27 protein-coding genes, 3 tRNA genes and 13 pseudogenes are annotated in these 45,194 nt (G+C 44.6%); 18 read left to right on the top strand and 25 right to left on the bottom strand.

Annotated elements, in window-relative coordinates; translation table 11 throughout:
* Positions 1–342: 342 nt before the first annotated feature.
* The 5 genes and pseudogenes from guaA to JCM15908_RS12770 form a co-directional block, all read right to left on the bottom strand.
* A pseudogene (gene guaA, locus JCM15908_RS12760) lies at positions 343–1,885 on the bottom strand (glutamine-hydrolyzing GMP synthase).
* Between the two features lie 135 nt (positions 1,886–2,020).
* Positions 2,021–2,811: pseudogene (locus JCM15908_RS12765) on the bottom strand (nucleotidyltransferase family protein).
* Positions 2,812–3,071: 260 nt separating this feature from the next.
* Complete coding sequence (locus JCM15908_RS06420) at positions 3,072–4,628, bottom strand: RapZ C-terminal domain-containing protein (protein ID WP_025002721.1); 1,557 nt, start codon at positions 4,626–4,628, stop codon at positions 3,072–3,074.
* Between the two features lie 160 nt (positions 4,629–4,788).
* Positions 4,789–5,025, bottom strand: a complete 237-nt coding sequence (locus JCM15908_RS06425; RefSeq protein ID WP_025002722.1) for a hypothetical protein — start codon at positions 5,023–5,025, stop codon at positions 4,789–4,791.
* A gap of 444 nt (positions 5,026–5,469) precedes the next feature.
* Positions 5,470–7,757, bottom strand: a pseudogene (locus JCM15908_RS12770) (NADP-dependent malic enzyme).
* Between the two features lie 141 nt (positions 7,758–7,898).
* Between JCM15908_RS12770 and JCM15908_RS06435 the strand changes: the two are divergent.
* The 4 genes and pseudogenes from JCM15908_RS06435 to JCM15908_RS15485 all read left to right on the top strand — a co-directional run bounded on the left by JCM15908_RS06435 (position 7,899) and on the right by JCM15908_RS15485 (position 12,351).
* Positions 7,899–8,519, top strand: coding sequence for a TetR/AcrR family transcriptional regulator (locus JCM15908_RS06435; protein ID WP_025002723.1), 621 nt, complete (start codon positions 7,899–7,901; stop codon positions 8,517–8,519).
* 135 nt (positions 8,520–8,654) lie between these two features.
* Positions 8,655–10,049 carry an SGNH/GDSL hydrolase family protein gene (locus JCM15908_RS06440; RefSeq protein WP_025002724.1) on the top strand — a complete coding sequence of 465 codons (1,395 nt, stop codon included), beginning with the start codon at positions 8,655–8,657 and terminating at the stop codon, positions 10,047–10,049.
* A 173-nt stretch (positions 10,050–10,222) separates the two neighbouring features.
* Positions 10,223–11,718 (top strand): annotated as a pseudogene (locus JCM15908_RS12775) (MBOAT family O-acyltransferase).
* A gap of 210 nt (positions 11,719–11,928) precedes the next feature.
* Entirely contained in the window at positions 11,929–12,351 is a 423-nt protein-coding gene (locus JCM15908_RS15485) for an MBL fold metallo-hydrolase (RefSeq protein ID WP_306303715.1), read from the top strand.
* A gap of 448 nt (positions 12,352–12,799) precedes the next feature.
* On the opposite strand, the gene JCM15908_RS06460 is transcribed toward JCM15908_RS15485, so the two are convergent.
* The 7 genes and pseudogenes from JCM15908_RS06460 to JCM15908_RS12790 form a co-directional block, all read right to left on the bottom strand.
* Positions 12,800–13,171 carry a hypothetical protein gene (locus JCM15908_RS06460; protein WP_025002727.1) on the bottom strand — a complete coding sequence of 124 codons (372 nt, stop codon included), beginning with the start codon at positions 13,169–13,171 and terminating at the stop codon, positions 12,800–12,802.
* A 20-nt stretch (positions 13,172–13,191) separates the two neighbouring features.
* On the bottom strand, positions 13,192–13,695 hold the full coding sequence (locus tag JCM15908_RS06465) for a hypothetical protein (protein ID WP_025002728.1): 504 nt from the start codon (positions 13,693–13,695) through the stop codon (positions 13,192–13,194).
* Positions 13,692–13,910 carry a hypothetical protein gene (locus JCM15908_RS06470; RefSeq protein ID WP_234396395.1) on the bottom strand — a complete coding sequence of 73 codons (219 nt, stop codon included), beginning with the start codon at positions 13,908–13,910 and terminating at the stop codon, positions 13,692–13,694. Before JCM15908_RS06470 ends, JCM15908_RS06465 begins: the two co-directional genes overlap by 4 nt.
* A gap of 219 nt (positions 13,911–14,129) precedes the next feature.
* Positions 14,130–15,320, bottom strand: coding sequence for a hypothetical protein (locus JCM15908_RS14120; RefSeq protein WP_025002730.1), 1,191 nt, complete (start codon positions 15,318–15,320; stop codon positions 14,130–14,132).
* 54 nt (positions 15,321–15,374) lie between these two features.
* Entirely contained in the window at positions 15,375–16,544 is a 1,170-nt protein-coding gene (locus JCM15908_RS06480) for a hypothetical protein (RefSeq protein ID WP_025002731.1), read from the bottom strand.
* Between the two features lie 2 nt (positions 16,545–16,546).
* On the bottom strand, positions 16,547–17,032 hold the full coding sequence (locus JCM15908_RS06485) for a T9SS type A sorting domain-containing protein (protein WP_025002732.1): 486 nt from the start codon (positions 17,030–17,032) through the stop codon (positions 16,547–16,549).
* Between the two features lie 320 nt (positions 17,033–17,352).
* Positions 17,353–19,562, bottom strand: a pseudogene (locus JCM15908_RS12790) (RelA/SpoT family protein).
* A gap of 106 nt (positions 19,563–19,668) precedes the next feature.
* Between JCM15908_RS12790 and JCM15908_RS12795 the strand changes: the two are divergent.
* The 3 genes and pseudogenes from JCM15908_RS12795 to JCM15908_RS06510 all read left to right on the top strand — a co-directional run bounded on the left by JCM15908_RS12795 (position 19,669) and on the right by JCM15908_RS06510 (position 21,597).
* Positions 19,669–21,185, top strand: a pseudogene (locus JCM15908_RS12795) (DUF4301 family protein).
* A gap of 189 nt (positions 21,186–21,374) precedes the next feature.
* Positions 21,375–21,447 (top strand) — tRNA-Thr (locus JCM15908_RS06505).
* 79 nt (positions 21,448–21,526) lie between these two features.
* A tRNA-Gly gene (locus tag JCM15908_RS06510) sits at positions 21,527–21,597 on the top strand.
* A 181-nt stretch (positions 21,598–21,778) separates the two neighbouring features.
* On the opposite strand, the gene JCM15908_RS06515 is transcribed toward JCM15908_RS06510, so the two are convergent.
* The 3 genes and pseudogenes from JCM15908_RS06515 to JCM15908_RS12800 form a co-directional block, all read right to left on the bottom strand.
* Entirely contained in the window at positions 21,779–22,231 is a 453-nt protein-coding gene (locus JCM15908_RS06515; RefSeq protein ID WP_025002733.1) for a DUF4293 domain-containing protein, read from the bottom strand.
* A 3-nt stretch (positions 22,232–22,234) separates the two neighbouring features.
* Positions 22,235–22,576, bottom strand: coding sequence for a DNA-directed RNA polymerase subunit omega (locus tag JCM15908_RS06520; RefSeq protein WP_025002734.1), 342 nt, complete (start codon positions 22,574–22,576; stop codon positions 22,235–22,237).
* Between the two features lie 34 nt (positions 22,577–22,610).
* Positions 22,611–23,434: pseudogene (locus tag JCM15908_RS12800) on the bottom strand (outer membrane protein assembly factor BamD).
* A 257-nt stretch (positions 23,435–23,691) separates the two neighbouring features.
* Between JCM15908_RS12800 and uvrB the strand changes: the two are divergent.
* From uvrB to JCM15908_RS06550, 5 genes and pseudogenes are all read left to right on the top strand, one after another.
* Complete coding sequence (gene uvrB, locus JCM15908_RS06530) at positions 23,692–25,734, top strand: excinuclease ABC subunit UvrB (protein WP_025002735.1); 2,043 nt, start codon at positions 23,692–23,694, stop codon at positions 25,732–25,734.
* An 18-nt stretch (positions 25,735–25,752) separates the two neighbouring features.
* Positions 25,753–26,279: pseudogene (locus JCM15908_RS15600) on the top strand (transposase); the annotation flags it as partial.
* A gap of 363 nt (positions 26,280–26,642) precedes the next feature.
* Positions 26,643–27,581, top strand: a pseudogene (locus JCM15908_RS12810) (IS30 family transposase).
* Between the two features lie 154 nt (positions 27,582–27,735).
* A tRNA-Ser gene (locus JCM15908_RS06545) sits at positions 27,736–27,820 on the top strand.
* Positions 27,821–28,324: 504 nt separating this feature from the next.
* A complete protein-coding gene (locus tag JCM15908_RS06550) occupies positions 28,325–28,972 on the top strand; it encodes a hypothetical protein (RefSeq protein WP_025002737.1) in 648 nt (215 codons plus the stop codon).
* A 10-nt stretch (positions 28,973–28,982) separates the two neighbouring features.
* Here JCM15908_RS06550 and JCM15908_RS12815 read toward each other — a convergent pair whose 3' ends face one another.
* From JCM15908_RS12815 to JCM15908_RS06560, 3 genes are read right to left on the bottom strand one after another with little or no spacing between them, the layout of a single operon-like run.
* The gene (locus tag JCM15908_RS12815) at positions 28,983–30,239 is read right to left on the bottom strand and encodes an N-6 DNA methylase (RefSeq protein ID WP_373277415.1); all 1,257 of its coding nucleotides are present in this window, start codon (positions 30,237–30,239) and stop codon (positions 28,983–28,985) included.
* A complete protein-coding gene (locus tag JCM15908_RS14130) occupies positions 30,221–30,436 on the bottom strand; it encodes a hypothetical protein (protein ID WP_051530771.1) in 216 nt (71 codons plus the stop codon). Before JCM15908_RS14130 ends, JCM15908_RS12815 begins: the two co-directional genes overlap by 19 nt.
* Before the next feature lies 1 nt (position 30,437).
* Entirely contained in the window at positions 30,438–30,641 is a 204-nt protein-coding gene (locus tag JCM15908_RS06560) for a helix-turn-helix domain-containing protein (RefSeq protein WP_025002738.1), read from the bottom strand.
* 357 nt (positions 30,642–30,998) lie between these two features.
* Here JCM15908_RS06560 and JCM15908_RS06565 point away from each other — a divergent pair, with 357 nt between their 5' ends.
* The 6 genes and pseudogenes from JCM15908_RS06565 to JCM15908_RS12825 all read left to right on the top strand — a co-directional run bounded on the left by JCM15908_RS06565 (position 30,999) and on the right by JCM15908_RS12825 (position 35,467).
* Positions 30,999–31,307 (top strand): DUF3853 family protein, encoded by a 309-nt coding sequence (locus tag JCM15908_RS06565; RefSeq protein ID WP_025002739.1) that lies wholly within the window; start codon positions 30,999–31,001, stop codon positions 31,305–31,307.
* A pseudogene (locus JCM15908_RS12820) lies at positions 31,304–32,351 on the top strand (AAA family ATPase). Before JCM15908_RS06565 ends, JCM15908_RS12820 begins: the two are co-directional and overlap by 4 nt.
* 174 nt (positions 32,352–32,525) lie before the next feature.
* Positions 32,526–33,416, top strand: coding sequence for a DUF8464 domain-containing protein (locus tag JCM15908_RS06575; protein ID WP_025002740.1), 891 nt, complete (start codon positions 32,526–32,528; stop codon positions 33,414–33,416).
* A gap of 103 nt (positions 33,417–33,519) precedes the next feature.
* Positions 33,520–33,867, top strand: a complete 348-nt coding sequence (locus JCM15908_RS06580; RefSeq protein WP_025002741.1) for a plasmid mobilization protein — start codon at positions 33,520–33,522, stop codon at positions 33,865–33,867.
* Positions 33,864–34,787 carry a relaxase/mobilization nuclease domain-containing protein gene (locus JCM15908_RS06585; RefSeq protein ID WP_025002742.1) on the top strand — a complete coding sequence of 308 codons (924 nt, stop codon included), beginning with the start codon at positions 33,864–33,866 and terminating at the stop codon, positions 34,785–34,787. Before JCM15908_RS06580 ends, JCM15908_RS06585 begins: the two co-directional genes overlap by 4 nt.
* Before the next feature lie 21 nt (positions 34,788–34,808).
* Positions 34,809–35,467 (top strand): annotated as a pseudogene (locus JCM15908_RS12825) (hypothetical protein).
* Positions 35,468–35,618: 151 nt separating this feature from the next.
* On the opposite strand, the gene JCM15908_RS15110 reads toward JCM15908_RS12825, so the two are convergent.
* The 7 genes and pseudogenes from JCM15908_RS15110 to JCM15908_RS12840 all read right to left on the bottom strand — a co-directional run.
* Positions 35,619–36,764, bottom strand: coding sequence for a hypothetical protein (locus tag JCM15908_RS15110; RefSeq protein WP_234396396.1), 1,146 nt, complete (start codon positions 36,762–36,764; stop codon positions 35,619–35,621).
* A 415-nt stretch (positions 36,765–37,179) separates the two neighbouring features.
* Entirely contained in the window at positions 37,180–37,827 is a 648-nt protein-coding gene (locus JCM15908_RS15115; protein WP_234396397.1) for a hypothetical protein, read from the bottom strand.
* Positions 37,828–37,874: 47 nt separating this feature from the next.
* The gene (locus tag JCM15908_RS15120) at positions 37,875–39,674 is read right to left on the bottom strand and encodes a serine protease (protein ID WP_234396398.1); all 1,800 of its coding nucleotides are present in this window, start codon (positions 39,672–39,674) and stop codon (positions 37,875–37,877) included.
* On the bottom strand, positions 39,671–40,855 hold the full coding sequence (locus tag JCM15908_RS06600) for a ComEC/Rec2 family competence protein (protein WP_025002743.1): 1,185 nt from the start codon (positions 40,853–40,855) through the stop codon (positions 39,671–39,673). The genes JCM15908_RS15120 and JCM15908_RS06600 overlap by 4 nt, the downstream gene beginning before the upstream one ends.
* A gap of 98 nt (positions 40,856–40,953) precedes the next feature.
* Positions 40,954–42,237 carry a PDDEXK nuclease domain-containing protein gene (locus tag JCM15908_RS06605; RefSeq protein WP_025002744.1) on the bottom strand — a complete coding sequence of 428 codons (1,284 nt, stop codon included), beginning with the start codon at positions 42,235–42,237 and terminating at the stop codon, positions 40,954–40,956.
* Between the two features lie 12 nt (positions 42,238–42,249).
* Positions 42,250–43,540, bottom strand: a pseudogene (locus JCM15908_RS12835) (site-specific integrase).
* Positions 43,541–43,887: 347 nt separating this feature from the next.
* Positions 43,888–44,643 (bottom strand): annotated as a pseudogene (locus JCM15908_RS12840) (IS256 family transposase, variant Zn-binding type); the annotation flags it as partial.
* Positions 44,644–45,194 lie beyond the last annotated feature (551 nt).

Raw genomic sequence — 45,194 nt, forward strand, 5'->3', positions numbered from 1 at the left:
TTTGCCCCCGGTGTGGATGGAAAAAGACTATATGCCCTTGGCTGAATGTACTTGCTGAATAGAAATCCTCCACTCCCTTAATTGTATAACTCAGTTTTCAAGTGCGGAGCAAAGTGCAATAAACAGCCTTTAATTTTCCACTTACTTAATTTGAAATATAACAGACTGGCTATCAGGCGTTTCTTCCTGTCCTGACAGAAGAACCGTGTTTGAAATATGAAAGTGCCGCTTTCGCAGGCTGAAAGTGGCACTTTGACTGGCTCAAAGTGCCACTTTCATTTTACGGATAATACTTTCCCTTCTTTTGGCTTACAAGAAGGCGGAAGCTGCTATTGACCCGCCTTACTCCCACTCTATCGTCGAGGGCGGCTTTGAGGAGATGTCATAACATACTCGGTTGACTCCTTTCACCTTACGGATAATCTCGTTCGACACGTCTGCCATGAAGTCGTAAGGCAGGTGCGCCCAATCTGCCGTCATGGCATCCATAGAGGTTACGGCACGCAGGGCAACAGGATGCTCGTAAGTGCGCTCATCGCCCATCACCCCTACGGAGCGGATGGTGGAGAGAAGTACCGTACCTGCCTGCCATACATGGTCGTAGAGACTTGTGCCGTCGGGCATGGTGTAGTCGTGCATCTTCTCTATGTAGATATCGTCGGCATCTTGCAGGATACGCACTTTCTCACGGGTGATGTCGCCAAGGATGCGGACAGCCAAACCCGGACCGGGGAACGGATGACGCTTGATGAGACGTTCGGGCATGCCCATCTCGTAGCCTACACGGCGCACCTCGTCCTTGAAGAGCCATCGGAGCGGTTCGCAGAGCTGCAAGTGCATCTCCTTGGGCAGACCGCCAACGTTGTGGTGGCTCTTGATGACCATGCCTGTAATGCTCAGGCTCTCTATGCGGTCTGGGTAAATCGTTCCCTGAGCCAGCCATTTGGCATCGGTTATCTTCTTCGCCTCAGCATTGAAGACCTCTACAAAGTCGCGGCCGATAATCTTGCGTTTCTGCTCCGGGTCGGTTACCCCCTCCAAGTCCTTGAAGAACTTTTCCGAAGCGTCCACACCTATAACGTTCAGCCGAGGCCCTTATAGCTTCCATCACCTTCTCAAACTCATTCTTGCGCAACATGCCGTGGTCAACGAAGATACATGTAAGGTTCTTGCCAATGGCCTTGTTGAGCAAGGTGGCACAGACAGAAGAGTCCACACCGCCCGACAGACCGAGGATGACACGGTCGTTGCCCACCTGCTCGCGGAGTTCCTTTACGGTACTTTCAACGAACGAGGCAGCACTCCACTCCTGCCGGCTGCCGCAGATGTCTACGACAAAGTTCTTCAAGAGCTGTTTGCCTTGGAGGGAATGATAGACCTCCGGGTGGAACTGAACGGCCCAGACGGGCTGTTTCGTAGAGGCAAAGGCGGCAAACCTGACATCGCCCGTAGAGGCGATAATCTCGTAGTCGTCGGGGATGGCCGTAATCGTGTCGCCATGGCTCATCCATACTTGCGAGCCTTTCTCGAATCCGCTGAAAAGCGGGTTGTCGAGCGCAATGCTTTCCAGATTTGCACGTCCATACTCGCGTGTACCAGTCTGCTCAACCTTACCACCGTTGACATGGGAAATAAACTGTGCACCGTAGCAGATGCCGAGCACGGGAACCTTTCCGATGAACTCGCTCAAGTCGACCTTGAACGCTTCAGGAGCGTGTACCGAATAGGGAGAACCCGAGAGAATCACACCTATGACCGATGGGTCGTCCTTCGGAAACTTGTTGTACGGCAGGATTTCACAGAAGGTATCCAACTCACGGACACGACGGCCAATAAGCTGCGTAGTCTGTGAGCCGAAATCCAAAATAATGATTTTCTGTTGCATAAAATATAATTGTCTGTATTTTATTCTATATAGAATTAAGGGAGTCGGGCGAATACCTTCATGCAGTATCTTGGAGAGAGACTCCAAGCATATATTTGACTTGATTTCTCAAACTCTCTTTAGTCCTTGACTTCTTCAATCCTTGATTTCTTCCAAAAACGCTTCGGCATCTTTCAGCGTGTTGAGCTTGCCTACATCCATCAGTTTCAAATCGTCCTTGACACATCCACGGATGGTCAGGCGATTGGCATACTTCAGGTAGAAATCCATTATCGGGAATCGCTCGGGACACTCTGCCTTCATCAGCCAAAGACAGTGGGATGAATGGTGTGGATGCCGGAGAAGGCGTAGAGCCGATAGCCATGCTGTATGAGATGCTCACCATCGGGCAGAACGAAACGAAGTTGTTGAATTGGCCTGTAGGGCGACTTCACCTCCCCCGTTTCAACATTAGTCCAACCAACGAGACGCATCACTTTGTCAAAGATAAGGTATCGCTTTGTAATACGGCGGCTGACAAGCAGCAAGGCATCTGCCTTGGTATCGTTTTCCTCATTGGCAGACATTGCATAGAAGGCTCTCAAGTCTATATTGCTGAGTATATCCACATTGTGAATCAGTACAGGCTCACTATCAACAAAAAGCGGAGCAGCCTTCCTGATACCGCCTCCGGTATCAAGGAGCTGCTCCGTTTCGTCGGAAACAAAGATGTCTGTTCCGAAATTATGGTCGTTGAGATAATTCTTAATCTGATTGGCAAAGTGATGAACGTTTACGACGATACGGTCGCAACCGGCACTACGCAGACTAAGGATTGTATGTTCAATGAGCGGTTTGTCCCCCACCCTTACCAGTGCTTTGGGCACCGTGTCGGTAAGCGGTTTTAACCGGGTTCCGAGACCAGCTGCAAAAATCATTGCTTGCATTAGCTTCACTTTTTTAATGCGTGCAAATGTAGCATTTTTTTTTCAGACACCAAAGGAATCGTTAGGGAAAATAAAGCCTCCAAGCCTAAAGAGAGAACCTCATTCCGTCCCCTCACAAAGAGGAAAAGAGTGATTATGCGAAAAAAAAGCAGCCTGCAAGATTCGGTTTGTGTGCGACCAAGTCTGCAATAAACCGAATCCCCGACAGAAAATCATCAGAGAGACTATAGGAAGGTCTCACATTCAACTTCTTTCCTTTTTTAGGGAGAAGTCGGGGAAGAAGCAGGTATCGTTTGTTCTATCCCTTGCTCCCTGTGCATTATTCTCACTTCTATACCGTACTTCTCATGTATATGTTCTGCCAAATGCTGTGCACTATATACGGAACGGTGCTGACCGCCCGTACAGCCGAAGCTGAACATCAAGTCGGTGAAACCACGCTGCATATACCGCTCCACGTGGTGCTCGGCAAGTTTGTACACGGGTTTGAGGAAATCAAGTATCTCACCGTCATCTTCCAAGAAGCGGATGACAGGCTCGTCCAACCCTGTTATTTTCTTATAAGGCTCGTAGCGGCCGGGATTATGCGTACTTCGGCAATCGAAAACATAGCCACCACCATTACCCGACGTATCTTCCGGGATTCCCTTCTTGAAAGAGAAGCTGAACACGCGCACGATCAACGGGCCTTTTCCGTCGTATTTGGAGAACGTGGCAGGCCCGTCCAACGGATTCGCCTTGTAGATGTCGTTCTCGGCTATCTTGAATCCGTCCGACCGATTGGCAGCCGGTTGTTCTATACGGGCAAACTGCGGCAGTTCGGTCAGTCGGCGCAGCATGTCCATCATATAAGGATAAGGGAAAACCTTTTCTCCCAATGCCAGCAAGTCGCGTAGGTTCTGAATGGCAGGAGGAATGGAATCAACAAAATGCTTCTTCCGCTCAAAGTAGCCACGGAAGCCGTATGCGCCCAAGACTTGCAAGGTGCGGAAAAGGACGAAGAGCGAAAGCCGGTTGACGAAATGCCGCTTCGAAGGCACTTCCGTATAATTTTTTAGGCTCTGATAGTATTCAAAGACCAATTCGCGACGCAGTTTGAAGGAATATTTAGCACTCGCCTGCCAGAGAAAGGAAGCGAGATCGTAGTAAAACGGACCTTTCCGCCCGCCTTGAAAGTCAATGAAGTAAGGACTTCCCATACTGTCCAGCATAATGTTCCGGGCTTGAAAATCGCGGTAGAGAAACGAGTCCATTTTCTCGGAGGTCAAATCTTTGGCAAACATACGGAAATTGGCCTCAAGTTTCAACTCGTGGAAATCAAGCTCGGTTGCCTTCAGGAAGCAATACTTAAAGTAGTTCAGGTCGAAGAGTACACTCTCCTGATTAAACTCGGGCTGCGGATAACATTGGGAAAAGTCCAGCCCGCGTGCGCCCCGGAGCTGAATGTTCGGCAGCTCGCGGATAGTACGGCGTAGCAGCTTTTGCTCGGCAAGGTTATAGCGTCCGCCTGTTTCCCGTCCTCCACCGACAGCATCAAAAAGCGAAGTATCTCCAAGATCAGTTTGCAGATAGCAAGTCTCGTCGTCAGATACAGCCAAAACGTGCGGAACGGGCAGTTGCCGTTTCTCAAAATGCCGCGCAAGATAGACGAAGGCATGATTTTCGTCGCGGCTCGTACCGATGACGCCAATAACCGTCTCGCCATCCTCGTCAGCCAGCCGGTAGTATTCCCGGTTGCTGCCTGCCCCTGCCAGTTTCTCCACCTTGGCAGGCTGGCAGCCTTTCCATTTCTTATATAGTTCTGATAGTTTCTCCATTCCGTATAGTTTTTCTGTCATTTATTCCCCATAGAAGTATAAAACACGGCTTCGGGCAAAAGACGGACAGACATAGGGATATATCCCCATATCGCAGCACAACATCCTACCTTCAACCATCTTTGCACTTTGGTAAAACACGGCCTCATACAGGGAAAGCTTACACCTCGCCCTCCTCTTTTTCCGGAGAGGGGTTGGGGTTGAGGCTTTTCTTCCTGATTTCTTCCGCCTGCCTCTCTCCCCGCTTCTTGTTGTCGTACTCGCGCAAAAAACCGTCAATCAACAGCAGGATAGCAAGCACGCCGCCCGTTATCCACAAAGACTTACTAATATAATAGATGCCGCCAATAACAATGAAGAGCACCAAGAACTCTTTCCAGTTGATAATTCGTTTCATGCCGCAAAGTTAGCGAAAAGATTAGAGAAACAGTTTGAAAAGCCGATAAGTTTTGAACAAAATATACTTTGCCCTATAGCAAGCACCGTTCAGCTTTTTGTAACTTGCTGATTGCCGTCTATGAAAATATGGTGTGCGGATACACAGTGTTTCTAACAAAAAAGAAGACGTTACCGTGAAGTGCCCCCGAAAGTTAGACAAAAACTTTCGGGGTTTATCATGCAAAAGAGGATTTTAGATGGGAGAAAAGTTTTAGCGGACAATTTTAAATCTCTTATAGGACAATTTTAAATCTCTTATAGGACAATTTTAAATCTCTTATAGTGACAGCAATAAAATAGAATCATAAAAAGACTCCTTTAGATTCTTGAAATCCAAAGGAGTCTTATCGGTTGGTTAATGGGGAGAATGGTTCCGGCTGCCCCGAAAGCCATTTCTCTGGTATTATTTCTTGTTCTTTATCTTCTCAACATAGGCATCAATGACAGCCACTGCGGTAACGTTGACAATGTCCCGGACTGATGCTTCGAAATCGGTGAAATGGATAGGCTTGTTCAGTCCCATCTGAATCGGGCCGATAACCTCCGTTTCGGGACTGAGTCCCTGCAAGAGCTTGTAGCCGCTGTTGGCCGAGGAGAGGTCGGGAAAAACGAGCGTATTGACGTTCTTGCCTTTCAGGCGTGTGAAGGGGAACTTCTCGTCGCGTAGTTTTCTGTCAAGGGCAAAGTTTACCTGAATTTCTCCATCAATGGCGAGGTCGGGATTCTCTTTCTGGAGTATTTCTACTGCCGTATGTACCCGCAGGGGCGAGCCTGTGGTATCGGCACCGAAATTAGAGTAAGAGAGCATAGCTATGACCGGCTCGTCGTTGAAGAACCTCACCGAGTGGGCTGCCAACCGGGCAACATCGGTAAGTACGTCGGAATCAGGATGACGGTTGATGAGCGTGTCGGCAATGTAGTAGACGCCTTTCTTGGTATTAAGGATGTGCATAGTGCCGAAGTGTCCGTATTCGGGACGGATGCCTATGACCTCCTTTGCAACCTTAATGGTGTTGCTGTATTTGGTATAAAGACCCGTAATGAAGGCATCGGCATCTCCGTTTTCGACCATGGACATACCGAAATAGTTGCGTTCGTACATCTTGTCGCAGGCCTCCTCGAAGATATATCCTGCCGGGCACGCTTCTCAGTGAGGTGCTTTGCATACGTGGCACGCCGTCCCTGCTCCTTGTCTGCACGCATATCAATGATTTCAATACCTGTAAGGTCGAGCTTCAGGCGATGGGCTACACGTGCCAGACGGTCGGGATTGCCCAAAAGGATAGGGTAACATATACCTTCCTGCTTGGCCTGTACGGCTGCTTTCATCATAGTCTGGTTGGCTCCTTCGGCAAAAACCACGCGCTGTGGGTGGCGGGCCGCCGTAGCGTGGAGATAACGGGTCAGCTTCGATTCCTGCCCAAGCAGTTCGCGCAGACTCTGCTTATAGGCGTCGAAATCCGTGATAGGAGTGCGGGCCACACCGCTCTCCATAGCTGCCTTGGCTACTGCCGCGCTGACTTCTGTAATGAGGCGCGGGTCGACTGGTTTCGGAATGAAGTATTTCGGGCCAAATTCAAGGTCGTTGACGTGATAGACATCGTTTACAATATCGGGTATAGGTTGTTTTGCCAGTTCAGCAATGGCGAGGGCGGCAGCCATCTTCATCTCTTCGTTAATGGCCTTGGCATGCACGTCGAGTGCACCGCGGAAGATATAGGGGAAGCCGATGACATTGTTAATCTGGTTGGGGTAGTCTGACCGGCCTGTTGACATCAGCACATCGGAACGAGCCTCCATGGCATCCTCGTATGAGATTTCCGGGACGGGATTAGCAAGGGCAAAGACGATAGGATTCTCGTTCATTGAGCGAATCATATCCTGCGTGAGGATGTTTCCCTTGGACAGCCCGACAAAGACGTCGGCACCCCTGATGGCTTCTTCGAGTGTATGCACGTCGCGGCGGTCGGTGGCGAAGAGCGACTTCTGTCCTGTCAGGCCGGGACGGTCGGAAGTGATGACGCCTTTGGAGTCGAGCATGACGATATTCTCGCGTCTCAGACCTAATGCCATATAGAGTTTGGTACAGGAAATAGCCGCTGCACCGGCACCGTTGACTACGAGACTCACCTTATCGATGTCCTTTCCTGCCACCTCAAGCGCGTTTTTCAGTCCGGCAGCCGAAATGATGGCCGTGCCGTGCTGGTCGTCGTGCATGACAGGAATGTCAAGAGTGCGTTTCAGCCGTTCCTCGATAATAAAACATTCCGGTGCCTTAATATCTTCGAGATTGATACCACCGAACGACGGAGCAATCCGCTCTACGGCTTCGCAGAATTTATCAGGGTCTTTTTCGTCTACTTCTATGTCGAATACATCCACACCGCCGTAGATTTTGAAAAGCAGTCCCTTTCCTTCCATTACGGGCTTTCCGCTCATGGCACCAATGTCACCGAGCCCGAGAACAGCAGTACCGTTGGATATGACAGCTACAAGGTTACCCTTGTCGGTATACTTATATACATCGTCTGGGTTCTGTTGGATTTCGAGACAGGGGTAGGCTACACCCGGAGAATAAGCCAGACTCAAGTCGGTCTGAGTGCTATAGGGTTTGGTTGGTTTTACTTCAATCTTACCGGGGCGGCCATTGCTGTGATATTCCAATGCCGCTTCTTTCGTAATTTTTACCATACAAAGTTTCTAATTTGTTATTGTCATTCCTGTACAAATACATAATCTTTTCGCAAAGATAGTAAAAACCATTGTAAAACATTAGTCGTTACCGAAGTTTTTTGTAATTTTGCAATGCAAAACGAGTTTTTACGGCATTATATGTATAAAGGCAATGCATACAGGGAAGAGCTGAAGGGAAAAATCCTTCAGGCAGCCACGGAGATGTTCTACCGGTTGGGAATCCGTCAGGTAACGATGGACGATATAGCCAATGGACTGAAAATCTCCAAGCGGACTCTGTATGAAATCTACGAAAACAAAGAGAAACTGCTGTCTGACGTGCTGTTGACGAACGATGAGCAAAACTCGCGGACGTTGGAGACTTTTGATGTTCCGGGGAAGAATGTACTTGACATTATCATAGAGTTGTATCTTTTTAAGACAGAAAAGCTTAGCCATGTAAATCCCCTTTTCTTCGAGGAGCTTCACAAATACCCCAAGCTGATAGAGTTTATGCGCAGGCGGCATGACAGACAGAGGAAGGCTTTTCTTGACTTCATCGGCCGTGGCATATCAGAAGGCTACTTCCTTCCGAACGTCAACTACGAACTGTTACAAATCATGGGCGATGCCACGGGGGAATATGTAATGAATAACTTCCTCTACAAGAAGTATGATTTTCGGGATATTTTCCACACCTCCGTCCTGTTATTTATCCGTGGCATCTGTACCCCGAAGGGAGTTCAGCGGCTGGACGAACTGATGGAGAAGCTGAGATAGCCATTAAACCATAGTGCATAGTGAACAATTCTAAGTTGTGATATCAATAGCTGAATCATATTTTGCCAAAAGAAAGACGAGCTATACGGACAAAGCTTAAAATTCAAACACCAACGTTCAAAGATTAAAGATTGAATGAAAGATAACACCTATAAAACATTGTTGCTGACAGTGTTGGTTATTATTTTCTTGATATTACTTCATTTCCTCCCGAAGATAGAAGTCAGTGGAGTAGAACTGCGTAACATAAACATCCTAAGCGACTTATCGGTTAAGTCGGAGACTCTGAAAGATGTTATTCCCAAACCCAAGCTGCCGAACGGAATTATTGTAAGGGATAAGGATGGAAATATAGTCAACTTCAAGGAAGTCTGGCCCAAGGGGACGGAACGAATACTTGATTTCTCTCAGGGCAAGGCCTGCGGAATGGATCACTTCTATGAAAGGCTGACTTCCTTAGCAAATAAGGAAGCGCAGCCGCGCCCCGTACGCATAGCCTATTTTGGCGACTCTTTCATAGAGGGGGATATCATGATAGCCGACCTTCGCGAGATGCTTCAGCAGAAATATGGTGGGTATGGCGTGGGATGGATTGATGCCGGAAACGACCTCAACCAGTACAAGCACGTGGTTCACAACGAGTTCTCTGGACTTATAGAGCACATGCCGAAGAGGCCCGACAGCTACAATGTTGCGGAGGCAGGCATTGCAGAGCGATACTACACGATGGACGGAACGGCAGAGATAAAGCTATCACCGTTTGAACTTCATGAATATCCGCATACAGAGAAGTGGGATGCAACCCGTCTTTACTTTCGGGCCAAAAGGGGGACAAACGTGAGCTTCACACTTGCAGGGGGCAGGCAGACAAACGTGCAGGTTGCACCGTCGCCAAAGGTTCAAATGGTTGAAATGAAGGGCAATACAAATGGGGCAACCATCAGGATAAGCGGCTCTCCTACCCTCTTCGGTACGGCACAAGAATCGGATGCGGGTGTGGTGGTTGACAATTTTAGTATGCGCGGTTCCGACGGACGCTCGTTGGCCAATCTTCCGCCTGCCATGCTGAAAGAGTTTGCCCATGCACGTCCCTATGACCTAATTGTATTCCAATTTGGTGTCAATGCCGTGGATGAGAAGACGACTCCCGAACGTCTGAAGAAATACATCTCGGAGATGAATAAGGTGCTGACGCTCTTCCGCCAGTGCTTTCCTGAAACGAGCATACTCGTGATGGGTTCGCCAGACCGCGGTTCCAAGACGTCGCCCGACGGTACGATGAAAGGCATAGAGATGCTCGTTGGCTATCAGGAGCAGCTGGCTTCCGATGCCAAAGTGGGCTTCTACAACCTCTTCCGCTCCATGGGCGGCCCGGGAACAATGGTGCGCATTGTAGACGAGCAGGAAATGGGCACGAAAGACTATGTGCATATTAATTATAAAGGTGGGAAGTATGTGGCCGGCGGAATCTTCAGGTCGATAGTCGCAGGGCAGCAGAACTATGCGCGAAGAATTAAGATTTACGAATGAGGAGTGCCGAATAAATTTGATTGGAGATCCTCAGATGAATAATACAGAATATACTTTGTCTTAGCCCCCCGAACCCTTCCGAGAACTTTCTCAGCTTCCCCACCCGACTCCTTTAACTTTCCAACAAGATGGATACAATATTGAGACAGATAGAACTCTTTTTCCAGTTAACAATGAGCCAGCTTAGCGAGTATTTCGCTTCAATGAACTTTACCAAAGTATGGGACATCCTGCTTTACAATCCACGCGAACCGCTGTTGTTCTCGTCGGGTGCGTTCCTCTTTGTCTTTCTCGGTTTCATGCTTGCCTATTTCGCTTTCCGCAAGCGGCTGTCGGCACGCCTGCTGTTCGTTACGCTCTTCTCCTACTACTTCTTCTACAAGAGCAGCGGATTCTACTTCCTGCTCTTGGCACTTGTTACGGTGTCCGACTTTCTGATAGCCCGTCGGGTACATGCCGGCAGCAGGCGGAAGCCGTGGGTGGCACTGAGCCTGCTCGTCAATCTCGGCATGTTGGCATACTTCAAGTATACCAACTTCTTTGCCGGAATGGTAAGCCAGATGATTGGTGGCAACTTCCAGCCTTGGGACATCTTCCTGCCTGTCGGCATCAGCTTCTATACATTCAAGACCATCTCCTACGTTGTCGATGTCTACCGCGGTAGGATGAAGCCGATGGAAAGCCTACTCGACTATGCTTCTACGTCAGTTTCTTCCCCACTCTGCTTGCCGGGCCTATCGTCCGCGCTACGGAATTTGGTCCACAGATACGCAAACCGTTGCATATCTCGCAGAAGATGTTTGCCACGGGTGTCTACTTCATCCTCATCGGACTCTTCAAGAAAGCTGTCATTTCCGATTATATCTCGCAGAACTTCGTCGACCGCATCTTCGACAATCCTACCCTCTTTTCAGGCGGTGAAGTGCTTTTGGGCATCTATGGCTACTGCATACAAATATACAGCGACTTCTCGGGCTATTCGGACATGGCCATCGGCATCTCGCTTCTACTCGGGTTCGAGCTTTCGATGAACTTCAATGCCCCGTTCAAAGCCGACTCCATGAGTGATTTCTGGCGTCGGTGGCACATCTCACTCTCCACGTGGATTCGCGACTATATTTACATCTCGCTGGGCGGAAACCGACGAGGAAAGTGGATGATGTACCTGAACCAGATGATAGCCATGACGCTTTGCGGACTCTGGCACGGAGCTTCTCTCAACTTTGTCGTTTGGGGCGTGCTCCACGGTCTGCTCGTCTGCGTCCACAAGTTTTGGTCGCAAACGGTCTTGAAGCACGACCGCCATTACCACCCGACAGGTGTCCGCCGTTTCTTCTCCGTGCTTATTACCTTCCACGTACTTTGTCTGACGTGGCTCTTTTTCCGCTGCAAGGATTTCGATAGCGTATGGGTGATGCTTCATCAGCTTGTGGCTAAGTTCAATCCGTCCGTTCTGCCCGACGTTTTTGCCGGATATAAATATGTTTTCATGCTGATGGTACTGGCACTTGTTACCCATTGGCTGCCCGACAACTGGCAGGACCGCATCATCCGGGTTTTTGAGAAGGGAGGGGTACTTGTCTCTGCCGTTGCCCTGACAGCCATTATCTTTATCATCATGCAGGTGAAGAGTTCGGACGTACAGCCATTCATTTATTTTCAATTCTGATTTTCGAGCTGTCCTGAGCTGATGTTAATTAAGGAAGACTAATGTTGCAAAAACAGGATGAAAGAAATATTTCCTCAGCAGTACATAACCATGCTTGGTACTAGGAATGCCCTTGCCACCAAATGCTATAATACTTGTTTTATCATTCATGCCAATGAGAAAGTTACTCTTATGGTAGATGCGGGAGGTGGAAATGGAATATAGACACAATTGGAAAGAGCAGAGGTTCCTGTAGATAGTATCACAGACCTTTTTGTTACACATGCCCATACAGACCATTTACAGGGATGTGTGTGGATGATGCGTATGGCTCTACAATTCAAGCATCATTTGCATATTTGGAGCCATAGTAAAGTTATCCGACTTTTGAGTTCTATTTGCCGTGAAACTCTTCCACCTAAAGAAGCTGATGGGATAGGCAGTATTGTTGAGCTTCATTGCTTGGAAAGTGGGGAGCACTTTAGTGTAGGTAACATTCAGTTGACTTGTTTTGATATTTACTCGACAAAGGAACCGCAATTTGGGTTTCAGGCTCTTATGCCTGATAGTAAAAAGCTCTGTTGCCTTGGTGACGAACCATATTGCGAACAGAATGCTATTTATGCAGAAAAATGTGGATTGGCTTATGAGTGAAGCTTTTTGCCTCTATTCTGACCGAGACCGTTTCAAGCCTTATGAGAAACATCATAGCACAGTGCTTGATGCCGCACGGATGGCAGAGGAACTTCGTGTGAGAAACCTTATCCTATATCATACGGAAGACAACACACTTACCACTCGACGAAATCGTTACACCGCTGAAGCTAAATCTGTTTTTAGCGGTAATGTAGTGATTCCAAATGATCTAGAAAAGATTCTGATATAAGAAGTATTAGGCTATATATCAAGATGTAACACTTGTAGAAATATAGTAAAGGTAGGCGTAATGGACATTTGGTAGGCTGAATTTATATATGGTTAGAAATTTGCCTATAAAAATCCCTCCACAAGATGGAGCTTGTAGAGGGATGATGAATTTGAAATAAAAATATGTATTGGAAAGCCTGTCATGCTTCCAGAGACATAATAAGATTCCACAGGATTACTTTACCAACAGCTTCGAAGTCGTTACCGAGCCGTCGGTGTTTTCGGTCTTGCGGATGACGAAGCCCTTGGCAGGCGACGATACGCGCTGTCCGCTCAGGTCGTAGTAGGTTACCTTCGCTGCGCTACTCTTCTGTGCATCTCTTATGCCGCTTGTCTCATTAGAGAGTACGCAGCTGTTGTAATAGTCAAGGAGCGACAGCTCGTCGGGGTTGTCATTGAATATCAGGGAAGTTGTCTTGAGCGTATAGCGGTCGTTGGCTGCATCGTATTCGAATACGACATCGGTGAGCGGTGCGTCGTCATCCTCGGGGGTAACTGCGTTGGAACTTCCCACCAGATAAGTCTGGAAGATGAGCACGGTGCCCATGAACTGGCCTTTCTTGAATGTTACAAGTCCGTTGCTGTCAATGGTGCCCTTGATGGTGCCTTCAGGTACATGGTGTATATGCCTTGGAAGTAGACATCGTTGCCGTCGCGTGCAACCTTCACTATCCCTGAAACAGGTGCAGAGCCGTCTCCGGTCATCTTGTAGTCGGTTGTGGCAAGGCCTTCGGGTATGGCTACAGGCTTTTCTTCGACCTCCGTGCAGGTTACGTCAAAGTCGCCCGTGCCTCCCCAAGCACTTCCTTGTTCTGGAATTTCTGCTGCTACACCGAGAATTACGGAGCCGTCGGAGTTTGTACCATTCAGTTTCAGGTCTTTTCCATCTATGGTATATGTGAAGTTCGATGTTGTCTCATCTACCGCGAAGTCTACCGGGTCGTCCGACACCTTCTCCATGATGAATATTTTGAAGCTGGCGTTGTATTCTTGCATATAATACACGGTCTGGCCCGTGGGTACCGTGATGGTATTCCCGTCTATTGTGCCCTTTATCCAAGTATTGGTCATGAAACCCGATATAGGTTCTGGATATAGACGGTCTTTCCGTCGTCGCCATAGACTACATCCATGAACTTGCTGGATATTCCCTCTATCTTGCCGGTGTTGGTATTGTAGGTTTTTCCTACCCGGTTATACGACTTGCGGGTTCCCTCCGGGGTGTCAGTGATAATTGTTTGGGCACACAGCTTCATTGCCATCATAGCAAGAAGCATAAAAAGCATTCTTTTCATAAATTAAAAATAAAATGAGTGAATATAAAAATTGTAATGAAAAATCTTGTTCAGAGATAGACTATCGTCTGCTCTTGATTGGAATCGGCAATAAGCCAAATAGTTGGTGAATTGAATTACTGGCTGAAAGTATAGGAGCGGATAGAGCCGCCCCTACTTCTTCCTATACGTATCTGTTATTTCTATAACTTGTGGTACAGTCTGTTATCCTTATTCCGGGTTCGTGTGGAACTCAATGGCCTGAATGTCTGTCGTTATTCCGCCGTCATAGCCGAAGACCAGAAGCACGCAGTCTGTGTCGCTTTGCCCTGTTGGCACCTTGCCTTTGAAGTCTCCAGAGAAGATGCTTGACTCCAAGCCACCATAGAAACTGAGGGTGCTTACAATGCTGGTGGCAGCCTTCACCTTGTCGTCTTCTGCATTCTGTAGCTCTCTTTCCCAGACGCGCTTGCTCTGTATGTTGAGGACATACTTGTCGGCTGTGGTGGTCTTGACGGTTACGTCAACTCCGTCATGGTATACGTTGTCAATGGTTACCTGAATGTTGTTATTGGAGACTTCAGCCGCCGTGGTCTTGAACTCCTCCATGTAGGGTTCCGTAGTGAATGTGCCTTCTGGTGTAACACCGTAGCAGTAGACAACATATTCGGTTTCTGGAGTAAGGTCTGCCCCTTTTAATTCTTTGAGCGTTGTCTCCAGCTTCCCGGTGCGCAACAGGTTGGGGAGCAGCTCCTTCAGTTCTACGCCCATCTGTTCTGCCAAGTATGTCCAATACTCCGTGTCAGCCTTCTGCACGTTTGTATAGCGCTGAATCATTGTGTTGTAGTCTTCCTTGGTAACGATGAAGGGATAGTAGGTCATGCTTGCATCCTTCGGTGTAACGACAAGCGAGCCGTCGGCTGAAGCGACATTGGATATTTCAATCTTAAACTCATCGGTAGCCTTTGCAAGAGTCTTCGCTTCTTTCTTGGTCATGGCACAGGGTATCCCGTCGCTGTCGACTCCCAATACATAGAAATAGTAGGTAGTCGCCTCGGTGAGGCCTTGAATCCATGCATAATAAGGAGCAGTCTGCACAATGTTATATTGCTCGATTATCTTCTTGCGTATTTCTCCTTCCGTGCCTGTAAGCTCTTCGGGAGAAATCAGGATATAGTACTTTACACAATTCTCCGGCTGTGCGACGTCTATCAATATCTTGTCTGTTTGTACTTCGGTAATATCGAAAGTGAACTCCTCCATCTTGAAGGAGGTGAACTTCAGGTCTTTCACTTGGTCTAATATTACAGCCTTGGAAGTTTTTTCCTTTGTTATGAACTTTAGAATTTCATTGCTCCCTGTCTGTCCAAAGACTACAGTGGCAAAGAAAGAAGCCATAAACAGCAATATAGTTTTCTTCATTTGTTTTTTCTCTATAAAGTTGTGATTGTTGAAAATTGGAAAAGCATCAGCATTTTATTCTGCTGGGGTTGTAAACGGAATAACTATAGGTTCTCCTGCAGGAGCTCCTTCGTCTATAGGTATAGCGAAGGCGAAATATTTTCTTCCCGGCTTTCTGTTGGGGAAAGTCTTGGATGAGTCGCCATTCACAACCAATGGATTCACGTCAACTTGGTAGCAGAAGTCCTCGGCCATAGCCTTGTAGTCGCCCTTGAAGGCATTGACGTATGCTTCGCCTTCGACTGCCAAGACGTAGCCTTCGTCATTGGTTGTCTTCGCATTAAGGGTAACGGTTCTTGCCCCGAGGTCGCTTAATGTCAAGGTAATCTGGTTGGTTGTCGGCTTCGCTGCCGGAGTGTTAGCGGTCTTTGTATATACAGGCGTGGTAGGATTCCCGTCTGCATCCATGCCAAAGGCAACAATCATCTGCTTGGAATTCCATCTAAGACGGGTTCCCGTAATGCTTTGCTCACCAGTGTAGAGCTGTCTGTCCATGATGCTTTGCCATGTCTCACCGGGATACATGCTTGCCAGCCACTGCCAATATGCAATAAAATGATTGATTACATCACCACCGTTGCTTTCGGCATTACAATCCTCTATATACTTTTCATAACCGCTGCAAAGGGCTTCGTACTTTCCTGAGAAGTTGTTGGGAACAACTTTGTAAGTAACGGTCGTCGGCGTTGTCTCAATAATCTCAATTCTCAGAAGGTCATCGGCAACCTTACCAGTTCTCACATTAAGTTTGGAAACTCCACTTGGAATTTCATTGCTGTCGAAAGCGAGAGCATATACAATATAGTCCTTTTCTGACTCCAACTCCGTAAAGTCCTTTACATACGACGCATCGGATTCTACTGTCTTATTCTCCAGAAGGTAATCCTTTATTTCGTCGTCGGACAACACCTTTCCGGCAGGAAGGCAGGCAGCATAAAATTTCGAGCAGTTAGGCTGAAGCTCGAAGTCGACGGCAACAGAACTTGAAGTTGCGTATCTTTGCTTAAGGCCTACCTGTGCACTCTCATAATATGCAAATGTAATGGAGTCGAGATCGTCGGTAAGATATGCAATCTTTTCACCCGACTTCATTGTTGCAGTAACTTTATGATATTGCTTGTCACTTTGGGCGTTTGCAACCAGTCCCAAGCTAATGGCCAATAAAAATAGTAGATATTTTTTCATAATTATTTCTTGAATTTGAGTGTGCTGTTGTTTATCTTGAAAAGGTAAATGCCTTCAGGAAGTCCTGATACGTCAACGGGTGTTCCCGCCCACTTGTCATTTTTGCTGATGAGCTTTCCGTCAATGGTATACAATGCCGTTGTGTATTTTTCCCCTTGCTTGTAGCCGTCTATATAGATAAGGCCACTGCCGGCAGGTGAATAGACAATAAGGTCTCCGTCAGGAAGTTTTGTATTCCCAATTCCATCCACAACATCAAATTCAATAGAGGTGATGTTGTCAAACTTGAATAGTTCTCCCTGACTTCCGTCTTTCTTAACGACGGCAATTCCGTCATCATTAAATTTGAACCCTTTCATGTCTGCTACATTGAAAGTTTGGTCTCCTGTAGTCGTCTTGACAATTACTTTCGATGCACTTTGCGCATGAGCGGCAGAGGCAAATGCGGTAGCAAGCATCAGGAAGGTCATGACTCTTTTCTTTTTCATAAAGCTTTTATTTAATTAGTAAATGTGAATAATAGACCACCAGTTATAAGGTCCTTGTCTGGATTTATGTTAGCGGCATAGTTTATTATGTGCAAAGTTAAGGAGAAACAACAAAAGGAACAAATTTTCATGTACTTTTTTCAGCTGACATGCCAAAATAATGCTTGCCTTGACTTTTTGCTTATCAATGTATCGCAATGTGAGCAAGACTTTTCCGAATAATGAAAACGGCACTTTAGGGCAATGAAAACGGCACTTTCATACACTGAAAGTGCCGTTCTCAATTTCGTCATCGCGATGCTTGTTTTTTTATCCAAAACTTATATTCGGTTGACCTGCTTTACTCCCTTTATGGTGCGCAGTCTTTTTATCAGCATGTTTAGTTTGGAGAGGTCGTCGAGCATGACTACAAGATTCCCCGAGAATAGTCCATCATGGGAATCGATATTGATAGACCGCATGACAATCTTCTCATCTTTGGAAATAATGTTCGTGATATTGCTGATGATGCCAATGTCGTCATTGCCGATGATACGGAGAGTTGTGCTGTACTGCGACGAGCCTTTACCGCTCCAACAGGCTTTCACGATGCGGTAGCCGAAGCGTTTGCGCATTTCCGGGGCGTTGGGGCAGTCGTTGCGGTGAATCTTTATGCCTCCGTTGATGGTAACGAAACCGAAGACCGGGTCGCCATAGATGGGATGGCAGCATTTGGACAACGTGAAGTCGATTCCCTTCAGATTCTCGTCGATGACGAGCACGTCGTCATTGTTTCGGGAGAGGATTGCATCGGGATTCTTGTACTCGAAATTTTCCGCACTCTCGGTCTCCTTTGGCTGATTGAGGTTATGGGCGCGGTTGTATACTTTCTGATATTCCTCTATGACGTAGTTCGGGTCAAGTTTCTCGTCGGCAATCTGCTTGTAGAAATCGGACACTTCTTTGAATCCGAGCCTTTTCAGCAGGTGTGCCATAATAGGGTCTTCTATTTCTATCTTTTTGTTCTTGAATCTTCTTTCAAGCATTTCCTTGGCGTAGATTCCTTCCTTGACCTGAGTCTCTTTCAGGGCGAGACGTATTTTTGCCTTGGCACGTGCCGATTTGACGATTTTCAGCCATTCTTGTTTGGGCTTTTGAGAGGAGAGGGTCTGTATTTCTACGGTATCCCCACTATGCAGTTCGGTCTTGAACGATACATTTTTCCCATTAACCTTTCCTCCTACACACTGGTTTCCGAGCTTTGAGTGGATGTGGTAGGCAAAGTCAAGGATGGTTGATCCTTTGGGAAACTTCAACAAGTCGCCTTTAGGCGTGAAGACATAGATTTCCTTTTCGTATAGTCCTAATTTGAATTGGTCCATTACTTCCAAGTTGCTTCCTGCCTCCAATGCGGTGCGAATGGAAGCGAGCCAGTCGTCCATGCCTCCTTCTGCCTTTACGCCTTTGTAACGCCAGTGGGCAGCCAGTCCGTGTTCTGCAACTTCGTCCATCCGCTCTGTCCTTATCTGCACTTCTACCCATTTCTGTTCCGGCCCTAAGACGGTGATGTGCAGACACTCGTAGCCATTCGATTTCGGAACAGATATCCAGTCGCGCAGCCGCTTCGGATTGGGTTGGTACATGTCGGTAACGATGGAGTAGACCTGCCAGCACTGCATTTTCTCTTTTTCAAAAGGCGAATCGAGAATGATGCGGATGGCAAAGAGGTCGTAAATGCCTTCAAAGTTGCACCGTTGCTTCTTCATCTTCTGCCAAATAGAGTGGATGGACTTGGTGCGCCCCTTGATGTGAAACTTCAGCCTGTCTGCTCTAACCGCTTGCCGACAGGTTCAATAAAGCGTTTGATATAGGCGTCGCGGGCCGATTTGGTCTCGTTCAGCTTGTCCTTGATATGGTAGTAGGCATCATGTTCCAAATATTTTAAGGAAAGATCTTCCAACTCGCTTTTCAGTCGGTAGAGACCCAGCTTGTGGGCAAGCGGGGCATAGAGGTAGCTGGCTTCTTCGGAAACCTCGTGCTGCGCTTGCTTGTTGACCGTGTCCCGTATTTGCCTCATCAGGTTGACCCTGTCGGCAATCATAATCAGTATGACGCGCATGTCCTCGGCAAACGAAAGGAGCAGATTGCGGAAGTTTTCGCTTTCGATGACAGGATTCTTCTTGTATAAATTCTGTATGCGTACAAGCCCGTGTATAATCTTTCCCACTCCTTCGCCGAATTGCTGTTCGACATTTTCCAAAGAGCAATAGCCACTCTGTACACCATTATATAATAAGGTGGCAAGAATAGAGTCGCGCTTCAGCCCGATGTCCTTCACTGCTATGATTGCAGTCTGCAGTGAGCACAATATCGGGTTGAGTCCGAAGGTGTTTCGTTCTATCTTGTTGTTTCTGATAGCATCTTCTGCTATCGCGAGCAATTTCTTCTCATCCTCCAAAATCCATGAAGTAGACAGCTCTTGCTTCAGTTCCTCAAACAGGATTAAAGATTTCTGCCTTTCATCTTCTGTGAAAACAAACTTTTCCTCCATATTATATGATTATTTCGTACAAAGTTACGAAAAAAACGGTTATTTATTCCTCATTTTTATAAAAAGTAATTATATTTGCCATACAAATCAACTAAAACATATCTGTATGCTTACACAGGAAGACAGAAAACAAATTGCCGAAAAAGGAATCAGTGAGGAGCAACTCAACGTACAGCTCAAGAACTTTGAAACAGGCTTTCCCTATCTGCGACTGGAAGGGGCTGCTTCGGTAGAGAAGGGCATCATGGTTCCCGATGAATCAGCCTGTATTGAATATAAGAGAATATGGGGCAAGTATAAGAAAGAGGGACGGAGAATAGTTAAGTTTGTCCCCGCCTCGGGTGCTGCCAGCCGGATGTTCAAGGACATGTTTGCCTTTTTGGATGCCGAATACAATGTACCCACGACCAGTTTCGAGAAAGAGTATTTTGCCAATATACACCGCTTTGCCTTCTATGACCATCTTGATGCTGCCTGCAGACGCAACGAGGGGAAGGGAGTAGAGGCTCTCATTGCCACAGGAAAGTATAAGTCGGTAGTTGCCAACATGCTGGGAAGAGATGGGCTGAACTATGGTGGGCTTCCCAAGGGGTTGCTTCTGTTCCACGATTATGAAGATGGTGCACGTACTTCGCTGGAAGAGCATTTGGTAGAGGCAGCCCTCTATGCTGACAGCAATGGCAAGGCTGATATTCATTTTACGGTTTCGCATGAGCATTTGGACTTGTTTAAGGCAAAGGTGGCAGAGTGTAAGGCCAAGTACGAAGCACGATATGGTGTCTCCATGAACATAACTTTCTCCGAACAGAAACCGAGTACTGACACTGTGGCGGCTAATCCCGATAATACACCGTTCCGTAACGAAGACGGTTCCTTGTTGTTCCGTCCGGGTGGGCATGGTGCGCTCATTGAGAATCTGAATGATATAGATGCCGATATTATCTTTGTAAAGAATATAGACAACGTTGTACCCGACCGCCTGAAAGGAACTACCGTCGAGTGGAAGAATGTGATTGCAGGAATCCTTGTCGCATTGCAGCGAAAGGTCTTCGGGTATCTGGAGAAATTGGATAACGGAAACTACCGGCATGCGACTTGGAGAAAATGCTTCGTTTCGTACAGCACGACCTGTGTTGCCGTTGGGACAAGGCGGAGAGTCTGGGGAAAGAGGAGCTTGTCTGCTATCTTCGAAAGAAACTGAATCGCCCCATGCGCGTCTGCGGTATGGTTCGTAATAGCGGTGAACCCGGGGGCGGCCCGTTCCTTACTTATAATACAGATGGAACGGTCAGCCTACAGATATTGGAAAGTTCGCAGATAAATACTGCTGAAGAAACTTATGCCAAGATGTTTAGGAGTGGAACTCACTTTAACCCTGTAGACCTTGTGTGTGCTGTCAAGGATTATAGGGGTAGGCCATTCTGTTTGCCGGAGTTCGTAGATAAGTCGACAGGATTTATCAGTCTTAAGTCGAAGAATGGCAGAGAACTGAAAGCACTGGAGCTGCCGGGGCTTTGGAATGGGGCGATGAGCGACTGGAATACAGTGTTTGTTGAGGTTCCTTTGGCTACATTCAATCCAGTAAAGACTGTCAATGACCTTCTTCGCGAACAGCATCAATAGTAAATAGGTTTGCAGCCTCTCCCTTCGCAATCTCCATCAATGGGAGATTGCGAAAGAGGAGAGGTTTCTTGTTTGTTCTATACGGGACGAAACGTCAGTTCACTGACAGCCATTTGATAAAAATAATGGAATAATTTGGCAGATATTCTTTGGCAATTTACTTTTTTATTGTATCTTTGCACTCGCAACGCCGATATGGCTCAGTTGGTAGAGCAACGCATTCGTAATGCGTAGGTCCCCGGTTCGAGTCCGGGTATCGGCTCACTTTAGTGAGTATTAGCTTTCATGGATATTCAATCGTAGCGTAGTAATTCATCTTGCGGTTTAGTATCTTGGTTTTTGCGGAATTAGCACATCGGTAGTGCACGGGCTTCCCAAGCCTGGGAGGCGGGTTCGATTCCCGTATTCCGCTCTACGCTTCAGCTGTTTATTTCTTCCCTCTTCTTATTTATCTGTGTTAGGTATTTAGACTGGCGAATATTGCAGTTTGGTCTATCTGTTATTTCCATTTATATAGATTTCTGTAAACAAAAATCCCCCATAGTCTGTTATTGACCATGAGGGACTTATATTTGCAGAATATTGATAAAACCTTATCTTATTCTGTCGGCTGCCCTTACCAAGGCTTCGTCGGCAAGAATAGATTTGCGTGCAAGCCATAAAAGGATGAAACCGACCAAAGGCAGGCAAGCTGCAAACTCAATATGGAAGGTGGAATTAACGGCCAAAACCTGACTGAATACGCCATATACAATATACCACCCGACTATCATCAGCATGGAAAATACGCAGAAGCGTGCCTGACGTTTGCGGTTGTGATAGTCGAAAATGGCAAATAGGTTGATGGGGCATGTTGTCAAAAGGATGGCAAACAAGGCCCATACACTGAAATCTTTGCTGCCGTTGCCATCCATTATCCATAGGTTCATCATCAGGCTGTCAGCTGCCAGCTTGTCGGAAACGAATCTGCCAACAGGCAGGCAGAGAGATGCCATGATGGCAATCAATGCCAAGAACAGGAAGATAGTCTGCTTGCGCTGTATCATGGCTTAGTAGTTTTCCTCTTCCTGCCCGTCCTTAGAAGGATCACGCCAGTAAATGTTGCCGTCAATGAACTCCTGCGTTGCCAAGAGGGTTGGCTTCGGGAGTTTTTCGTAATAGCGGCTAATTTCAATCTGTTCGCGATTCTCGAACACCTCCTCCAGAGAATCGTTGTAGGAAGCAAACTCTGCCAACTTCTTACTCAAGTCCTGCTTGATTTCTACAGAAATCTGATTGGCACGCTTGGCTATGATAGCAACACTCTCGTAGACGTTGTCTGTTTCCTTCCAAAGGTCGCGAACATTACGAGTAACTGTGTTGACGGGTGATTTTGATTTCTTGTAATCCATTCTTTTATATGATATTTATTTTATTGTCTCTTGATTAATCCTTCGTTACTTCCTTGCACTTGGCTATGAATTTCTCTGCCGTGGCACGCTCTTTCGAGTCGGGATACTCGTTGATGAAACCATAACATTCGTCCTCTGCGTCTTGGAAGCGTTGCAGTTTCTTTGACTCTACGCTCATCTGTGCCAGTTCGAACTTACTTTTCATTACGAGTATGGCAAAATCCTCGCGCAGATTGCTGTACGGATAGTCATTAAGCGCATTTTCGGCAGTGATGATGCAGGCTTCGTAGTTGTTTCCACCGCTTGTGCAGTTGCCGAAATAAGAACCGAGATTATAGTAGAGCTTGGCACTCAGGTATTCTTTCCGAATCAGTTTGTCTTGCAAGTCAAAGAGTCGCTGCTGTGCCGCTCCCTTCATTACACCATCGGGATAAATGTCAAGGTAGTCCTGAAAGGCGGCTATGGCGGCTATGGTTGGTGTCTGGTCAAGGCGTGGTTCGGGCGTTCCCTCATAGAGCTCTGCCCGATGTAAAACGAAGCCATCTCGGCATAATAGCCGCGTGGATAGGTCTGAAAATATTTCTTGAAAGCCTCGGAAGCTGCCTCATAGTCTTTCAGTCCATATTCGGACATGGCAAGCATATAAAGACACTCCTGCGCATTGTCTGTCCCCTTCTCTATTGTTACCAAGTCCTGCAATAGAGAGGCTGCAAAGCCGTATTTGCCATTGGCAAAACATTCCTTGGCAAACTCATACTTATAAGCGTAATTAGAAGTCTTGTAGACCTGATTGTATTCGTGAGCGCAGCTGGTAAGCAGAATTGCCGCGCAGAATGTTATGAGGAGCTTCTTCTTCATTTTCTGATTTTGAATTGCAAAGTTACACATTATTCTATAAACTAACAAAGAGAGATTGCGAATTTTAGCAAAAAATTACCATTCCTTAGATACTGTCAGTAGTTTTTAGTAACTTTGCCAAGAAACGGATAGCAAGTAGCAGAAACATTGACACAAGATTTAAGTCGTCCGCAAGGTGTTTGTGTCTTAGTTTTCCAACGGGGTAATGGAACGATGAGGCTTTCTTGCTTTCCCATGCTTCCGTCAAAAGTAAAACAATGGACTTTGAATTAATTTCCCAATATCAGCCTACGGGCGACCAGCCTGAAGCTATTCGCGAGCTTTCTGAAGGGATAGAGCGCGGAGACAAAAGCCAAGTGTTGCTCGGCGTAACGGGTTCGGGCAAGACCTTCACGGTGGCAAACGTCATTGCCAACGTACAAAAGCCGACGCTTATCCTGTCGCACAACAAGACGTTGGCGGCCCAGCTGTATGAGGAAATGAAAGGCTTCTTCCCTAACAATGCCGTAGAGTATTACGTATCTTACTACGACTACTATCAGCCCGAAGCCTATCTGCCAACTACCGATACATACATTGAGAAAGACTTGGCCATCAACGACGAGATTGACAAGCTCCGCCTGTCTGCCGTGTCTTCACTGCTCTCGGGCAGGAAAGACGTTATCGTCGTGTCGTCCGTCTCGTGTATCTACGGTATGGGCGGTCCCGTGGCTATGCGCTCCAGTGTTATTCGTATTCAGAAGGGACAGACGATTGACCGAAATGAGTTCCTTCGTCGCTTAGTCGACGCTCTCTATGTGCGCAACGACATCGATTTGCAACGCGGAAACTTCCGCGTGAAGGGTGATACGGTTGATATTGCCATGGCATACAGCGACAGCGTGCTGCGGATAACGTGGTGGGATGATGAGATAGACTCCATAGAAGAGGTTGATTCTGTTACCTTCCACCGGCAGGCAGCCTTCGAGGCATACGAGATATATCCGGCCAATCTGTTCGTTACGTCGAAAGAACAGACCGAAAATGCCATCCGCATGATTCAGGACGACTTAGTGAAGCAGGTGGATTTCTTTACGGAACTGGGCGATAGGATAAAGGCACAGCGCATCAAGGAGCGCGTGGAGTATGATATGGAAATGATAAAGGAGCTGGGACATTGTTCCGGCATAGAGAACTACTCGCGCTACTTTGACGGACGGGAACCGGGGCAACGCCCCTACTGCCTGCTCGACTTTTTCCCCGGTGACTATCTGATGGTCATCGACGAGAGCCACGTCAGCGTACCTCAGATTTCGGCCATGTATGGCGGCGACCGCGCCCGGAAGAGAAACCTCGTAGACTATGGTTTCCGTTTGCCGGCGGCCTGCGACAACCGTCCCCTGAAGTTTGAGGAGTTCTGTAGCCTTATCCATCAGGTCATCTATGTATCGGCTACTCCTGCCGATTTTGAGCTACAGGAATCGGAGGGCGTGGTTGTGGAGCAGGTGATTCGTCCGACAGGATTGCTTGACCCGGAAATAAAGATACGCCCCTCGGAAAACCAGATAGACGACTTGATGGAGGAGATACTCGTCCGTGCTGAAAAAGATGAGAGGGTTCTCGTTACGACGCTGACTAAGCGCATGGCGGAAGAGCTGACGGAATTCCTGCTCAACCACGATGTCAGGACGGCATATATCCACAGCGATGTTGCCAGTCTTGACCGTGTGAAAATCATCAACGGCCTTCGGGCGGGTCTCTACGACGTCTTGGTGGGGGTGAATCTTCTCCGCGAGGGGCTTGACCTGCCGGAAGTGTCGCTCGTTGCCATCCTCGATGCTGACAAGGAGGGTTTCCTGCGCAGTCATCGAAGCCTCACTCAGACAGCCGGACGCGCTGCACGAAATGTCAACGGAATGGTGATAATGTATGCGGATGCGGTTACCGACAGCATGCAGAAGACCATTGACGAGACCATACGCAGGCGAACCAAACAGCTGAAGTACAACGAACTGCATCATATTATCCCGAAGCAGATAGTCAAGGACATAAAGGGCACGCTGCCGACGGGTGAATCTTCAAGAAATGCATTGTCAGCCTCGGTTACCAATACTATCAAGGGAGCATACGTGGAGCCGAACTTTGGCATGTTGATGGCCGCTGACCCGATTGTCCGGCAAATGACACGCGAGCAGTTGGAGAAGAGCATTGCCAATACGACCAGCCTGATGAAGAAGGCTGCCAAGGAACTCGACTTCCTACAGGCTGCACAGTATCGCGACGAAATTCTCCGCTTGCAGCAAGAGTTGGAGACGAAATAGCATATACTTTCCAAATCGATATGCTGCGTTGATGCCCTGAAAGGCTTCCCCGACGACATACAGAACGTATTCCCCGATACGAGGTGTCCAACTATGCGTTGTCCTCAAATACGTAACTCTATCAAATACGATGGCAACAAGCATGAGAAGGAGTTCCTCCGTGACCTTAAAACGGTATATGGTGCCGTTGGCAAAGAAACTGCGGAAACGCAGTTGGACACGCTCGAAGGCAAGTGGGGAGAGATGTATCCTATCGTCGTAAAATCATGGCGTGACAACTGAGAGTGCCTCACGGAAGGCTTCCAGTATACACCTGCCATACGCAAGTTGATATATACAACCAACACGGTAAGAAGGGCACCACAGGCAAATGGGTTTAGGTTACAAAGAACAAAGGGGTGCTTCCTTCCGATACTTCTCTCGAGAAACTTGTGTATCTGGCATACCGGAACATACGTGAAAAGTGGATTATGCCACTTGCTAACTGGGAACAGATATCACAACAACTGGCAATAAAATTTGGAGAACGTTTTGAAATCATGTAACTTTGCCTCGGAGAAAAGGCTCCTCATCTGCCCAACACGATTAAAAATTGTGTCATCTGAATAAGGTGAAATATAAAGGATTAGGGGCTTGACACAGTTAAAATTATACTACCTGTAGAATAGATTATTCAGCCTACTAAATGTCCATTACGCCAAAATTTTAAGCTTTTATGATTGGGCTTTTTAATGCAAGTTCCAAAACGAAGTGCAATAGAAGAGTGTCCCTCGCCGAGAGATGCAGACGTTCTCGAAGCGTAGCGAGAGGTTGTCTGCATCTCTCGGCGAGGAAAAAGAAACAACCAGCAATACAAATTAAAAAAGGAGACCGAAGTCTCCCCAAGATTAACTAACTTTGTATTGCTTATGTACCATCAATTAATCTCGGAGCAAAGGCCGCAAATTTTCGCCTTACTTCAAAGGAAAACAGCAAGAAAAGAAATTGCCGCCATCGTCGGCATCAGTCAGGCAACGCTGTCACGTGAAATCAAACGCAACAGCACGCCGTCGGGAAAGTATATCTGGATGAAGCGCACGATGTGGCCATGGAACGCAGGAGGCGGACGGTGAGCAACTCCAAACTCTCATACGAATTAGTCTGGAGAATCAAGGAATACATCGTTAATGACCAATGGTCTCCAAGGCAAATATCGGGGTATCTGCGTGTTAACGAAGGGATCAAGGTATCTCACCAGTCCATCTATAACATCATCCACAAAGACACAACAGGGGAACTTGCCAGGCACACAAGGCATAAGATGAAATACAGACATCGTCCCAAGGGGGGGATATCTTCCTGTCAAAGACAGGGTGAGCATCCATGAAAGAAGCAAGGAGGTTGACGGGAAGAGATTTGGAGATTTCGAGATGGACCTGATCCTCGACCCTGCCCAGCACGCCATACTCACACTGGTGGAGAAATCAACCAATATGTTGCTTATGCAGAAACTGCCATGTGGGAAGCAGTCAAAGCCTTTGGCAAAGGTGGTTAGGAAACTGCTCTTGCCATACAAGCACTGCCTGAAGACCATCACCACTGACAACGGACCGGAATTTGCGGCGCACAAGGACATCACAAGGTTCTTAGGGGTTCCAGTGTACTTTGCGGATCCATATTGTTCATGGCAAAAGGGAGCCATTGAGAATACAAACAAGCTAATCAGACAATATATACCTAAAAAGGAGTCGTTTGAGAACTATACGGACAAGAGAATTATGGCCATACAGAAGAAATTGAATGAAAGACCAAGGGAAAAACTAAACTTTTCAACACCAAAGTGCGAGTTCTTCAAACAGGTGTTGTAATTTTGCACTTGCTGGTTGACTCTACATTAATCCATAATTTTGATAGTTAGATTAATAAAAATAGAATAAAATTTGCAAGTTCTAATATTTTTCTCTACCTTTGCAACCACTTTCGGAGAAATAAAAGATAGAGATGCTTTAAAAGTCATTTTCAGGAGAGATGGTAGAGTGGTCGATTACAACGGTCTTGAAAACCGTCGTACCGAGAGGTACCGGGGGTTCGAATCCCTCTCTCTCCGCAGACAAGGGCGTAAATTAGCGAGTTACGTGATTTACACCCTTTATTACACCCCAAAATTAATGTCTTGGAAAGACATATTATACTCCCAAATTGTATAGAAGCAATATGACTATTCTGCTATTGCTATTATGTTTTTAAGATACAATAATTATGTGATACATCAAAAATTCTCGACACAACCACATTTTTTGCTTTATCTATTGTCTAAATAATAAAAAAACACTACCTTTGCAATACAAATTGCATTGTGTTTAACATGTAATATTAGTATTGATTTCTAAATAAGTATAATAAAAAAAGAATATAAATTACAAATATCCTTGACTCGACTGGAGTATCTGAACTAGCATCTCAAAATTCCTTTAGGTCGGCCAAATCTTGGATATTCACGTCTCTTAGAGGGTGTGGATGTAAAAGATTGTTACCTAAAGTGGGCTATGCTAGGCCTTGATACCAATAATCCTCTCCACGCCCTCTTTTTTAAGGAATAGAGGGTGTGTTTATGTCTATAGAATTTATAATGGTAGCAAATGAATTAAAAGAGGTCGAGTCTCTTCGTAAAAGTCTTGAGGAAAGTTTGACAAAACTTATCCAAAAAGTTGGCAAAGTAAGCATTGGCAGACTTGAGCAGTTCCCATTTGGTTGGAGAAAAGCAGCAAAAGGTCGCACCGTTTGGAGAATCATAGAGGAACTTATTACACAGAATCTTGAGGTTCACCATAATGAATTTGGAATCTCAAAAGTAACAGCTTCTGATTCTGAGGTTTCTGTATATGATATGAAATGTGAATTTGATGGCCACAGCCCTTTGTATATTAATATTAAGTCTGCTGTTTTAGGTGGAAAAAGAACAAAGGATGATATCTCGAAAGCTGAGGGCTTGATTAACTTCTACAAAGAAGATCCTAATCATATTTTTATGATAGCTACATTTCTTATTAAATTTAATGAAGATATGAGCATTGAACTTACCAAAGTTGTAGTTATGCCTATAGCTTGGATTCCAGACCTCTATGTAAATCCAAGTAATAATGGAAATCTTCAATCTTCATATGCAAAGGATTTAGATAAAATTAAAAAGAGAACGAATGCGACTTTTATAGAAGAATTAAAGAAAGAAATACAAGTTGCAGAAGGCAAAAAGAAATAAAAAGGGAAGGTCAAACGACCTTCCCTAAATTTCTAACAAAATCCTTTACCTTTGATTTACTTTGTTCAGATATTCCCGATGAATTGAAAACAATAATATCAATAATCTGAATAGCTCGTTCTTCTAATAAAATACCTGATATAACATTTTTTGCAACTTCTTCCAATTTGTGCTTCTCATTTTCTGAAAACTCAATCATCGGAATCCTTGATACATATCCGGAAGTAACCATATTTGAACGTATTATTACTCCTCTAACAAAATACGTAACTAAACTACTGTTTAAATATGAAATTAGCCAGTAAATATTTTCTTTTCCTGGAAAAATGGTAGCATTGACTCCAGATACAGCATTTCGGGGTTTGTATACAGCACTAAATGGTAGTCCCATTGATGAACATGCTATTCCTTCATCCCTTAAAAAGCCTTTATTTCGAATCATAAAGTTTTTTACTTTGAGCGATTCCTCCATATAATCATCAATTATATAAGCATCTGGTTCTGCTTTAAACTTTCGTTTTGCGGGGTTTTTATAAAATGGTATGTTAAACCCTTCTTTAATTTCTTTTGATAGATACTTTTCATCATTTCCTGTAGATATGCAAGTAACACATTTGTATTGCTTACCCAAGGATATGTTATATTTGAACAAATTAATAATATCTGATTCTAAATCTATAATAAATTGATTAAGTTTAAGTTCTTTTCCTAACCTGATGTCATCAAGTGCACATGTTTTGAACTGATGGTTATTCAATCGCTCTTTAAACTCCTCAACACAATTAGGACGATTCATAATTTTTACATACCCTTGATATCTGCGTCCTTTTTGCAAGATTAGTAAACACGTTCTAACATCTGCCCCTTGTGACCAAAATAAATTATTGGGGCAAAGAAGTAACTGATGAATAGAACATTCTGTGAAAATTTGCTCTCTAAGTTTTGCATGGAGGGTAGCTGTCAAAAAAGAGTCTGATATTATAACTCCAATAAGACAGCCTTCCTTTGCTATACTTATCATAGCCGACAAAAACATTGAGTACATATTATAAGCACCTACTGGGAATGCCAATGATAACTTCCTTTTATTATCCTTAATATAGGAAACTTCGTGGCAGTTATAAGGTGGATTAGCTATAATATAATCATACTCATTACATTGCATAGGAAGGCTTTGTAATCTCCCAATATAAAACTGAAGAAAGTCTTTACACGTGAAGTTAGAATACTGATGTTCGCCATAATCTATTATGTCGAATGAATCAATATTCTTTTTTTATTATAGAAATACTTTAACAGTTCCTCTTTTCCAGTGGCTGGGTCAAGCACATTTAATCCATACGGATTTATGCTTAACATTTCATTGGTTAAATATTCGGCAATAAAATTAGGAGTTGAATAATATCCAACCTCTCGTCTATCTATACCTTCTTGATTTATGAGAGTTTTTACTTTTCTTGCCATCTTATTTTACTAATTCTTTGGGTGAAACATTGAGCAAGTCTGCCACCTTGAAGATAATAGCGAGGTTGGGTTGCTTTCGGTTGCAAACATAAGCATTGGTAATACTGAAGCTCATACCCAACTCTTTGGCGAGCCACGTTTGGGTGATGCCTCGTTTCTTCAAATGCTCCTTGATAAGGTTGCTATGCTCTTTCTTCTGTCCCATTAGATGATTGTTTATCTTGATATTGATTACAAAGTTATGAACTTATAATGAATAAAACAAAGAAAAATAGAGCTTTAATGCGACTCAAATGATTTTTTCTTTTTGTGAGGACACAAAAGTAATTTCTTAAGTAGTCAATGATGATTGGAAATGAATATGCCTTTGTCCGAAACCATCCACTTTTTGAGTATGTATTGAGCGTTTTTGACCGTTGTTGATTTCCTTACATTTCCCTATACTTCCCGCTATATCCCAGCCTCTTGGAATAACATCAAACGCCCTCTACTTTTGCATCGTCAGACCTGACTGAATGCCCTATGCGCAAGGGTGAGTTATTCATTTTAAAACAATCGAATTATGACGATAAACGAATTACTGGGCAAACCTGTGTGGCAGATGACTGGTGAAGAACTGCTTTTCCTTGCACAACACGGCAATGTGTCCTCAAGTGAAGAAAAGGGTAAGGCTTCCTCCAAAGAAGAAAAACGATATGTGTACGGCTTGGCTGGCATCGCACGCCTCTTTGGGTTCAGTCTGCCCACTGCCAATCGCATCAAACAGAGTGGGAAAATCAATCGTGCCATTACGCAAGTGGGTCGCAAGATTATTGTGGATGCTGACCTTGCGCTGGAATTGGCAGGACGAAAGACGAGAGGACGAGGATGAACACGACAGATTATGAAAACATTTGGAAAGCCTCGCTTATCCATGTTACGGACGAGTTCTCGCTTCCGCCCGTAGTGCTGCAAGCAGGCGAAGCCATCATTGGCACGCTGGGCAATTTCAGTGTATCAACAGGCAAGGCGAAAGCAAAGAAGACCTTCAACGTGAGTGCCATCGTTGCTGCAGCCCTTATCAATGGGCAGGTGTTGGAGTATAAGGCTTCCTTTCCCGAATGTAAGCGCAATATCCTTTACTTTGATACAGAACAAAGTCCTTACCATTGCCAACTCGTGATGCAGCGCATTCTGCGATTGGCAGGACTACCGATTGATAGAGAGCCGGAGCATTTGAAGTTTAGCCATCTCAGAGCCATTGCCGATCCCAATGAGCGTAGAGAAATCATTCGTTACGCCATTTACAATACTCCTAACGTGGGCTTGGTGGTCATTGACGGCATTCGTGATTTGATGCTTGACATCAATAACTCAACGGAGGCGACTAAATTGGTGGGTGACCTGATGCAGTGGACGAGCGAGCAGAATATCCACATTCAAACCGTCTTACACCTCAATAAAGGCGACGACAATGCACGAGCATATAGGAACGGAACTCAACAACAAGGCAGAGACAGTCTTACAAATCACGAAAGACAACACGCTGCCAGAGCGAAGCATTGTAGCCCCTACCATTATTCGCTCCAAGCCCTTTGAAAAATTCGCTTTTCGGCTCAAGGAAATGGAAGATGAGGTGTGCGTTCCCGAAATCGATTCGACCTATACGGACAATGAGCGCAAGCCACACCGCTATTCCTACCATGAGCTAAGCGATACCGAGCATCGAAAAGCATTGGAACGAGTCTTCTCTACGAGTGAGATCTTGCCATATAGTAAACTTATTATGGCTCTCAAAGAGATTTATACAGAGGTTGCGAAGCAATCTTATGGGCAAACAAAACTCAAAGAACTCTTGCAATTTCTGCTCAATAAAGGCATAGTGGTCAAGGAGGAACGAGGAAAATATCGGCTCAACAAAGATTATCAACCCTAAAACCATTGGTCGGTCGGACACAGGCTATATATACCTGAACCAACCCGACCAAAGAAAAACAAGTTTGGTCGGTCGCAAATGGATGCCTATAGTGTACGACCGTCCGACCAAACAACCAGCCTCAAAAGAAAAAGGCTGACTGTTATTCATTTCAAACGTCAAAACAAAATCACAATGGATATACAATATATCAAGCAAATCGCAATTACAGATTATTTGCAACAACAGGGCTATGCGCCTGCACGAGTACATGGAATTCACTATTGGTATTGCTCTCCACTCCGCAACGAGCGCACACCGTCATTCAAAGTCAATACCGAGCGCAATCAGTGGTATGACTTCGGGACAGGTGAGCATGGCGACATCATTGACCTTGTCTGCGCTTTGTTTCGTTGCTCTATCAGCGAAGCCATCGACCGACTTAGTGGTGCAAAACAAGTAGCGCATCAAGGATTTTCTTTTGGCGGTGAAAGAAAAAACTTCGAACGCAAATTGGAAATCTTCTCAGCGCATCCACTTTCCAATCCTAATTTGCTACGCTATCTTTCGGAGCGCACCATTCCTCTTTCCATAGCCAGCACCTACTGCTCGGAAGTCCTATTCCAAAATATGAATCGGAAATACTATGCCATTGGATTTGCAAACGATGCTTTGGGATGGGAAATCCGCAATATATATTTCAAAGGATGTATCGCACCGAAGGCAGTTACAACGATAAAAAGAGGTACTGACCGCTTGCAAATCTTTGAGGGCTTCATGGATTTTCTCTCATGGCAAACGCTTAATCCTTCTTCAATGAGCGATGCCATTGTTCTTAACTCTTTGGCACTTTTGCCACGTATTAAAGAGCAAATAATGGGCTATCAAGAAGTAGAAGGTTTTCTGGATAATGACGATGCCGGGCGTAAATCTTTTGCCGTTTTGAAGCAAATATGTCCGCAAATCGTTGATGGTTCTACACGCTACCGAGAGCACAAAGATCTTAACGAATGGCTCGTAGCTCAATCCAAAATCAAAGAGAAACAGGTGTTATTACCGACCACGAAGCGTGGCATTAGAAAATAACGTGTATTTGGGAAGCAAGTTTGTGTTTTGAGTATCTCAAAACCTACTTGCTCCCACCGTTGCGAGGTAAAAATCCCGTTGGTCTCATCAAAAAATATAATTTATGGAACAGAAGAATAAAGGTGGACGCCCCACCAAAACTTTATCAGAGAAACGAAAGTATCAAGTGCTTCTTCGGCTCAACACCATGGAATATTACACCTTGTTGGGCAAAGCACGAGAAGCCTCCCTTACTCGCACCGAGTTTTTGCGACGGCTCATCGCAAAAGCAGAAGTCAAGAGCCGAATCAAGCCGGAGGAAATGCAACTTATCCGCACAGTTTCGGGTATGGCTAACAATCTTAATCAGATAGCCCATCGACTCAACGCCTTTGGCATCACTAAACTCAATGAAGACTTGAATGCACTGAAAACGCTCATTCATGAACTCATCAAACGCTTGAAACTATGATAGCCAAGATTATCAAAGGTGCAGACTTCGGAGGTGTTATCAACTATATGCTCAGTAAACAGGAAGGAAAAGCTATGGTTCTAGCGAGTAATAACATAGGTTTTACCGACCAAAACCTATGCGCCCACGAGTTTACTCTGCAAGCCTCCATGCGCCCGAACGTGCAGAAGCCAGTCTGCCACACGATACTCTCATTTTCTGCCAGCGATGCCGAGCGACTAACGGACGATATGATGGTAAAGATTGCCAATGAATACTTACAGAAGATGGGCTATGGCGACACGCAGAGCCTTATTGTAAGGCACAGCGACCGCCAGCATCCGCACTTGCACATTTGTATCAATCGCATTGGCAATGATGGCAGGACCATCAGCGACCGTAATGAGAAATACCGCTCTATAAAGATTTGCCGAGAACTAACCGAGCGTTATGGTTTGACCATTGGAGAGGGGAAGAAGGCGGTAAACCGCCACCGACTGCGAGGAGAAGATAAATTACGCTATGAGATATTCGATGCCATCAAGGCTATATTACCTCAATCGCAGAACTGGAAAGATTTTGTTTCAGGCTTAGAACAACAGGATGTTGCCACTCATTTCAAGACGAAAGGTAATACAGATGTAGTGCAAGGAATCATCTTTGAAAAGGACAGTTGCAGTTTTAGTGGCTCAAAGATAGACCGTTCCTGCTCTTTCTCGCGCCTCAATGCTGAGATAGAGCGAAACATCCAACAAGCGCAACTGCATTTATCGAAAGAGCCGATGGCACATTCGACAGATGAAAATACTTTTACTCCCGACTTATCCGATGCACTTAGTGAAATCTTTACGATGCCGATTCCAAGTAGTGGTATAGACGTTGATGAACTTCGCTTCCAAAAGAAACTTCGTAACAAAGCCAACCGCAAGCGTAGAATTTAATCACCTCAAAATAACAATCGTATGAATAATGAAATAGCCCCAGTTCTCGATATGCTCGAAGAACTTAAACAAGAATGCAAAGCCATCAGCAAGGCGCAAACAGAACTACGTACCACGCTTGCAAAACAGCCTACCTGCACAAAAGCAGAGCGCACCACAACGCAAGAGACCGTACAAATCCATCTTTCTAAAGAGACGCAAGCCAAAATCAAGGAGCACCAACTTTTTGTTTTGGAGGCTCTCTCGCAATCAAACAAAAGACTCGACCGAAGTTTGAAGCCTTACAACAACTTATCAGCGAGCAACAGAAGCTCGTAGAGTATAAGAATTACTCACTCTTTGCTAGTGTGCAATTAGCCGAGCGCATGTTGCTTCTGTTAGTTTGCGGACTGGTCATGGTCAGTTGTTGGTTCTTCGCCATGGGAGCCAACCAACTTCAAACCGCCTCCGATTACGACCTTCGCTACCGCTATCTGCGTATGCAAAGCAAAGCCACCACCACTGACTTCGCCCATCTCGACAGCATCTTTATCACACATCGCAATCCCAAGGCCATTCAGCAGATGCAACAGAAGGTTGCTGATTACGAGCAAGCCCTGCAACGGCAAGTGGAGTTGTTGTTGCAGCAGGATAAGATAAAGCAAGAACAAAGCGAGCTAAAGAAGTTATTGGGAAAATAAGTGGCTTCATAATAATATATGTCCTCAATGTCTGTACACCTTACAGAGAGTATAAAATCTTCCAAAACATGGCTTTGGGATGATTTTATGGCTTAAACTTTCATTTGGTAACTTATGGATATTCAGATAAATTATAGGTACTATTATCATTTTATTCTTTTATCCAATTCACATTTCCCCCTTCGCCATATTTGGCGCAGAAAGAGTAAGTTTTGTAATTAGGTACAACTGTAGTGCCAACTATAAGCTGTCGTTCAGCAGAGATTGTCCAATACAAGGTATAACCTTTTGTACGGAGGAATTCCTCCAGCACAGTTCTGCGAATATGCAATCCTTTTGGTATACCTGCACGATAATGTATGGTGGAAGCATAGAAAGAAGCCAAATGATTTTCCGTTCCATAGGTAAAGCAAGCATGACCTTTGAAATGAAGTTCCATAGTGTTCATCAGTTCGGGGCAAGGTAGCATATTTTCTTCTCTATATTCATCGCCAAGCCCCATAGCATCTTCTTGAAGTTGGGTATAGTTGGTCAGCATTACACGGCATGGACATTTACCATCACCGGCTGACACATAGAGCCATTCCTCATCTTCTGCACTGACATAAGGCAACATCCAAGGATATTCAAGTAGACGGATATCTATGCTTTGTCCAGAAGCTGGCATTGCTCTTCCGCTGAAGTTTTGCCTTGCTATCCATGATTCAAACTTCTGTGCATCTTCATTGCGGACAAAGAATGTTTCGTAGGACAAATAGGCATCTTTATGCTCTCCATTCGCGGGAATTTTGGAGAAAATATTAAATAACAACAGCCACTTGTTATCCTCGCCCACAAAGAAGTGTTGACAATCGTCTGTTGTAACTGGTTGCTCAACCCAGTCGGTATCCGACATTTGCTTATCTAGCACGAATGGTGACTGCTTATCCAATACATCAGCTAACTCAGCATCATCTATCAATTCTGTGGTCAAAGTGACATCAAAGTCGTTCTGTATGGAACTGTACCACGGATAAGGAGGGCGGAGTATGCGCTTATTACCACCTACCTCATAGTGCCACCTATCAGTTATAGCAAAAAGATCCATCAGTTGTGCTTCTACCGCAAATAGTGCTTTCCACTGATATTTCTTTCCTATTCGCTCACGCTGGTTATCATATCGCCCCGATGAATGCACTCCATTATCCTGTTCACCTAAATCATCATTCCAGCCCAAAATGTTAATTTTTTGAGCCACCATAGATTGCAACTGAGCGAGTGGCAGCATAGATGGAATGCCGTTTTGGTTATGTGGCATCAGGGTGTAAATCCTACTCTCACTATTTGTATTAAAGCCCAATATATAACGATGGAAATCAGAAAATCCACACAATGAATATCTAAGTTTTCGGGAACCATCTGTACGACCGAAGTAATCGTCACCTATCTCTATTGTAGCTAGGGATATCTCTTCTTGTGGATTGTAAGGAGCAATGCCTTAGAAAAGAGGTCTATGCCATCGTTCTGCGTCTTGGAAAACAGTAGTATCTTCAACAACCATTCGCGTACTCTGACATCCTCTACAGGCTGTTTGTCTTGGAAATGATAATCACGAATAAGAATCGATACGGTTTTGGAAAGTTTCACATCCCGCAAAAGAAGTAATGCGCCATATATTGCATTATAAAGCCCCTCCAAGATATAAGTATCTTTGGCAGAATGGAAATCACGTATCAACAGTTCAAACAAGTCGCTATGATGACAAAGTATGCGACACAGCTTCCGCTTGGCATGTGCCTTATCACAGGATGCGATGATGCGCAACTCCAAGCCAAAAGATAGGCTTCCACCTTATATTCTTGTTCGTTCACTTCTTCGGTATAAAGCACTGACTCTTCGTAATACTCATTGACTACAGGTGTCCACTTGAGATCCAACTCCGCTTGGTTCTGTACATTTAAAGATTGATGTAGTGTTTTTAAGAAACCATTGAGCGAATGCAAGGATACGCTGAAGATGAAACGGTAACTTAATGTCTTCTCTGCTTCCTGCCAAAACTCATTTAAAAGTTTCTGTTCAATTGGATGGTAATGCCATTCTAACCCTTCAATAAAACATTGTTGCAGAAGAGCATTATTCCCTATCCTCTTTTCTTCAATAATCTCCTTTTTCTCAAATATCTCTGGCCAAAGAATCGTGATATAGGTTAGAAATTGATAAAATCCCTCCTTGCTAAGTTTTTCTTGCTCGTAGCACTTAATCCACTCTTTGAGCTGGGTTATTTTAGCTTGCTTATCCGATCTGGTGGTTAGAAATACAATGGCTCGCATTACATCCTCCATCTGCTCGTATTCAAACTTCACAATTAACTCTTCGCCCATATAGTTCGTTGCATAATTCCAATCTGCCAAAAGTAGACCTTGAGCCATTAAATTATACAGAAGAGACTTGCTCCAAGTACGATTTCTACAGAGTTGATTGGACACAACTCTTGCTTTTTTGCGAGTGATAGGATGGAATTTGTAGGTAAATACCGATAAGTGAGCCAATCGGCAGAGGTAATGCCAAGTGATATTCTGTTCTGGGTCTTCATCCACGCTTTCGCCACAGTCTCTTCACGCATATGGATGTACTGGCGATATAATACGCCCAATGACCCTAACCATCTTCTATCGTAATATGGCATTGAAACATAAGTTTCACAGAAGATACTCAAAAAAAGCCCATTCTTGAATCCAAAAAGATTCTTGTCATAATCGATATTATAGGCTTCAAAATATTTATTCACAACATCTTGATTATTCTCCAGCCCAGGAAGATACTGCATTCTGTAACCCCATCTGTTTAACTTGTATTTTTCGTGAAATGGCTTTCTCACTGTAACAACTAATGCCAAGTTGGGATATTTGTCTAATTCTGTTTTCAATACCCCCAAACTCTCACACCAATAGGAATCGTCAAGACCTTCATTGAGTGCATCAATAATGAATATATAGCGTCTTGTACCAATATTTATTGCATCCCTTTCGGCTTTTTTCTGTAACTCTTCCAAATAACTCTCATTTTCGAAGTTGAAGATTTTGCGGATTTCAGCAATAACACCTCCTCTGTCCTTGTTGAACTGAATACCAAAGCACAGATATACATTCGTTTCTTTGATGATTTGCGAGGCAATGCTACATATATTGTGTGTCTTGCCGCATCCGGCAGGACCGTAAATGCAATAAACTTTTTCTTGTTTGTTGACCACATATAGAATACTCTCACGTATTTGCTTCCAAGAAAGCAATTCCTTTTTCAACGCAACCTCTACAGTTTTCCAATTTTGCGTGTCATTTTTAAGACGTTCCATGTCGCGCTGCATCCCGATGTTGTAATCCAACTCAGGCAAGGTTTTATCAGCAGGGGTGACGAATAGTGCAGGATTCGTTTTTTGCAAACTAAGAAATACTTGCTTGCCCGTGCGAAGTATCTCTTTATGCTTCTCCAGATTCCGAATGTCCCACAAATTGGCAAACAGTGTTTCAAAAGATTGGTTAGGCACATCCAACTCTGGTTTATACCGATTTCCCGCCAATGCTATCTGCTTGCGTAGTTTTTCGGCACACTCTTTTCTGCCATAAGCAATCTCTTGAAATTTTATATAGTCAGATTCGGCAGGCACACTTTGTGCCTTTAATTCAGCTTCAACGCTCTTTATGCTTATAAAGCCGATATGGCTATCCAATATATTTGTCACAATGCCGATTATCTTATTACCATCTGTATATACTGGTGATCCAGAGAAACCTGCGTATTCTGTAAGATGCTTCTCGTCTTCAAATACGGCATAGGCATCAAAATCACCATTTAATGCTATATAAGTTTCATCCACCCTTATCTTGACCGACTGGCCAACAGCTTGACCTATCAAAGTACTAGGATAACCCCAAAATCTGAAGTGCGTTTTCGCCTCTATCGGCATACTAAGCAGCGAACCATATTTATGGCTCACAGCCACGTCTTTCAACTTCAATATGGCAATATCCTTTCCATGTTTTACTATTGTAAGTTCACACTCATATTCCTTTTCCTCAATTTCCACATATATAGAATTGCCGTTTAGGGCAGAGCCGACCACATGAAATGCCGTAAGCAGTTTATTGACATCCACAAAGAAGGCAGTTCCCCTTTCCGTACCACATTCCACTTTGTAAGTGATCGAAGGTATTGTACTGATATTGCTCATAACGTTATTTCATTAATTTGTTCCACGTCTATTTCTATCCCCTCTTTCTTTAGCATCTGAACCTTTTTTTTCATCTTATTATAGATGTCGTTTTTGTAATAGGTTGAGTTAAAGCATAATATACGTTTTTTTATTGTATTCAATAAAGGTTGATAGATGATATTAACAATGGCATGCAAGTGCGGTGCAGAACTTGTGTATCCGCAGAATATCCAGTTTGGGCTATCAATATGCTTCAATAGTTCTTTTGATAAATTGGCATCGCTTCCATGATGAGGAACTTTGATTGCATCAAAATAGATTTTCTCATTCAAAGGGATTTGATTTTTTTCCTTATAAGCTTTTATTCCTGTTATCACGATTTCTGAAGAAGCATCTCCCAAGAGAAGAATTTTCTTATCGCCTAATTCCCAGACAAATGCGATGCTACCTCTATTGGTCTTAGAAGTACCTTCTCTATCAGGCTTTCCATATTCAGCTTTCATTGTGCTAATAGAAGTGGAGATTTTGTTCTCAAGGAGCAAATTTTTATGATTATAGAGCAACGAGAGTAACTCAAATAATTCCGCCCCTTTCTCTTTCCCTTGTTCAAGCGGATATTTCTTATAAAACTTCCTTGCAAATTCATCAAGAATATGTTTGTTCAGTTCATCGATAGCAGTTTGGGTAGGTGATACTATAAACATTTTCCCCAATTCACCTAAAGTAAGGTATTCGCTAGTAATGAATGTTAGATTTTTATTCCAAGCATCCTTCCAATTTCTTTGAATCAATGTAGATAACGCCAATACATCTTTTGCTGCAACGGTATGTTCGGTCCTTGGTTTCCATGTGGGAATAATGGTCTTTAATTTTTCAATCTGCTCCTTCTCAAAAACAGTAAGTTGTTCAATCTGTTGGTCCTCTTCCTTCTTTGCGAAAAGATTGTTATAAATGATATGGCCTATTTTAAGTTCTGGCATTTGATTCAGCATATTGCAAATACCATCAATGTGGTCTACGTCAATATGTGTCACCACCAAATAGTCTATATGGCAATGAAGCGTATCTGTAACAATAGCCTTTATCTCAGGGGTAAACACATGGCAGTCCACCATCATTGAGAAAAAAGTACCATCATCTTTAGCTGCAAGGCAGAAAATGCAGTCACCATTACCAGAAGTGGGGAAAAGAAGTTTCATATTATGATAGATAAATATTATCAACACCTTGGGCGTTGGAATACAAGCAGTGGATGCCGGCTAAAACACTCCAATGTGAACGGATTAGAACAAACTACTCAGACGATTTCTCCTTTATCAACTATCTTCGACAATTCTTCCTCTACTTCCTCTACCGTAGGCAGAGCTGATTTCAAACTATCAGGGATTGCCTTTGTGAGTTGATAGTCGCTCACACCGATTGGCTGGTCGTAGCCCGAAAGGGCATATTGTGCTACCACTTTATCACCACCATTGCAGAGGAGCAAGCCGATGGTCTTGTTGTCATGTTCGCCACGAAGGGTATTGTCCACAACATTGATGTAGAAGTTAAGTTGACCCATATATTCGGGCTTAAATGGTGTGGCTTTAAGTTCGATAACTACGTATGCGTGTAGTTGGATATTATAGAGGATAAGGTCGGCATAAAAATCAGAATCACCCACTTCAAAATGCTTCTGCTGTGCTACAAACGCAAAGCCGCTGCCCATTTCCAAAAGATATTTGGTGATATGAGAAAGCAATTGTCGTTCAATGTCTCGTTCTGCCATTTTATCCGTTTGCCCCATCATGTCAAAGATATAAGGGTCTTTCATCAAATAGTTCGCGAGGTCGCTTTGCGGTTTGGGTAATCGTGCCGAGAAGTTACTCGCTTTCTTTGCTGCAATCTGCCGAGCGAAAAGATTAGTCTCAATCTGCATTTGCAGAACATTGCTGCTCCAACCATTGGCAACCGCTTGCGTAATATACCAAAAGCGTTCACCCAAAGGCAACTTGCTGTTAAGCAAAATTACATGGCTTGCCCAGTTGGTGCGAACTATGGCTGAGTGCTTGAAGATTTCCTCTATCTGACTGATATCACTGTGATAGATAGCAGACAGCGTTTCAGAAACCTCTCCTAATTGTGCAAGAGGTTCTTGCGTAATTATATCTCCCTGAATACCTGCTGCTTGTATTTGCGCAAGAGCCTCTTGCGTAAATTGGTTGAGTTCATTTGTTAGTTGTAATACATTATCAACCGAAGGACTATTAAGCAACTTTTCAATCTTACCCATTTCTGTTAGAACCTCCATAGGATAAGCCTTTGCGAATTGGCACATATAGATAAGATTGCGAGTGGAATACCCTTTCTTATTCGGATATTTAGAACGTATCGCCTTAGAAAGGTTGTCAATGACTTTGCTTCCCCAACCATCTTTCTTTTGGAGGTAGAGGATAAAATGCCCCACTTTCCAATAGTGGAAAAGCATGTCTGCGTTTGCAGAAGCTATTAAGCGTACTTGTGTATGCTCAAGGTCGGTACCAATAGCTCGTACAATGAGAGCTAAATCTTGGTGCTCTGTTTTATTTATTTCTTGGCTCATATCGTTTCAGTGTTATAATTGATTGAATTTACTCATGGCATTCGCTTTGATGTCGTCCGCAATGTCTATGTATGGTTTCATAGCCTTGTAGTCGCTATGCCCCGTCCATTTCATCACCACCTGCGGAGGAATACCCAATGCAAGTGCATTGCAGATGAATGTTCTACGACCAGCATGTGTTCCGAGTAGGGCATACTTTGGTGTAACCTCATCAATGCGCTCATTACCCCTATAATAAGTTTGGCGCACAGGTTCGTCAATACCTGCTAGTTCTGCCAATTCTTTGAGATAATCATTCATTTTCTGATTGGTAATGACAGGCAGCACCTTGTCATCTTCAAATGCCACATCCTTGTATTTATCAAGGATTGCTTTGCTGTGATTATTCAATTCGATAATCAAACTATCGGAAGTCTTGACCGTTGTCACTTCTATATGGTCGCCCTTTATATCGCTTCTACGGAGATTAAACACATCTGAATAACGCAAGCCCGTGAAACATTGAAAAAGAAAAACATCACGCACTCGGTCTAAGGCTTGTTTGGAAGTAGGTATTTCGAACTCTCGGAGTCTGCTCAATTCCTCCCATGTAAGGAAAATGATTTTCTTCTGTGTACTTTTGAGTTTGGGTTTATAACTGTCATAAGCATTGTTCTGATGCACACCTTTTTTAAATGCCCATCGTAAAAACCATTTCAAAAAGCTAAGTTGCTTGCCAATGGTCGAATTGCGCATTTCTTTTACATCACGGAGATAAGTAACATAATCATTCAGCCCCTTCTCGTCAAAGAAATCAAACGTAAGCCCGTCACGGAAATTCATCAGATGATTTTTTACCGCTGCAAATTTCTCGTAGGTGGAATCAGTCCAGTCATTCTGCCGTCCACAATCTCGCACGAACTCATCAAATACTTTATAGAACGCATTAAGCGTTTGATTTCTTTGGCTTGACTTCTTCCTCAATAGGCTTGTGAAGAGCATTGAATGCCTCTTTTATTTGTTCCTGTGTTGGCATAATTTCTTCCACCTCAAACTTCTTGAAGATTTCCTGTATCTCAGTATAGTAGCCCAAGAGTGAAGCATTGATTTCAGAAGCGGATTGTTTCAGTTTGTTGCTACAACCATTCTTTACACGTTGCTTATCCGCATCCCATTTGGCTGCATCGATGCGATAGCCAGTGGTGAACTCAATCCGCTTGGATGCAAAATTAACGCGCATACGAATAGGCACGTTCTCTGTGATAAGAACTCCGTCCTTCTTTCTGCTCTCCAACGTGAAGATGATATTCCGTTTGATGTTCATACCTTCGGGTGTATTGTTTTAAGCACCCAAAGTTACGCCCTAAAAATGATATTACCAAAGATTTTCCGTGAAATCTCATTTTATTAAGCGTTCCCATAAGTCGCTGTATAACAATAGAGTGATATGATTTGATAGTTTGCGATAGTTCAAGAGAAAGAGCCTCTTTCTCCGCAGTTTTAACCCCCATAAGTTACTGATAATCAATACTTATAAGGTTTTTCACACCAAAAAGTTGCACCAAAATTACACTAAAATTGAATTATTCTAGGGTAATGGACATTTGGTAGGCTGAAACCTTGCATGCTTGTTAGCAATGGACATTTGGCAGGCTGGATTATCCAGCCTACTTTTTTGTATTGAGGAAACCCGTCAATAAATTTCTTCTTATTGATTTCATTCAACCCATTGTGATTTAATAATGCCCTTTTGAGTTGTGCGTTAAATCCTTCCAAACGGTTTGTCGTATAATGTTCAGTTCAGGATGTTCCTCATAGGTGAAAAGCCATTTGAGATGCGTTCTTATAAATCGTCTTGCTGTTCTTAGCCTTCTATGCGTATAGGCGGTTTTCCCGGAAACCAATACCGTTCTTTCATTGAGAAAATCTTCCCAGTCCTCACACCATTTGTTAAATCTTTCGTGAGCAGCCTCCTGATTATCTGTAACTGATGGAACTGGCACATCTGTGCAGGACAGGAGTTTATAGCTTGCAAGAGTCCTGTATGTCCGTCACATACGACTGACTTTATTTCTGTTCCAAACTCTTCTATATGGTTGAGCCCGTCAAGATAATCCCTGTTCGTTTCGTTCCTGACATACTTGCGATGAAGTGTCTTTCCGGATTCCGCATCCATAAACAGCATAACACCAAAGCTGCGGGAGAAGTATGTCGTATCAGTGATGATGACGCTGACTCAGGACAGACAGGATTGAAACTGTCCGCTGCCAACGCCAGATGGCGGCGTATTGTCCTCTCTGAACATTTGTGGATAACAGCCGGTTCTGAAACGGTCCGTCTATCAGTCAGATATTCGTTCCAAAGGGTTATGTCTCTAATGCGCTTTCCCCCTTGGAATTGCTCATCACAGTCCCGGCAATAATACATTTGGAAGCCACGCCGATGACCCTTCTTTTTAACATTTGAGCCGTTGCAGCATATACAGTTTTTTATTCATAGGTTTTCAAATGCTGCAAAGGTAATAAATGAAGGACATTCAGAAGGTTTCAGCCTACCAAATGTCCATTACGCCCCAAGAGACAGGAATCTGAATGAAAAGGCAAAGGCTTGCAGTCGCCCTTGACAAGCGGTGCAAGCCTTTGCTTTTTATACCCTGAAGGGCTGTTTGAGTCTACAGGGCCTTTTCCCTGAAGGAGATTGTGCCCCGTTCTTATCTCACCGTCAGTTTGCTGACAGCTCCGTCGCTCATCCTTACAAGGTTCAGGCTCTTCTGCCGTGCGTTCAGCCGCCGGCCGTCAACGGAATATACGGAAACGGGCTGCCCTCCTGACCGGCAGCATTATTTTACCTTCAAGTCCCATCCGACCGTCTCTTCTTTCATGGCGCCGGTCTCTTCGGTTATATTAATCTCCTTGGGCGCAGGGCCCTCTGCCGAAATGTTTATATTGGTCATGGTATTGCGCTTCAAGGTAATCTCC

It is taken from the genome of Prevotella dentasini JCM 15908 (genome assembly GCF_000614065.1).
GTDB lineage: Bacteria > Bacteroidota > Bacteroidia > Bacteroidales > Bacteroidaceae > Prevotella > Prevotella dentasini.

Coding starts and splice junctions, on each gene's coding strand:
- JCM15908_RS06420 (WP_025002721.1), bottom strand. CDS start 4,628: ATGGAGAAACTATCAGAACTATATAAGAAATGGAAAGGCTGCCAGCCT.
- JCM15908_RS06425 (WP_025002722.1), bottom strand. CDS start 5,025: ATGAAACGAATTATCAACTGGAAAGAGTTCTTGGTGCTCTTCATTGTT.
- JCM15908_RS06435 (WP_025002723.1), top strand. CDS start 7,899: ATGTATAAAGGCAATGCATACAGGGAAGAGCTGAAGGGAAAAATCCTT.
- JCM15908_RS06440 (WP_025002724.1), top strand. CDS start 8,655: ATGAAAGATAACACCTATAAAACATTGTTGCTGACAGTGTTGGTTATT.
- JCM15908_RS06460 (WP_025002727.1), bottom strand. CDS start 13,171: ATGGGCACCGTGCTCATCTTCCAGACTTATCTGGTGGGAAGTTCCAAC.
- JCM15908_RS06465 (WP_025002728.1), bottom strand. CDS start 13,695: ATGACCAATACTTGGATAAAGGGCACAATAGACGGGAATACCATCACG.
- JCM15908_RS06470 (WP_234396395.1), bottom strand. CDS start 13,910: ATGCTTTTTATGCTTCTTGCTATGATGGCAATGAAGCTGTGTGCCCAA.
- JCM15908_RS14120 (WP_025002730.1), bottom strand. CDS start 15,320: ATGAAGAAAACTATATTGCTGTTTATGGCTTCTTTCTTTGCCACTGTA.
- JCM15908_RS06480 (WP_025002731.1), bottom strand. CDS start 16,544: ATGAAAAAATATCTACTATTTTTATTGGCCATTAGCTTGGGACTGGTT.
- JCM15908_RS06485 (WP_025002732.1), bottom strand. CDS start 17,032: ATGAAAAAGAAAAGAGTCATGACCTTCCTGATGCTTGCTACCGCATTT.
- JCM15908_RS06515 (WP_025002733.1), bottom strand. CDS start 22,231: ATGATACAGCGCAAGCAGACTATCTTCCTGTTCTTGGCATTGATTGCC.
- JCM15908_RS06520 (WP_025002734.1), bottom strand. CDS start 22,576: ATGGATTACAAGAAATCAAAATCACCCGTCAACACAGTTACTCGTAAT.
- uvrB (WP_025002735.1), top strand. CDS start 23,692: ATGGACTTTGAATTAATTTCCCAATATCAGCCTACGGGCGACCAGCCT.
- JCM15908_RS06550 (WP_025002737.1), top strand. CDS start 28,325: ATGTCTATAGAATTTATAATGGTAGCAAATGAATTAAAAGAGGTCGAG.
- JCM15908_RS14130 (WP_051530771.1), bottom strand. CDS start 30,436: ATGGCAAGAAAAGTAAAAACTCTCATAAATCAAGAAGGTATAGATAGA.
- JCM15908_RS06560 (WP_025002738.1), bottom strand. CDS start 30,641: ATGGGACAGAAGAAAGAGCATAGCAACCTTATCAAGGAGCATTTGAAG.
- JCM15908_RS06565 (WP_025002739.1), top strand. CDS start 30,999: ATGACGATAAACGAATTACTGGGCAAACCTGTGTGGCAGATGACTGGT.
- JCM15908_RS06575 (WP_025002740.1), top strand. CDS start 32,526: ATGGATATACAATATATCAAGCAAATCGCAATTACAGATTATTTGCAA.
- JCM15908_RS06580 (WP_025002741.1), top strand. CDS start 33,520: ATGGAACAGAAGAATAAAGGTGGACGCCCCACCAAAACTTTATCAGAG.
- JCM15908_RS06585 (WP_025002742.1), top strand. CDS start 33,864: ATGATAGCCAAGATTATCAAAGGTGCAGACTTCGGAGGTGTTATCAAC.
- JCM15908_RS15110 (WP_234396396.1), bottom strand. CDS start 36,764: ATGCCACATAACCAAAACGGCATTCCATCTATGCTGCCACTCGCTCAG.
- JCM15908_RS15115 (WP_234396397.1), bottom strand. CDS start 37,827: ATGGGCGAAGAGTTAATTGTGAAGTTTGAATACGAGCAGATGGAGGAT.
- JCM15908_RS15120 (WP_234396398.1), bottom strand. CDS start 39,674: ATGAGCAATATCAGTACAATACCTTCGATCACTTACAAAGTGGAATGT.
- JCM15908_RS06600 (WP_025002743.1), bottom strand. CDS start 40,855: ATGAAACTTCTTTTCCCCACTTCTGGTAATGGTGACTGCATTTTCTGC.
- JCM15908_RS06605 (WP_025002744.1), bottom strand. CDS start 42,237: ATGAGCCAAGAAATAAATAAAACAGAGCACCAAGATTTAGCTCTCATT.